Genomic DNA, 56,071 nt, shown 5'->3' with positions numbered 1-56,071 from the left:
GGCGCGGGATCCTTGAGCAGGGTCATCGTGAAGAGGGCGCCCGTCAAACAGGCGGCGCCCGCGAGGAGTTGGGGCACGGCGAGACCGAGGAACTGGCCGACGACGGCGCCCGCCACGGTGCCGGTGACGATGCCGGTGTTCTCCGCCATGCGGCCGCGCGCGAACAGCACGTCGAGGTTCGCGGACGGGTCGTCGCGGTGCAGCTTGTCCACGGCCCAGGCGTCCAGGCTGCCGGAGGCGAACGGCGCGCCCACCGCGGCGAGCAGGGTTCCGGCGATGGCGACGCCCGGGCTCGCCGAGAAGAACAGCATCGAGTAGCCGACCGCCCGGATGACGAAGCCGAGCAGCAGCGAGGCGCGGCGGCCGATCGCGTCGGCGAACACTCCGGTGGGCACTTCGAGCAGCGCTTCGAGCAGCCATACGGTGCCGATGAGCGAGACGATCGTGGTACTGGTGAGGCCTCGTTCGGCGAGCAGCAGCACCGAGGTGACGGTCAGACACATGTCGCCGAAGAAGTCGAGGCCGCTCAGCAGGAGGTAGCGCCGGACCGTCTCGCGACGTGCCGCGTCCGACGGCGCGGGGGCGTCCTTCACTCGTCACCTTTTCCGGTGCGCAGGGCCGGCACGACGCCCATGTCGTACCGGTAGGGGCGGCCCGCCTCCTCGAAGGCCGTACGGATCCGGTCGCGCAGCGCGGCCGGGATCCCTTCGGGGTAGCGGCGGGAGAACGCCGACTCGTGCTGGAACACCAGGAAGAGGCCTTTCGCGCCGAAGGAGTACCGGGTGTGTGCCGCCGCGAAGCACTCGCCGAAGGCCACGGTGAACAGCCGCTCGCCGTCGAAGGGGAACCACCAGGCGGGGTCTTCGAGGTCGGCCATGCGGACCTCGCACGGCGGGTCGGACCGCTCGGCCAGCCAGTTCAGCGCGGTCAGGGAGGATTCCCGCAGGAGCGTGACGTCCGCTCCCAGTCGGCCCGGCAGTTCGAGGACGAATCCGTCGGCGTCGTCCTCGGCCACCTCGCGCAGCGCCCCGCGCAGCAGCGGCAGCGCCCGTTCGAGGTGGCCGGCGACGGACAGCGCCTCGTCCGCGGGGTCGGAGTACACCCAGTGCGTGACGCGGGCGAACGGGCAGTGTGTCTGGTCGATGACGGGCTGGAACGCCGTCCAGGGTGATCCGCCGCTCACCGCTCCCCCGCCTCCCGGGCCGCCCACTGTGCGGTGACGTCCGCCCGCAGCCGCTGCCAGCTCTCCGGCCGCTCCCACCAGTGGGCTCCGTGCGCCGCCTGAAGGGCGTCGACCGTGGCGTCCGCACGGGCGTGGCCCTGTGCGACCGTACGCCAGTAGTCGGCACGCCGCACCTCTTCGCGCAGGTGCCCGGGGTCGATCAACTCCCCGGTGATTTCCTTGAGTTCGCGCTCCAGGCGGTTGGGTTCGGTCTCCGCGCAGTGCAGGACCAGGGCCGCGAACGCGCGGGTGTAGTGGTCCTCGTAGCGGCAGTGCTCGCCGACCTGCCGGGCCCGCTCCGGCTCCAGGCCGAGCGCGGTCATCCAGTCGTCGCAGCGGCTCAGCCACTCGACGACCATCGCCACCCACTCCACGACGCTGCCGGGTGCCTGCCAGCGTGCGGCGAGCGGCAGGTCCGGCGGGCGCCAGGCGAGTTCCATCACGTGCCCGAGCTCGTGGTGGACGTACTGGGCGCACAGGGCGACCGGCCGGGTGGGCAGGGCGACCGCCGTCCAGTCGGGGATGCGGACCGGCAGCGTGGCAGACGGCTGGTCGCCGGTCCACACGAGGGAGATCCGGTGCTCCTCGGGCAGCGCGCCCACCTTCCTCAACTGGCGCACCGCGGCGCGTACCAGCAGCCGCGGCGAGAGCTCGAAGGCGAGGTGGTCGCCCCGCAGAAAGGCCCTGCGGTCCTCGCGGAAGGCGGTCACGGGGACGCCCGCGGCACGCGACCAGTCCTCGACGATGCCGGGCAGCGCGGCAGGGTCGGCCAGGCCCGGTGCCGCGCCCGGGGCGCGGTAGGGGGCTTCGCCGGTGCGTCTGGGAGCGCCTGCCACCGAGCGCAGCAGTCCGGCGAGTTCGCGCCGTCCGGCGTCCGCGTCGGGCAGTCCGAGGTCGACGGAGCGCAGCAGCTCGATGGCCCGCTCGACCGCCGCGTCGTCAGCCCGTTCCTCCGCGCTCGGGGCCGGGTCCTGGTGCGGCCCGGATGCCGGGGGAAGCAGGTCCGTCACCCGGCCGCCTCCCTGGTGAACGCGCCGACCCTGACCAGTCGGTCGAGGAGCGCGCCGCTCGGCTCGGCCGTCGGGACCCGCTCCTGTTCCACCAGCCAGGCGAGCGCCGAGGCCTCCGCGTCCCGCAGGATCAGGGTGCGCCCGGCACCGGTGCCGCCGCCCGGTACGAGCTGGGCGGTGGCGCGCGCCACCGGGCGGACCGTGTCGAGGACTTGCTCCCACGGCATCTGTGCCTTCTTCAGGGCGACACGCCGGGCGTAGTCGACCGTGTCGTACGGGCTCACCCGCAGCCTGGTCCCGACGGCCGGGCGCACTCCGATCCCCGAAGCTTCGACGGATGGCGTCAACTCGCCGTAATGCAGGTCGAGTTCGGCACGGGCGAGCTCCCACTGCCACCCGGGCCGCCCCTGATCCCAGCCCTTCTCCGTCAGATACGTGGCGAACGAGCGGGCGCTGGAGGCGAGGGGCGGGAAGGACTCGCCCGGCTCGCGCTCCCGCTCGCGCCAGGCCCGGCTCGCCAGGAACCGGGCGATGCCGTCGGTTCCTTCGGCAGCGAGGTAGAGGAACGAAGCGGTGGGCAGCCGAGCCGACAGGACCGAGGAGAGGGCCGCGAGGCGCCGGGCCCGCTCCAGGCGGAAGCCGATCGGGTTCCGCACCTCCTTGGGTACGTCGTCGGTGTTCTCCGTCTCGTAGAGGGCTTCCCACAGGCCGCGTACGGCTCGTTCGTACTCGGTACGCCCGCTCATCGCGCCGCCCCGTCCGCGCGCCAGATCTCCACTTCGGCGGCGAGGCGTCCGACCTTGGCGACCAGGTCCTCGCCGCGGATGCCCTCGGACTCGGCGACCATGGCGCGCAGTCCGCGCGCTTCGGGCAGGTGCCGGCGCGCCAGCTGCCACAGCTCCTCGCTGATGGGCGCCGCGTGCTGGTCGTCGGCGGTCGGCCCGTCCTCGGCGGTCAGGACGGTGACGCCGGAGAGGTGGCTCTCCACCACCCGGTCCCAGGCGTAGTCGGCCGGCATCAGGTCGTCGGTGCTGATGCCACTGACCGTCGAGGCGATCAGATGGTGTCCCACGTCGTAGACCATGACCGCGTCGGCGCGGACGACGATCTCCGACTGGAGCGTGAACGGGTTGGCGTCGCCGATGACGTACGCGTAACTGGAGTTCTCCACGGCCACCCGCACGCCGAGGAGTTCCTGCATCCGCTCGACGCGGGGGACGACGTAGTCGACGGCGTCGGCGATCCACGGCATGGGCACGAGTGCCTCGACGAGGGCTTCGCCGTCCTTGGTCCACATCGCGAGGTCGGTCGTGACCCACTCGACGCCCAACCGCCGTGCGGCGACGCCGAGTTGCTTGACCAGCGTCTCGTCGATGGGGTCCAGGCCGCACAGGTCGAGGTCCAGGGTGTGAAGCAGCGGGACCAGGTCGTACTGGTCGCAGAACCGCAGCGCCTCGTCGATGGTGGTCATGTCCCGGGCGTACGGGCCCACCATGAACGCCCGGTCCGCGCCCGTGAGTTGACCGGCGTAGGGGGCGAGGCGGTCGTGTTCGGTCGTCATGTCCCAGCTGAAGGCCACCAGGGGCGGCCCGCCGGGCGGCGCGGCCTCGGTCACGGTGCGCATGGGACCACCAGTTCCCGCCGCTCGGCCTGGGCGAGGACGGCCTCGTGGCCGCCAGGCCAGTCGGCCTCCTCGTCCCACAGGGGGCGCAGCGCCTCGCAGGTGGCGTCCCTCAGGTGGATCCTGCGCAGGCCCTTGCCGGCCCGCAGGGTGAGGGTCGCGAAGGGGCGGCCGCGGGGCCGGGTGTGCTGGACCGCGACGGGCCAGGGGCAGTCGGCGCAGGTCTCGCGCAGGCGTACGGCGTAGTCGGGCACGTCGTACCGGCAGTCGGCGGCCCAGGCTCCGTCCGGCAGGCGCAGGCCCCGGTCGAGGGCGGCGGAGGTGGGCTTGGCGGGCGTGCCCCACAGGAGGTCGAACTCGTAGCGCACGATGCGGGCGGCCCACGGCTCGGCGGCCGACAGCCAGGTCTCCTCCAGGAACGCGGCGAACGTGGTGACGGTGGAGGTGGCGTCGGGGAAGAGGGAGCCCTTGCGGGCCCGCCGCCCGTGCCAGTGCTCGCTGCCCAGATAGGCGTCGAGCCCGGTCGGCAGGTGCCCGCAGTAGAGGCGCGTCGTCGCGGGCAGGGCGCCGGTGAGGGTCTTGAGGACCCATGCCTTGCGGGTGGCCCGGTCGACGATCATCCCGGGGTCGTCCGCGCGGGCCGCGGGCTCCGGTCCGTAGAACTCGTGCCACAGGTCGTTGACCTGCGTCACGTAGGGGTGAGCTTCGGCGGTCACCGGCTCACCGCCTCGATGCAGTCGTCCATGCGCTCCAGCTTGGCGATCAGATCGTCCGCGCTCATGCCCTCGGACTCCCCGATGAGTGCCTGGAGTCGGGTCATCTTCGGCATCAGGATCTCGGTGGTCCGCCACACCGGTTCGTCGACGGGCCACTTGTGCTGGTCCTGGACGAGTGGGTAGGCGCCGAAGTCCCGCACGGTGATGCCCGAGATGTGCGCCTCGACGACACGCTCCCACGGGAAGTCGGCGTCCTCGGGCCGTTCGATCGGTTCGCCGCGCTGTTGGCGCAGGATGTAGAGGTGGCCGATGTCCATGCACAGGCCGCAGTCGGCGCGTTCGGCCACCGCGCTCATGAAGGTGAGGATGTCCAGGTCGCCGACGAGGACGGGGTAGGGCGGGTTCTCGCCGATCACCGGCATCTGGGCGATGTCCTGGATGTGTTTGACGCGGTCCCCCACCCAGTCGACGGCCTCCCGGGTGAGCGGCACCGGCACCATGTTCTCGATCAGCGTCTCGCCGTGCAGTACCCACATGGCGAAGTCGGTGGTGATCCAGGGCGAGCCGAGGGTCTTCGCGTACTCCGCGATCTGCCGCACCATGCCGGGGTCGACCGGGTCGATGCCGCACAGGTCGAGGTCGAGGGCGTGGAAGTAGATCGACAGGCCGTTGCTCTCGCTGAACTCGCGCAGGTCCTGCACGAGGTCGTCCTGGCCGCAGAGCGCGGCCGCGCTGAACGCCGTCACCGGCCGGGTGCTGCGCCGGGCAACCTCCGCGGCGAGGTCGCGCTCGGTCATCGAGTCGGTGCTCAGGCCGAGCACCGGCCGCCCGTCGGCGACCGGCACCGCGAGGGCCGACGACCGGGCGAGATGGGTGGGGGTTGCCATCAGGGGCCACTCCGTTCGGCGGTGTTGGGCGTGGTGAGGGAGGCGGCGGGCAGGAGGGCCGCGGCCCGGTCCACCGCACCGGCGCTGTCCGGCGTCAGCGCCTCGATGCGCTCCGCGGCCCGCAGCAGCAGGGCGGCCAGGGTCGGGGCGCCGGTCCCGGGGCGGGGCAGCAGGGCGGCGAAGTCGGCGGCGCCGTCGCCCCGGTGGCGTTCGCAGTCGTCGAGGAGCCGGTCGAAGTAGAGGTTCGGGGCGTGGCGGACGGCCACCACGTCCAGCTGGAGGTCGAGTTCGACCCGGCTCACCGGGTGTTCGGCGCGGTGTTTGGCGCGTGCCTGGAGCAGCGCCTCCGCCTCGGCGAGCACCTGGTCGACGGCCGGCTGGTAGGCGTCGCGGAACCAGACGAGCGCGGCGCGCACCCGGGCGGTGGCCGGGTCCTCGATGAGGGTCTCGATGGGCGGCAGTTCGGACATGCCGAACGTGGTGCCGCGCCGCTCCTGGTAGTAGTCGCGGATGGGCGTGCCCGCGTACAGCGCGAGGTGGGTGTAGAGGTGCTCGTGCGGTACGTAGTCGTAGAAGCCGCCCGCCTTGAGGAACCTCTGGTTGGCTCGCAGGTCGGTGAGGGTGGTCTCCGGGTCGATCATGATGAAGTCGAGGGAGACGCCGAGCCCGTGCCGCTCCAGGAGTTTCACCGCGGCCAGGTTGTCCGAGGGATCGACGCCTTTGGACAGGCGCTTGAGCACATCGGGGGACGCGCTCTCGATGCCGAGCTCGACGAAGCGGAGCCCGCATTCCTTGAGGTCCGGAATGAAGTCCTGATGTTTGATCAGCTGGTTGACCCGGGTGCCGAAGCTGAACGTGATCCGGGGGTCGTAGGCGTGCAGCGCCTGGACGATCCCTAGGGCACGTTTGGGGTAGACGTAGAAATTCGCGTCGCTGAAGTAGACGTGCTGGTGGTCGAGGCCTTCGGACGTCCTGAAGTGATCCAGTTCGGCGACGACGGATTCTCCCGAACGCATCCGGTATTTGCGTCCGATGGTGAGCACGCCGCAGAAGGAGCAGTTGTAGGGGCAGCTCCGGCTGGAGTTGACCGCGAGGGCCGGGACGACCATTCCGCGGTTCGAGTCGAAGTACGTCAGCGGCGGGTAGCCGGAGTCGGAGACGAAGGGGAAATCGGGGAAGGGAAGGGAATCCAGATCGTCGAGGAACGGCGAATCGATGTTGACCCTGATCTCGCCCGAAGGCGTACGGACGGTGGTTCCCGGAACGTCGAGCCGGCTCTCGTGCCGGTGCCTGACCAGGTCGAGCATCGGCTTCTCGCCCTCGCGGCGCACCACCGCGTCGACGTCGGGGCAGTCCCGCATGATCTCGGTGTGCACGGCCGTGGCATGGGGCCCGCCGAGGACCACCAGCGCCTCGGGGTTGCGCCGCTTCACCCAGGCCGCGTGTTCCAGGGTGGCGTCGAGCGACTCGTTGTAGACGGAGAACCCGACGGTCTCGAAGCGGTCGAGCCCGTGCTCGCCGGAGAGCGCGGCCGGGGACTGCGGGCTGTCGCCGAAGTCGAACCCGGCTGCGGGGAAGCCGTGATGGGCCAGGTAGGCGCCGATGTAGGCCAGGCCGATGGGCTTGGACTTGCGGCGGTCCGAGTACCCCACGGAGGGGTTCACCAGGGCGATCGTCGGCTGCTGCGCGGCGCCGCTCATCGGGCCTGCCAGCGCAGGACTCCACGCCGGAGCAGCTGCTCCAGGAAGCTTCTGGACGGTTCGGGGAGGGCGGCGAGGTCGTCCTCGCGCAGGGTTCCGACGGTGCTGCGCCAGAGCCGGGTCGCCGCGGGGTTGAGCCGCAGGCACTCGCCCGCCGGGCCGCCCCCTGCGATGTACACCTGGTCGCATTCGTCGAGTACGGGCAGCTCACTGAGCAGGATCATCGAACCCCTTCCCCCGAAAGCGGCGACGTGCTGAGGCAGGCCGCCGCCCCCGTATCGGCTTCCGCTCAGTTGTAGATACGGCCGAGCATCTTGGTGTAGCTGGCGTCGCCCATGCTCACGACATCCGCTCCGGGCTGCTCGACTTCTTCGAAGCCGGCCAGTTCGTCCTCACCGAGACAGTCGTCCACGGACGGCTGATTCGCCTTTTCCTCACGCATATGCCTGTACCTCCGTCGCTCGTTGATTCCCAACAAAACGGACCGGCTCGGCCGTGATCGTGTTTTGGCTGATCTTTTTTGGCTGCACCGGACCGAATCCATGTGCGATGGAACGGGTGCGCGACTTTCTGAGCGCCGACGAAATCTGCCGCGCCGAATGCGGCAGCCGCCCAGGGTGCGACGTTAAAGGCACCGCCCTACGGCAGTCAACGGCCAACTCGGCGGAATTCATGCGACGCTGAGCGCATGAAGGCATATTTCGATGACGATCCGAACAACCGGAATGATATTGATGCGCCGGACGAATCGACGGCATCGTCCGCGTCGGCGGCATCAGCCGGGGAGGAGGCCGCCGCGCAGGAACGCGCGTTCTGGGCGGCCCGTCGGCGGTCCGCCGAGCTCGACGACGACGAGGCAGGCCGTCGGGAGCGCCGCGAACTGGGCAGGCAGGCGCGCCGCATGCACCTTCAGGTCCGCGTGCAGCGCTACCGGCGCGGCGTCGACAGCGGCCCGGTGCCCGGCGACCTGAGTCTTCCGCCGCTGCCGGGCCGCGATCCCCACCTGGACGACGAAACGGGCCGGGACGACTGACATCGCGTCCTGGCCCGGCGGCATTTCGAACAACGCGGCCCCCACGAGCGCCAAGAAGCACACCGGGCGCCCGTCTCACCACCGGCGCGCTGTCGTGAGCCCGGCGGCAGCCCCCGCGCAACCGAAGCGCGGGGGCGGGATGTGGCGATCAGCAGCGCCCCGAGCCGCCGCCGTCCGTGCCGGCCGAGGCCACTCTCGGCTCGCTGTCCGCACTGCGCGTCCGGGGCAGCGGCAGCAGCTCGCCCGTGTCCGCGCGCAGTGCGGTCGCATTGCGCGCGGTGACCCGGCCCAGCGGAGCGGGGGTGAGGACGGACTGGCTCTGGACGTAGGCGACGAAGCTCTCGAAGTCACGGGTGTGGCGCACCGGTGAGCTGTGGTTGAGCAGCGCCGGGTAGTCGTCCGCGCCGATCAGCGTGTAGGCCGTGGTGGCGAGCCGGTACGTGGCGTGCAGGTCGAGCGGGGCGCCGTCGATGAGCACATCGGCCGGGGCGACCCGGTTGCCCGCCGATCCCGCGGCGTCGAACGTGTACCGCACGTTGTGGGACACGGCGAAGGGCGCGTATGTGAGCACGGCCCCCTTCAACTTCCACTGCTGTTCCAGCGTGTCGTGGATGACCTGACCGGTGACGGTGGCCGTCAGGATGGGGTTCCCGTAGCCCACCGCGTTGAACGCCTTGCGGTAGGAGACCGCTCCCTGAGTGGTCGCGTCGAGCGTGAGGTCGGTGTTGATGACGCTGGGCCCCAGGCGGGGGGCCAGCGCGATCAGGGCCAGGTCGGCCGGGACGTTGGAGTAGATGTTGCCCGTGTCGAAGGGGTCCAGGTTCTGGGCCCCGGCCCACAGCGCCCAGTCGGCCGCGAGGTTGCCCATCGTGCTCTCGCCCATGCTGTTCAGGGTGCGCGTGAACGTGGCCGTCTGGCGGCCGATGCGGGTCGCGCCCCGGTTGTCGGCGTAGCCGGTCCAGTAGTCGGCGGTTTCCTTGAGGTCCTGATCGGGCGTCACATCGTGGGTGTTGGGGTGGTTGGTCGAGGTCGTCAGTTCCCGTACGACCTTGCCCGTCACCGGGTCGAGGCGCAGGTTGATCTCGTTGATGAGCTGCGCGTGACAGCCCGCCTCGACGAACGGGCGCGGCCTGCCGGAGGGGTCGGGCACCATCATGTTGAACGCGCAGTGCCAGTGCCCGGTGACGATCGCGTCGATGTCGGGCGACGCGGCGAGCGCGAGATCGTAGGCGGGCCCCGTGGGTTCGGTTCCGCTGTTGAAATCGCTTCCGGCCACCGCCCCGTCGTGCATGCTGAGCACAATCGCGTTGACGCCCTGCGATTTGAGCAGCGCCGCATAGCGGTTCGCCGTCTGCAACTCGTCGAGCATGCGAAGCGCCGTCTGGAATCCCGTGGACGAGGTTTCGGTGCCGGTGACCGTGAGGTGAATGAACCCGATCGGAAGGCGCCGCCCGCCCGGACCCTGGACCCACTCCACATTCACCGGGGGAAGAACGGTCTTTCCGGAATTTCCCCAGAGCATGTTGGCGCAGTAGTAGCGGAAGTTCGCGCCGGGAAAGGTCCGTCCGGCGGAGTCGGGGAAACTGTTCGTCCAGCCCGCTCCCGTGTACGGTCTGCCGTGCTCCATGTGGTCGATCATGAATCCGGGCGTGCGGTCGAACTCGTGGTTTCCGGCCGTCGCGAAGTCGAGCCCCATTCGGTTGAGCGCCTCGATGGTCGGCTCGTCGGCCAGTGACTCGGCCGGGAACTCCCAGCCCGAGAACAGGTCCCCCGGCGCGAAGAACACCGAGTTGGTGTGTCCGGCACGCAGGTTCTCCAGGTGCGTGGCCAGGTAGGCGACGCCGCCCACGGTGAACTGCTGGCCGCCCGCGCCCGTGATGACCGCGTCGCTCGGCGGCGGGGCCTGCAGATAGCCGTGCAGGTCCGTGATGTTGAGCAGTTGTACGTCCACGTACTCGGCCGCGGTCGCGGCGTCGCGGGCGTGGCCGCTGGCCAGGGCCGGCGTGCCCGTCGCCGCCATCGTCACGAGTGATCCCGCCACAGTCATGAAGCTGCGTCGACCCACGCCCCACATATCGACTCCCTCATTCGAAAGCTACGCAGCCACGCCGGGAGTGGTGTTCCGGCTCCCCACCTGGCGGCCCGAAGAACTACGCGACACGAATCCTTTGATTGCGGGCACAAGAAATACAACACAACAGGATGGCCGAACCCATGACACGCCGCCGGAGAACGAGCGCCGACTCCGGGTGGCCAACAGGCACCACTCAACCGCACGAACCGCAAGGACAGCGAAAGACGCGCGAAACTCGGAGGATGCGTCACATGACCAGTTGCTGAACGGAAACGGGCGTGCCTCAACCCTGCTTGTGCACAAGCGTCATGAATGCGCGTCGGCGTTCCGAGGAATGCGGCGGCGCCCCGAAGTTCCTTCGCGGGACGGTACTCGGGGGCGCCCCGGGCTAACCGGCTTTTACCTCTCCGCATAGAAGGCCGCCCCTTCCCCGTTCCTCGCCGCACGCCCGCGCGGGGGCGGTGCGGGGGATGCACCCGGTGTAATTGTCCCCCGCTGCCGTGCCTCCAAATCAGGCTCGGGAGCAGGGAGTTGGAGGATCGGAGGAGGGTGTCGGCGCCGGTCGCGGGTCAGCGCTGCGCGAGCAGGGCGTACAGGAGCGGGATGCGCGGGGCGGTGTCGGGCAGCCGCCACCAGCCCTGCGGGGTCGCCACCATCCGGGGCCATCGGGGCCAGGGCAGTTCGTCGCTCTCGCGCAGCCCGGTGATCCTGAGGCCGGCGCCGAGGACGGCGTTGATCACCTCGTCGAGCCCGTGCATCCACTCGAAGCACTCGGTCGCACCCTGCACGGCCGGACCGTCGGCGTAGGTGTACGTGGCGTCGCGGCGGACGGGGCCCCGACCGCCCAAGTAGTCGTGGCGCAGCAGCAGTTCGGCGCCTTCGTCCGGGCCGGGCGAGGGGCCGAGGGAGTTGAACAGCGGGTGGAACTCGGAGAGGTAGAGCCGCCCGCCCGGGCGCAGCAGGGCGGCGACCGTCTCGGCCCAGCGGGGCAGGTCCGGGAGGTAGCACAGGGCGCCCTTGCCGGTGTAAATGACGTCGAATTGGCGCCCGTCCAGTGCTCGGGCCGCGTCATAGACGTTGGCCTGGACGTACTCCACGTCCAGGCCGGACTCGGCGGCCAGCGTCCGGGCCGCGGACACCGACGCGCCGGAGAGATCGAGCCCGACGGTGCGGGCTCCGCGCGCGGCGAACGCCACCGTTTCCGTACCCAGATGGCATTGGAGGTGCAGGACGTCGCGGCCCGCCAGGTCGCCGAGGTCCTGCCATTCGTACGCCCCGAACCACCGCTCGGGATCGGCCGTCTTGTCGGCCAAGCCGTAGAATCGGCTGGCGAGATGGACCGGGGTGCGGGCATCCCAGTTCGCTTCGTTGGACGACATCATCCGCCGTACTGCCGGGTCGAAGCCGTCGGTCGGGTCGGTCAACAGGTCTCCCCTCACGGACACCATTGCGCCACGAGACTACCCAGCACGCCTCAAGGGTAAGTGCCTGACAGCCTGTCAGGTCAAGGCCGTCGGGGTCTCGCGCACGACCCCGGCGATGACCGTGGTCACCGTTCTGCGGACGGCCTCGGTCTTTGGCGGGCCGCCCTCCTGCCCGGCGAACAGCAGGTGTCCGGCGCCGATCAGCGTGGGGGCGAGGGCGTCGATGTCGGCGTCCGCCGCGACGCGGCCCAGGTCGCGCTCCGCACCGAGGTACTCAGCGATCATGGCGGTGGCCTCCGCCAGGAGCGGCACGCCGCGCGGCGTGCTCCGGCGCAGCCGGCCGCGCAGGGCGTCCCGGGAGACGACGAGGCCGACGATCGCCGTCGCCACCGGCCCGAACAGATCCGTCAGCGCGTCGGTGAGGTGGTCCGCGACGGTGCCGGTTCCGGCCGAGTCGCGCAGGGCCGCGGCCTGGGCGTCGATCCGGCCGATGCGGTCGAGGACGAACTCGGCGAGGAAGGCGTCGAAGCCCTCGAAGTGCCGGTGCAGGACGCCCTTGGCGCAGCCCGCCTCCAGGGCGACGGCCCGGCTGGTCAGCGCGCCGGCGCCGTCCCGGAGCAGGATCCGCTCGGCGGCGCCGAACAACTGCTCGCGCGGGTCGCGCAGGGCCACACCGGTCGGCATCGCGGATCCTCTCGGGTCAAGCCCTCCCCATTGACGAGTGGGTGCGTGCCCACAATGGTGGGCGCATGCCCACTCTGCCGCCGGAGCAGCCCCTCCCTGCCGGAAACGAGCCTCATCGGGCCCGCCGCATGGCCGAGTCGTTCGGCTCGGACGCCGAACGCTACGACCGCGCCCGTCCCCGCTACCCCGACGCCCTGGTGCGCCGGATCGTCGCCGCCGCCCCCGGTCCCGCTGTCCTGGACGTCGGCTGCGGCACCGGAATCGCCGCCCGGCAGTTGCAGGCGATGGGGTGCCACGTGCTCGGGGTCGAGCCCGACGCGCGGATGGCCGATGTGGCCCGGCGGTTCGGGGTCGAGGTCGACGTGGCGACCGTCGAGGCGTGGGAGCCGGCCGGACGGACCTTCGACGCGGTCACCGCCGGGCAGGCCTGGCACTGGATCGACCCGGTCGCGGGGGCGGCCAAGGCCGCACGGGCGCTGCGGCCCGGTGGCCTGCTCGCGGCGTTCTGGAACGCGTTCCAGCTGCCGCCCGAGGTGGCGGAAGCCTTGGCCACCGGCTACCGGCGGGTGGCGCCCCACTCCGCGTTCGACCTCCAGGGCATGGCGCGGCCCACCTTCGACGCCTACGCGGCGGTGCTCGCCAAGTCCGCCGACGGGATCCGGAAGGCGCGGGGATTCGACGAGCCGGAGCAGTGGCGCTTCCCATGGGAGCGGACCTACACCCGCGACGCGTGGCTGGACCAGCTGCCCACCCTGGGCATCCTCACCGGCCTCGCCGCCGACCAGCTGGCCGAGGTGCTGCGGGAGGCGGGGGCCGCCGTCGACGCGCTGGGCGGCGGCTTCACGATGCGCTACGCGACGATGGCGGTCACCGCGACCCGAACGGGCGCCGCCTGAGCGGCAGTTGAGGCGCCCTGGCGTAGTTGTGCGCGCGTCAAGCCTTGCCGGACCGCGCGACGCGGAACCCCACGTCGTCGATCCGGAACGTCGGGTGGCTGCGGCGCCGCACGGACGCGCGGCAGCTCCAGGGCTCGTCGAACCATCCACCGCCGCGCAGCACCCGGTAGGTCTTGTAGACCTCGGCGTCGTAGACGTCCCAGCACCACTCCCACACATTGCCCAGCATGTCGTGGAGGCCCCACGCGTTGGGCCGCTTGCCGCCCACCTCGTGGATCCGCTCGCCCGAGTTGGCCCGGTGCCAGGCGATCTCGTCCAGCGGCCCGTACCGCGCCCCGGTCGTTCCGGCCCGGCAGGCGTGCTCCCACTCGGCCTCGGTCGGGAGCCGGTAGCCGTCGGCGGACGCGTCCCATGCGACGCTCTCGCTGTCGACGTGGCGATACGAGGGCGTCAACCCCTCCTGCCGGGAACGGGAGTTGCAGTAGAGGACGGCGTCCAACCAGGAGACACCCTCGACGGGCCCTCGCTCGCCCCGCGCGGTGCTGGGCCACTCCCCGACGACCTGCGCGTACCCCGCCTGGGTCACGGGGTGCCCGCCGAGGCGGAACGGCGCGACGTCGACCTGCCAACTGCGCTGCGTACGCCGGTCCGACACCGTCACCCGCCCCGCCGGAACGGCGATCATTTCTTCCCCGCCCACCGCGTTCCCGTCCATGATCAAGTGATCCTAGCCAGGGGTTGGCCCGCGCCTGCCTTCGGGCAGCGGGTTCTCGCATGCGCGGTGGGCCCGCCGGGGCAGCGGGCGGGTGTAGGGGTGCGGCGGCAGGGTGCCGAAGCACGCGCCGGGCGTCGACTCGTTGATCGCCCTCACCCGGCCCAACGGACCTGGTGCGAGGCGGTAGTTGGCGCGTACGAAGGCGGTGAAGCTCTCGAAGTCCCGCGTGTGCCGGACCGCCTCGGTGTGCTTCAGCAGAGCTGGATAGCCGTCGGCGCCGATGAAGGTGTACGCGGTCGAGGCGAGCCGGTACGAGGCGCGGACATCGAGCGGCGTGCCGTCGATGAGGACGTCGGCGGGCCTGACGCGTTCGCCGGGCGGCGCGGCGGCGTCGAAGGCGTAGCGGACGTTGGAGGAGACGGCGAGGGGCGCATAGGTGAGCTCCCCGTCGTCCTCGGCCCACTGCTGTTCCAGCGCGTCGTGGATGGCCTGTCCCGTGACGGTGGCGGTGATGACGGGACAGCCGTAGCCCACCGCCTTCCAGGCCCGGTCGAACGTGATCACCCCGCCCGAGGACTGGATGTGCGCCAGCCCGTTGCCGATGACGGTGCGGCCGGTGCGGGGGGCGACGGCGATCAGGGCGAGATCGGCGGGCGCGTTCGGGTTGACGTTGGAGTTGTCGAAGGGATCCAGTTTCCGGCGGCCGGCCCACAGCGCCCAGTCGGCCACGAGGTTTCCCATCGTGCTCTCGCCCGCGGGGCTGAGGTGCATGGTGAAGGAGGCGGTCACCCGGCCGATGGGGGCGGCGCCGAGCCGGTTCGCGTAGCCGGTCCAGTAGTCGGCGCACTCCTTGAGGACCGGATCGGGCGCTACGTCACGGGTGTTGGGGTGGTTGGTGGAGGTGGTCAGCGCGCGGATGACGGCGCCGGTGCGCGGGTCGAGCCGCAGGTTGATCTCGTTGATCAGCTGGCCGTGGCAGCCGGCCTCCACGAACGGGCGGGGATTGCCCCGGGGGTCGGGCAGCATCATGTTGAACGCGCAGTGCCAGTGGCCCGTGACGATCACGTCGATGTCGGCCGACACCGCCAGGGCCAGGTCGTAGGCGGGGCCGGAGGGGCTGGTCGCGCTGTTGAAGTCGTCCCCGGCCACGGCCCCGTCGTGCATGCTCAGGACGATGGTGTTGACGCCGCGCGCCTTCAGCTCCGCGGCGTAGCGGTTCACGGTGGCGACTTCCTCCAGCGTCGCGAGCGCGGGCTGGTACGAGGTGGAGAAGCGTTCCGTGCCGAGCGTCGTCAGGTGGATGAACCCGATCGGCAGTTGGCGCCCGCCCGGCGCGGTGACCCATTCGATGTTGTACGGAGGGAGCACCGTCCGGCCGCTGTCCCGCCACACGGCGTTGGCGCTGTAGTAGCGGAACGTCGCTCCGAGGAACGGCTCGCCCTGGGAGTCGCTGAAGGAGTTGGTGTGCCCCATCCCGGCGTACGGGATGCCGTTTTGCATATGGCCGGTCAGAAAGCCGGGCGGGCGGTCGAACTCGTGGTTGCCGGCCGTCGCGAAGTCGAGGCCGAGGCGGTTGAGCGCCTCGATGGTCGGCTCGTCCGCCATCGACTCGGCGGCCAGCGTCCAGCCCGAGAACAGGTCGCCCGGCGCGAAGAAGATCGAGTTGGCCCGGCCCGCCCGCAGCCGTTCCAGGTGGGTGGCCATGTAGGCGACCCCGCCCACCGTGTACCGCCGGCCGCCCGCCCCGCGGATCACGGCATCCGCCCCGGGTGCGCTCTGCAGGAAGCCGTGCAGGTCGGTGATGCTGAGCAGCTGGACGTCCACGTACTCGCGCGCGCTCGCCGCGTCCCGCGCGTGCGGGGTGGCGAAGGCAGGGGTCCCGGTGGCGAGGAGGGCCCCCAGCGAACCTGCCGCTGTCATGAAACTGCGCCGGCCGAGCTCGCGCACGTGGGTCCCCTGTCTCGGGTCGAGGCTTCCCCGCGTCCGCGGACATGCGCCGGGCGCATTCCCTCGCCCCCGCGGCGAAGGGATCGGGCGCGCCCAACCTAAATCGTCGGCTCGCGGCAGACACGCTTGCGGAGCAAAAGCGCACCTCGTGTCGCGGAGTACCGGCGGGTACCGCCCCGCGGCGTCGACAGGGCCGGGCAAACGGCCGAATCCCGCTCAACCGCACCAGGCCCGCTCAACTCCCGCATCCGACCCCAGGTCCTACCGGCCGACCGGCGCACCGCGCGAGCACTCACGGGAAGAGGCCCCCATGGCAGTACGTACGGCACGGAGAGTCAGGACCGCGATCCTCGGGGCGGTCCTCGCCGGCGCGGTGACCGCCACCGCGTTCGTCGCGCCCGCTTCGGCGCGGCAGGCCCGCCCCACCACAGGGGCACACCCCGCCGGCCATGGGGCCACTCAGCAGGCCATGGACGCCACGGTCGCCGGGGGCGTGCCCGGCGTGATCGGCGTCGCCGAGGACGGGCGCGGCCGCTGGACCGGCGATGCGGGCGTCGCCGACACGCGCACCGGCCGCGAGCGCCAGGCGCAGGACACCTTCCGGGTCGGCTCCCTCACCAAGACGTTCATCTCGACCGTCCTGCTCCAACTGGAGGCGGAGGGGAAGCTCAGCCTGGACGACTCGGTGGACACGTGGCTGCCGGGCCTGGTGCGGGGCAACGGGAACGACGGGCGCGCGATCACCGTGCGCCAACTCCTCAACCACACGAGCGGGATCTACGACTACACGGCGGACGCGGACTTCCAGAAGCTGGTCTTCGGCCCCGGCTTCTTCCAGCACCGCTACGACACCTGGACCCCCGAGCGCCTCGTGCGGACGGCCCTGGCCCACCAGCCCGACTTCGCGCCCGGCGCGAGGTGGAAGTACTCCAACACCAACTACATCCTCGCCGGAATGGTGATCCAGAAGGTCACCGGCCGTTCGTACGCGCAGGAGGCCGAGCGGCGCGTCCTGCGCCCGTTGAACCTTCGCTCCACCTCGTTCCCCGGCACCGACGCCCGGATGCCGAAGCCGAGCGGCCGGGCGTACTCGACGCTGGGCGGCTCGCCGGACCAGGTGTACGACGTCACCGAATTCAACCCCTCGGTCGCGGGCTCGGCGGGCGAGGTCGTCTCCAACTCCCTTGATCTGAACCGGTTCTACCGGGCGCTGCTCGGCGGGAAGCTGTTGCCGCCGCGTCAGCTGGCGGAGATGACGACGACGGTCCCCAGCGACGAGATCCCCCGTTCCTCCTACGGCCTTGGCCTGATGAAGCTCACGCTGTCCTGCGGCACCGAGGTGTGGGGCCACACCGGCGGCATCCACGGCTCCTCCTCGGAAGCCGTGGTGACGAAGGACGCCGGGCACGCACTGGCCTTCAACTTCAACGGGGACTGGACGGGCGACCCGCTGCCCCTCACCGAAGCGGAGTTCTGTGGCACCAAGTGACGTACGAGGGCGGGCTGCTGGAAGCGACGGCCCGCCCTCCTTCCTTGGGCAAGGGCGATAAGGACCGCTTCTGACTCCGAGATCCAACATGTCTTGGACTTCAGGCTCCGGACATCGCAGGGTGGAGCCGGGAGAAAGGGAGCCGGACATGACGGTACTGATAGCGGGGGCGGGCATCGGGGGGCTCAGCGCCGCGCTGAGTCTGCACGCGGCGGGCGTCGACGCCGTGGTGGTGGAGAGCGCGCGGGAGATCCGGCCCCTGGGGGTCGGCCTCAACCTGCTGCCGCACGCGGTGCGCGAACTGACCGAGCTCGGCCTCGGCGAACAGCTCGCCGAGGTCGGCGTGGCCATGGCGGAGAACGTGTACAGCGATGCGATGGGCCATCAACTCTTCGCAGAACCAAGGGGGTTGGCCCAGGGCTACCGATGGCCGCAGTACGCGGTCCACCGCGGCGAGCTGCAACTGCTGCTCCTCGCGGCGGTCCGCGAACGGCTGGGCGCCGACGCGGTACGGGTCGGCATGCGCCTGGTGGACTTCGCCCAGGAGGGCGGCGAGGTCCGCGTCCGCCTGCTGAACCGGGCGAGCGGGGCCGTGACGGAGGTCGGTGCGGCGGCCCTCGTCGGCGCGGACGGGCTGCACTCCGCCGTCCGGGCGCGACTGCATCCGGACGGCGGGCCGCTGCTGTGGTCGGGCATCCGGATGTGGCGGGGCGTGACGGAGGCCGAACCGTTCCTCACCGGCCGCTCGATGGCCATCGTCCGGGAGGGGGACGTGGAACTGATCGCCTATCCGATCGGGCGCGGCCGGATCAACTGGGTGGCCCTGGTGCGGCTGTCCGAGCCGGGCCCGCTCGCCGAGGACGCGGGCTGGAACAGCGCGGGCCGCCTCGCGGACGTGCTGCCCCATGTCGAGGACTGGTCGCTGGGCTGGCTCGATGTGCCGGGCCTGCTGGCGGACAGCTCCGGGATCCTGGAGTACCCGATGGTCGACCGGGAGCCGCTGCCCGCGTGGGGGCGCGGCCGGGTGACCCTGCTCGGCGATGCCGCGCACCCGATGTACCCGGTGGGCGCGAACGGCGCGTCCCAGTCGATCGTCGATGCCCGCGTGCTGGCCCACGAACTCTCGGCGGCCGGTGACGTGGCGACGGGTCTCGCCCGGTACGAGAGCCTGCGCCGGGAGGCGACAGCCCCGGTGGTGCTGGCCGCCCGGGAGATGAACCGGTCGAGCAGCGCCTCCGCGAGCGGCCTGGCCCGGATGACCGACACCTACCGGCACACCACGGGAAGCGATGTGGACATCCTCAACTCACGCGCTTCCCTGGCCCCGCACTGAGCCGACGGCGGCCATCAACACCCCTGATGTGCCTGCCAGTTCGGCGAGCGACCGAGGGCCGAGAGGGTCCGGCCGAGCAGGCTCGGGTCGCCGACCGGCAGGAGACCGGGGCGGAAGGCCGCACCCGGCGCGAGCCGCTCGTCGCCGTCGGGCACGGCCAGGGCGATCGGCAGCGCGGCTTCGAGCAGCCAGGGATCGGGCGTGTAGGGGAGACCGAGCGAGCGGGCGACGTCCCAGCCGTGCACGACGTAGTCGATGAAGTGGAACCCGATGGCCGTCGCGGCGGGAAACGTGAGGCCGGGACCGAACTCGGGCAGGGCGAACTTCCGCTCCGCCGAGTCGACCGCCGCGAAGGCGCGTACGACGAGTCCACAAGCCGCGGTATAGCTCTCGACAGCATCGTCTCCACCCGGCGCGACCCGCCAGGCGTCCTCGTTCTCTCCCTCGCCGGCCGCGGCGGCCGCGAACCCCCGGTGCTGGGCGGTCATGTGGGCGAGCAGGTCGGCCAGCGTCCAGTCCGCGCAGGGGGTGGGCCTGTCGAGATCGCCGGGCATCACGTGGCGCACGAGCTCGACGCTGTACCGCACGGCCTGAGCGTCGGCGTCCCGCATCCGATCCAGATTAGTAAGCATGTGCATACGATCCGCTCCAGCACATGATCTGTCAACGGGTATTTTCCTGGTCATGGCAGAGCACGGAAGAGCGACGGAGTGCGGCGGGCAGTCCGCGCGCAAGGATCTGGCGGCGATGATGGTTCCGCTCGGCCGGGCCCTGATGGCCGCCGAACTTCCCGTTCTTGAGGCCCACGGCCTGGCCATGTGGGCCTACTCCGTACTGCTCCACCTGGAGGACGAGCCGGTGCGCACTCAGTCCGCGCTGGCCCAGGCCATCGGCGCCGACAAGACCCGCATCATCGGCGTCCTTGACGACCTGGAGCGGCGCGGCTTGATCCTGCGCCGCCCGGACCCGGCCGACCGCCGGGCCCGGCTGCTCTCCCTGACACCTGAGGGCCGCCACCTCCGCGACACCGTCCAGTCGGCGATCCAGCACCGCGAGAACCAACTCCTGGCCCGCCTCCCGGCCGCGGACCGCCGGGGTTTCCTCAACGCCCTGCGCGCCCTGTCCGCGCTGCCGCCGGAGGAGATCACCGGAGGGGATTAGGAACCTTCGGGGTCCGAGCCTTCGGGGTCGGCGCCGGCCGCGCGCTTCAGGAGGAGTTCCCTTTCCTGGGCGTTGTGGGTCAGCCCTGCCGCCCGCTCGAACTCGGCCCTCGCCTCGGCCGGCCGGCCCAGGCGGACCAGGAGATCGCCTCGTACGCTCGGCAGCAAGTGGTAGCCCTTCAGGGCCGGTTCGTCGCTCAGCGCGTCCACCAGTTCGAGACCGGCCGCGGGACCCTGCGACATCGCCACGGCCACCGCCCGGTTCAGCTCGATCACGGGGGACGGGGTCATCGTCATCAGACGGCCGTACAGGAGGGCGATCGACGTCCAGTCGGTGTCCTCGTAGCGCATGGTCTGCGCGTGACACGCGGCGATGGCCGCCTGTACGGAGTAGGGGCCGTCGCCCGCGCGGTGCAGGGCCTCGATGCCCCGGCGGATGAGCAGCCGGTTCCACTTGGCGCGGTTCTGGTCGGCGAGCAGCACGGGCTCGCCGTCGGGTCCGGTGCGGGCCGCGATGCGGGAGGCCTGGAACTCCAGCAGCGCGGCCAGGCCGTGCACTTCGGGCTCCTTGGGCATCAGGGCGCACAGCACGCGCACCAGGCGGAGCGCATCCTCGCACAGTGCGGGACGCACCAGGTCGTCGCCGGCCGTCGCGGAGTACCCCTCGTTGAAGACGAGGTAGATGACTTCGAGGACCGAGGCGAGGCGGGCGTCCCGGTCGGCTCCGTAGGGCACCTCGAAGGGGACCCCCGCCTTCGCGAGGGCCCGTTTCGCGCGGACGATGCGCTGGGCGACCGTCGGCTCGGGGGCCAGGAACGCGCGGGCGATCTCCTGCGTGGTCAGCCCGCCGAGCAGGCGCAGGGTGAGTGCGATCCGGGCTTGCGTGGACAGCACGGGATGGCAGGCGGTGAAGATGAGCCGCAGCAGGTCGTCGTCGATGCGGTCCGGGTCGTCGAAGTCCGCCGGGTCGGGCGGCGCCACGTCTTCGAGCGCCCGCCCGACCTCCGCCAGCTTGCGGGCATACGTCTCCCGGCGGCGGACCAGGTCGATCGCGCGGTGCTTGGCGGTGGCCATGAGCCAGGCGCCCGGCTTGTCCGGGACTCCCGACGCGGGCCACTGTTCCAGAGCCGCGACCAGGGCGTCCTGCGCGATTTCCTCCGCGATGCCGACGTCCCGCACGATGCGGGCGGCCCCCGCGATGATCCGCGCGGACTCGATCCTGAATACCGCTTCGACCGTCTCGGTCGCGCTTGCTGGCGTCACGGCGCCATCAGAGCAGCCCCGCGCGGGCGCGGGCAAGCGCGACCCGGCGGGCCTTTCCGGACGCCCCTAGCGCATCCCGGCGGACGGCGCCTCGCGCCTTCCGCCCGCACCCGGTTGCGTAGCCTTGACGCATGCACCGGCTCCAGCGTCTTCACCTCGACCACGCCCCGGCCCTCCTGAAGTTCGAGCGGGAGAACCGGGCGTACTTCGCCGCGTCGATCTCCGACCGGGGCGACGACTACTTCCTCCGTTTCGACGACCGCCACCGCGCCCTGCTGGCGGAGCAGGACGCGGGCACGTGCTTCTTCCACCTCGTGGTGGACGACGACGGTTCGGTGCTCGGCCGCGTCAACTTGGTCGACGCCGCTGATGGTTCGGCCGAACTCGGGTACCGGATCGCCGAGCGGGCCGCCGGGCAGGGGCTGGCCACGGCGTCCGTCCGCGAGGCCTGCGCGCTGGCCCTCGCGGAGTACGGCCTCACCACGCTGACCGCGGTCACGACCCTGGACAACACCGGCTCCCGAACCGTCCTGGCCCGCACCGGATTCACCCCGACCACCGCCCTCCAGTTGGACGGCCGCCCGGGCCTTCGCTTCGTACGGGACCTGCGAGTTGACCGATAGCCGGCCCTCGGGGAAGCCCGGCCCGTACACTCGCCCTGACCCTCACACACGTGTGAGGGTCAGGGCGTCGATCCGCGAGGAGGAGCACATGCGCATCGGAGAGCTTTCGGAGCGCACCGGCACGTCGCGCCGGCTGCTGCGCTACTACGAGGAGCAGGGCCTGATCATCTCCAGCCGCTCCCCCAACGGCTACCGCAGTTACGGCGAGGACCTCGTGGACCGGGTCATGCAGATCCGGGGGCTGCTCGACGCCGGGCTTCCGACCCGCATCATCAAGCAGATCCTGCCCTGCCTCAACAAGCCGCGGGTCATCCACTTCCCCGACGCCACCCCGGAAATGCTCGCCACGCTCACCCTCGAACGCGACCGCATGACGCAGCGCATCGAATGCCTGACCCGCAACCGCGACGCGGTGTCCGAGTATCTCGACACGGTGAGCGGCGGCGCGAGCGCAGGCCGGCCCTCCGAGGTGTCCGCGGCGCGCTGACGCGCTGGTCGGCCGCACGGCGAAGGATGCCCGCTCCGCACTGGAACGGATCTGGCCGTATCGCTGTCTACCTTCTTGAGCACCCCCGAGCGGTGCCACTCGGGGGTGCCCGGGTGTACTTCTGGCAGAGAGTTCTATCGACCCATGGGTCTCACGAGTAACAACGTGCTGGCACTGACCGTGCTCTGCGCGGTGGTGATGTTCACGGTCACCATCTGGTTGTGGCCGCGCCTGGCACGTCAAAACTGGAAAACCGTCCTGGGCCGGCTGGGACTGCTGGTCGCGACTCAGCTGCTGGTGTTCGCCGCGGTGGGGCTCGCGACGAACAACAGCTTCCTGTTCTTCGGCTCGTGGACGGATCTGTTCGGACAGGAGCAGGGGGTCGGCGTGGTTGTCGACCACTCGGCTCAACTGGGCGACAGCGTACGGGAGTTCCTGCCCCGGTGAGTTGAGCACTCCGGCGGATCGCAGCCCCGGCCCTCGCCCCCACCCGGGGCGTCAGGGCCGGGGCTGCGGCTTGCTCAGCGGCGGCGCCGGCCGGCGAGGGCCCGGGCGAACAGGCCCCGGGGCTCGGCGGCAGGGGCCGGGACGGCGGGCTCCGCCGCGGCCGGTTCCTTCCGCGGGGCCGGATGCAGCGGCTGGGGCGGGGTCGGGGCCTTGGCCTTCTTGCCGTCGATCCGGATCAGCGGGGCGCCGGCCACCTCTTCCACTCCGTGCCACAGGTCCGTGCGCGACTTCAGCCACTCAAGCAGTTCGGCCCGTACCGGCTCGGCGTCGCCCCAAGTGCCGTATGCCTTGGTGCCGGTGATGCAGATGAGCTTCAGCTCCATGGTGGCCACGGCGCCCCAGACCGCTGCCGCGACGCCGGGGCAGTGTTCGGCCCGGAAGTCGTCGAAGGCCACGATCGCGTCCGGGGCGGCCAGTTCCCTGGCGGCCTCGATGTCTCCGTGCACATGCTCGTACAGGTGCGAGGCGTCGACGTGGATGAAGCGGCAGCTGTCCGCCTTCAGACGGGAGGCGATGACGGAGGTCGGAGCCTGCACGACGGTGGGCAGCTCTTCGTGGAAGGCGAGGTAGTTCGCCTCGAAGGCGCGGCGGGTCAGCGTCGAGTACGACCTGTCCATCTCGGCGCTGTTGGGATCGTCCGGGGCCGGCGAGTCGAAGAGGTCGCAGACCGTGAACTCCTCGCCGGATCGCAGATAGCCGCCGATGAAAATCGCGCTCTTGCCCAGGTAGGCGCCGAGTTCCAGCAGGTCCCCGAATTGTTCCGGGGTCTTTTCCTGACGCTTCAGGAACCAGTCGAACAGCAGTTGATCGGCCGGCCAGAACCAGCCTTTGACATCGGAGAAGCCGGCCGGGGACGCCACCGGTGCACTCGTCGTTTGTGACATGGCCCGGTCCTACTCCTGCCAGATGACCGGAAGATGACCGCGGGGCGTGGCCCGGGCACCCCCCGGTTGAAGCTCCCCCGGCATCGAAGGAAATGCCGGTTCAGGACCCCCATGCGCACGCTCCGCATCTCGTACGCCACCCGAGGTGACCATCACCACCGGCGGCCGGATTACGCATTCCGACCACTACACATAAAGGCGACATAAGCGCACAATGGGAGCGCGACATGGTGTCGCAGCGCGGCCAGACGTGCAGACTTTCAGAAGGAGGCGAGTCGGATGGCCGACGTCTCACACCGCCCCGGTGATATCTCGGGGCACCCCGATGTATCGGAGATGCGGGACCGCTACGCCAAGGTGATGGAAACCCGAGGCGTCGCGGCGGTCGAGGAACTCGTGATCCTCGCCGGCATATACGCAGCGATCTCCGGCTGGACGGTCCACTTCTCGGCCGCCAAGCCCACCCTGGCCCTCAGCAACCTGATCGTCGGCATCGCCCTCGCGGTCCTGGGCCTGTGCATGTCCATGGTCCCGGAGAGGTCCACGGACCTGAACTTCGTGGTCCTGCTCCTCGGAGCCTGGCTGATCGTCTCTCCGTGGGTCGTCGCGCGCAGTGCCGGCACCGGAGCCATCCTCAGCAACGTCATCACAGGCGCCTGTGTGTGCCTGTTCGCACTCGTCGCGGGCGGCATGTTGATGACCAAGTCCCGAAGGCCGACCTGACGTCCGGCGCCGTCACCCTGACACCGTGAAGGCCTCGTCGGTCGCACGGGGCGCGACGGCCGCCAGGATGCGGTGAACCATCCGACCCACCCGGCACCCGCACCTCAACTCCCGTTCTGGGAACCGGAGTTGGTGCGGGCGCCGTCGGTCTCCGGGCCCACGTGGCGCAGCCATCCGAGCTCACCGTCCTGCCACACATGGCTCGGCGCGAGCCCCGCGGCCGCGGCGACGGCGGCGGAAGCGTGGTGCTCGGGGTGGATGTGCGCCCTCACCTCCCGTACGGGCTGTCGGCCGAGCCACTCCACGAGTCCCCGGGCCGCTTCGGTGGCGATGCCCCGGCCCTGCCAGGGAGCTCCCACCACCCACGCGACTTCGGCGGCCACCCCTTGCGGGGACGGACCGGCCGTCGCCTGGACCGTGCCTGCCAGACAGCCCTCGTCGCGGAGCCGGATCACCCAGTTCAGCCAGCTCACGCCGGGGTCGGGAGAGCCCGCGGTCAGGCGCTCGTAGCGGGCGCGCAGGGCCTGCGGCGGGTCCGGGGCGCCGCCGATGAAGGCATGCAGCCCCGGGTCGGACAGCACCGCGGCCATTTCCTCGGCGTGTGCGGCCCGGAGCGGCAGGAGGTCGAGCCGTGCGGTCGCGATGACCTCGGCCGTCAGGGTGTTCACGCGGCGATCTTCTCCGCTCGCCCACCCCGCTGTCGACAGTGCGGCCGGTCGGCCGACTTCGCGGGGGCTGGTGCAATCCCGCTCCCCGGGGCGAAGATGCTCTCCACTCGACCGGGGCGGATGGGGGCGTTTCAGCGATGCGGGGGAGAGCGGGTCCGGGGGCGGACGCCGGAGCGGAGTTACCGGGCACCCATGTGCCGCTCCCGCTCACCCGGCCCGTCGGCCGACCCCGCACGACCTTCGGCACCCGAGTCGTGATCATGGCTCTCACCAGCACGTGTGAGGGCGATCACAGCTCCAGGGGGCCGCCTGGGAGTACCCTTGCGACATGCCTCCGCTCGTTCGACGCCGCCACGTGGACTTCGTCCGCGTTACGAGCATGGCCTGTCGCACTTACCGCTGATCCAGGCCCCCCTTCACCCTCCCCGTGCCTGAGCGGCGCCCGCCTCACCCCGGCGGAGCCGTGACCGCGCCCACCCGCGCCGGCCGGGACATATCCCAGCGGATGGCTCCCATGTCGTACGTGACCTCCTCTCAGCTTCCGATCATCGACCTCTCCGCCGCCGACCGCGGCCCCGAGGCCCGGCGGCAGTTGCACTCCGAGCTCCACAGCGCCGCGCACGGCGTCGGCTTCTTCCAGCTCGTCGGACACGGCGTCACCGACGCCGAGACCGCCGCGCTCAACGACACCATGCGGGCGTTCTTCCGGCTGCCCGAGGCGGACCGGCTCGCCATCGACAACGTCAACTCGCCCCACTTCCGCGGCTATACGCGCATCGGCGACGAGCGCACCGGCGGCTCCCGCGACTGGCGCGACCAGCTCGACATCGGCGCCGAGCGCCCCGCACACATACCCGGCCCGGGCGAGCCCGCGTACTGGTGGCTGGAAGGGCCCAACCAGTGGCCCACCGCCCTGCCCGGGCTGCGCAGCGCCGCGCTCACCTGGATCGACCGGCTCAGCGCGGTCGCCGAGAAGCTGCTGCACGAACTGCTCGCCGCGATCGGCGCACCCCAGGACTTCTACGACGACGTGTTCGGCGACCGGGCCCATCTGCACCTGAAGCTGGTGCGCTACCCGGGCAGCGCCGAGGACGGCACCGCCCAGGGCGTCGGCGCCCACAAGGACTACGGCTTCCTCACGCTGCTCCACCAGGACACCGTCGGCGGCCTCCAGGTGCAGCGCGAGGACGGCCGCTTCCACGACGTGCCGCCGCTGCCCGGCGCCTTCGTCGTCAACCTGGGCGAGCTGCTCGAAGTGGCGACCAACGGCTATCTGCTCGCCACCAACCACCGCGTGGTGAGCCCGCCCGGGGCCACCGAGCGCTTCTCGGTGCCGTTCTTCTACAACCCACGCCTGGACGCGCACATCGAGCCGCTGCCCTTCCCGTACGCGTCGCACGCGCCCGGGGCGACCGCCGACCCGGCGAACCCGCTGTTCGCCGAGTACGGCCGCAACGAGCTCAAGGGCAAGCTGCGGGCCCACCCGCTGGTCGCGGCCCGCCACCACGCGGACCTGCTCCTCACCGAACGCCCGCTCGCCGGATCCACCCTGACCTCGTAGCCGACGGCTACAGCCGGCGGTCGAGGAACAGCTCGGAGAGGGCGACCAGTTCGTCCACGCGGTGCTCCACCAGCGGTACCGCGCGCAGGTGATCGCGCGCGGCGGCCACCCGGGTGCGCGCGTCCCGCAGGGCGTAGGCGCGGCCGCCCGCCTCCTCGACGAGGTCGGCGGCGCGCCGGACGGCGGCCTCGTCGGCGGGCACGCCGAGCAGGGCCTCCAGGCGGGGCCCCACCGACGGATCCAGCGCCATCGCCCCGAGGACGGGCAGCGTCTTCTTTCCGCGCCGCAGATCGCTGTGCACCGGCTTTCCGGTGACGGCGGGGTCGCCCCAGATCCCCAGCACGTCGTCGACCGCCTGGAACGCGAGGCCCCACTGCCGTCCGGCCCCCGCGAGCGCGTCCGTGAGCAGCGGCGGGGCGCCCGCGAGGAGCGGCCCGAGGGCTGTCGCACAGGCGAGCAGGGCGCCGGTCTTGCGCGCCGCCATGGCCCGGTATTCGGCCAGGCCCACCGCCCCTGGGCCGGTCCACGGCCGGGACTCGAACAGTACGTCGTCGGCCTGCCCGTGCACCAACTCGCCCAGCATCACGGTCAGTTGACGCACAGCGGCCCCGCCTCCCGCGCCGCCCGCCTCGGCCAGCGTACGGACGGCGAGGGCGAACAGGGCATCGCCCGCCAGGACGGCAGGCCCCGTACCGAAGGCCTTCCAGGCGCTGTCGCGGTGCCGTCTGCGCTCGTCGCCGTCCATGATGTCGTCGTGCATCAGCGAGAAGGTGTGGATCAGCTCGATCGCCACGGCCGCCGGTATCGCCACGTCCTCGCGCGCGCCCACCGCCTCCGCCCCGAGCACGGCGAGCGCCGGCCGCACCCCCTTGCCGCCACCCCCGGAAGTCGGCGTGCCGTCCGCGTCGCACCACCCGAACGCGTGCGACGCGATGCGGCCGGGCCCGGGATGCAGCCCCAGCACGGCCTCGCGCAGCGCCGGCTCGACGAGTTCCCGGCAGCGGGCGAGGGTGGCGGGCGCGGACGGGCCGGCCTTCAGGGACATGGGGGTGCGCAGACCGGCCTGGGTGGACATGGGCTCCGTTCCTGTCGTGGGCCTTGCGGAGGATGCTGAGGACATCGCGGGGCCGCGCTCAGCGGGCGGGTACGGCGTCGGTGGCCGTGACGCCCAGCTCGGCGCGGGCCTTGTCGATCATGGCCCCGGCGTGCTGCAACCCGATGGCGCCGAGCGCACGCTCCAGCACATCGAGGTCGGCCGCCGTCTCGGTCGGCACACGCCCCTGCCGGGCCTTCGCCTTCACCAGGCCGAGCCGGGACAGCGCCTCGCCGCGCGGCTCGCCCATCGCGCGGAACTCCGCCAGCGCCCCGCTGTAGCACTCCTCCGCCTCGGCGTAACGCCCCGCGCGATACAGCACGTTGCCCCGCATCTTGTGGTTGTACGCGAGCGCGCTGACCAGCTGGATCTCGCGGCAGAGGGCCTCCGCCTCGGTGAGCAGGGCCAACGCCCCCTCCGGGTCTCCCTGGGCGGATCGCACATCGGCGATGCCCCGCAGCGCCCAGGCCCGGCCGCGGTCGTCACCCGCGTCGCCGGCTATCTGCGCGGCCTCCTCGAAGAGGGCGAGCGCGCTGGCGAAGGAGCCGGTGTTGCGGTGCATCTGGGCGATGCCTTCGAGCGCCCACACGGTGTGCCGGGCCTCGCCGCGCTTGCGCGCCTCGGCGAGCAGCTTCTCGTGGAGCCTGCCCACGGCCTCGTAGTCGCCCTGGATGCGACCGGTCTCGGCGAGCCCGGCCAGACAGTAGCCGCGGGCCACGATGTCACCGCCCTGTTCGGCTAGTTCGGCCGCGGTGGCGAGCCAGCGCCGGGCCAGCGCGAGGTCGCCTCGCTGGCGGGCCAGGGTGCCACCGCTCCACACCGCCCACGCCATCGCGCCCCGGTCGCCCGCCCGGCGGGCCGCGCAGTAGCTGTCCTTCCACGCCCGCTCGGCCTCCTCGACGCGGCCGAGCCGCCTGCTCGCCTCGGCGACGGCGAGCCCCGCGTGCGCCAACTCCACGGCGTCGCCGCCGAGTTGGGCCCGTCGCCGCTCCTCGACCGCCTTGGCAAGCACTTCCTCCAGGGAGGTGTTGACCGAGAGCTCGCCCAAGGATCCCCGGTACTCGGGGGCGAATGCCTTGCCGTACATGGTTGTCTCGCTTCGGATCGGAATGCGGAGCAGAGCGCTCCGGCCTTGATCACGAAGCTATGAGACAACCGGGCCCCGAGGAGTCAGCCTCAGAGCTCGTGTGCCGTACATCTGAAGTCTGACGTCCGGCGAAAGAGGTCCGTCCTCAGCGGGACCCGGCGAGCTTGACGAGACAGGCGTCGGCCCGCTCGGGATCCATCAGCCAGTCGTGGTAGTCGAGCGGGTCCGCGTAGCCGTTGGCGAAGCGGTGGGCGAGCTCGGGGTGTTCGAAGGTGGCCCGCACCAGGCGCGAGACGTGCTCGGCCGGTGGCTGACGCAGCATCAGATCAGTGAAGGCGTGCACGTACCGCGTGTGCTCCCAGTACGCGTCGAAGGTCTCCCGCATCCACCGCTCGTCGTACTGCAGCTCGCCGCGCCGCACGATCGCGTCGAGGTAGGCGGCCGCGGCGCGGGCCGCGTTGTTGGCGCCCTGGCCGGTGATCGGGTCGTTGACGACGACCGCGTCCGCCATGCCCAGGACGTACTGGCCCGCTCCGAGCGCGGCCACCCCGTGCCGGACCGTCGGGGTGATCGCGCCGTACAACGCGGCGCCCCCGTCGGTGGGTTCGGCGCGGGCGAAGCGCTCGTGCTCCCACGGCGCGTAGGTCCGCAGCAGTTCCACCGCACGCCGCAGCCCCTCGCGCGGCTCGGGGCGGTCCTGCCAACAGTCGTACGGGCCACCGAACTTGGCCTCAAGGAGCAGGATCTCGCACGGCCCGCCCACGGTCAGCGCCTGCAGCACGATCGCGTCCCCCGCCGAGGGCATGCCCGTGACGCGCAGATACGCGTCACTCTCGTCGCCCCGCGGTGTGACGCCGCATGCGTAGAACGCGGCGAGGGCGCGCTGGGGGCGGTCGTACACCGAGCGTGCCTCGTCGCGGCCGAACAGCGACGAGAGTGCGCCGCGGCCGGTGGCGACGACGGTGAGCTCGTGGCGGGCGGCGATCCCCGCGAGGTCGTCGGCGTCGGCCGCCCGGAATTCCACCCGGCCGCCGCGCGCCTCGAACAGCTCCAGCCACGCGGAGAGTTTGACCCGCTGGTCGACCGAGCGGACCTCCGCGTCATAGGCGGTGGCGAACCGCGCCGACCACGGCTCTTCGGCCGTCGGGTCCCACTGGTTCATCTCCAGGCCGCGCATCACCGGCGCCCGGTCGTCCCAGAGGTTCAGCCCGGCCGCCCGCTCCAGTGCCAGGGCCGGCCCGAACATCAGCTGCGTCGAGGTGACCCGGCCGTCGCGGAGCTGCTCCGCGGTCCGCTCCGACACCAGCGTCACGTCGTAGTCCGCGGCCTGGAGTCCCAGTGCCAGTTGCAGCCCGGCCTGCCCCGCCCCGATGATCGCGATCCTGCGCACACATGCCTCCACCCGGTCCGCCACCCGTCCCGACTCCCCCGTTGTACTGGGTGACGTGCGGGGCTGCCTAGACGACATCGGCGCGCGGCGGTCGGAGCCGCTACTGCGCCCGGTACTGACGGACCGTCCAATACTGGTAGGACGACCACAGCGGGCCGGTGTAGTCGGCACATGCCCTGGCGCACAGCGTCGTGGACAGATACCGCCGGAACACGGATTCCTTTCGCCGGGCCGGCTGAAGGGCCAGATTTGGCGGCAGCGCGTTGATGGAATATCCCCGGTATCCGACGACGAATGGTTTCGGGCCCGGAACAGAAGCGGCCGCCTTTTTCACCAGACGTGCCGCGACTTCGTGATCGCTGTGGTCGCTCTCGGGGCCGCTTCCGCGGTCGACGTTGCGATAGTCCAGGGTCCGTACGACCTTGGCGTGCGAATCCGCGACGAGCCAGGACAGCATCGCGGTGAGCTCCTTCACGTCGTAACGCGCGCTGCGGTCCATGGTCGTGATGCGGCGGATTCTGCCCAGTTCGAGCTTGAGGAGACTCTGGCCCGCCTGCAGTCGGGTGCCCGAGCCGTCGTGCAGGCCGTCCGGCAGCCGGAGGAAGGTGACTCGCACGCGGGGCCGGCCTGCCGGGACTCGCAGCGCAAAGGCGCGGACCGTGCGCCCGGCGTGCTTGCGGTCCTGGCGGCGCCAGTCGTTGGGGACGCCCGCCATCAGCGCATACGCGCGGCCGACGCCCACCTCGCGCCGCTCGGTGTACCAGGTGCCGGTGCTTCCCGCGTCGCCCGCGGTGAGGTAGACGATGTCGAGGCAGGCGCCCCTTGCCCAGTCGTTCAGCAAATCGGGGCTCATGAAAAGGAGGTCGTCGTCCTCGTGCGCCACCCCGGCGAACACCGTCGTCCGGCAGAAGGAGGAAGCCGCCGAGGATTGCGCGGGTACGGCGAGCTGCGCCCACGCGGGAATCGCCAGGCCGCACACCGCTGCGGCGGCCAGCATTCCGAGTTTTCTCAGCCATCCCGCTGTCCCGTTCACGGGACGGATTATCAGCGCATAATTCACTCGGACCCTGTATTTCCCCCGGGCGTGCCGCGAGCGCAAATTGAACAGGGAAATTCTTGGGTACGGGTGCGAATCGGCGGGCCATGGTGTCGGCGTACATCGTGCGGGAAGCCGGGAGCCTCGGGAAGTGACCAGCCGCACACGGCCCGCAGCCGAACGAACCGCACGCCCACGGAGCTCTTACCCGGTCTTGGCCAGAATCCGGCACCGGCGCCCCCGACCTTGCAATACCGTGCCCCCGTGGACCAGTTGATCTCCCAGGACCCTACGCACATAGGCCCGTACCGCCTGATCGCCCGTCTGGGCGCCGGCGGTATGGGCCTGGTGTATCTGGGCCGTTCCGAGGCCGGGCGGACCGTTGCCGTCAAGGTCGTCCAGGCCGAGCACGCTCAGCACCCCGAGTTCCGCAGGCGCTTCGCCCGTGAGGTGGCGGCCGCCCGGCGGGTGGGCGGCGCCTGGACGGCGGACGTGCTCGATGCCGACACCGACGCCACCGTGCCTTGGGTCGCGACCCAGTACATCCCCGGGCCGGACCTGACCACCGTGGTGGGCAAGGACTTCGGGCCGCTGCCCGAGAACTCCGTGCGGGTCCTGGCCAACCGTCTCGCCCTCGCCCTGCAGGCGGTGCACGGGGCGGGGCTGATCCACCGCGACCTCAAGCCGTCCAACGTCCTTGTCACCGTGGACGGCCCCCGCGTCATCGACTTCGGAATCGCCCGGGCCATGGACGGCCTCACCGGGGACAGCCTGCACACCCGCACCGGCATGCTGATCGGCTCGCCCGGCTTCATGTCGCCGGAGCAGGTGCGCGGCCTCGAACTCACCCCGGCCAGCGACGTGTTCTGTCTGGGCGCCGTCCTCGTCCACGCGGCGACCGGCCGGCTGCTCTTCGGCGCCACGGAGACCGGCCTCAACGCCCACCTCTTCCGGATCGCCGAGGAGGAGGCGGACCTGACCGGCGTACCGGAGTCGCTGATCGGTCTCGTACGCGCGTGTCTCGACAAGGACCCGGCCAGGCGGCCCACTCCCCAGCAGGTGGCGGACCACACGGCGGCGGACACCGGCGAGGAGTGGCTGCCGGGCGCGGTCCTCGCCCAACTCGGCCGTCACGCGGCCGAGTTGCTGGACTTCGCGCCGCAGCATCCGGTTCCCGCGCCGAGAGTCCCCGCCGACCCGCGCGTTCCGTCCGGGCAGCCGCTGCCGCCGCCACCCGCGTACGCGCCCGCGACCCCGGCGCATCCCGTGTCCCCGCCGGGTGCGGCTCCCGCCCCGGCGGACCTCCAGAAGTCGCCGGTCCCGCACCCCAGACGCTGGTGGGGCCTCGCGGTGGTGGCTCTGGTGCAGCTCTTCGTGCTGCTCGACGCGACGTCCCTGCGCATGGCGCTGCCCGCCATCATGTCGGATCTGCACGCGTCGGCATCCGGCCTGAGCTGGGTGTTCTCCGCGTACGAACTGGCCTTTGGCGGGCTGCTGCTGCTCGGCGGTCAGCTCGCCGACCTGATCGGCCGCAAGCGGATGCTGATCGTCGGCCTCGTCGGTTTCGCGGTGGCCGGGGCGGTCGGTGGCGCGGCCCCGTCGTTCGACGTGCTGGTCGTGGCCCGCGCTCTGCAGGGAGCGTTCGCCGCACTCCTGTCGCCGGCCGCACTGGCCCTGGTGGCGGTCAACTTCCCCGACGGGAAGGCCCGGGGCAGGGCCTTCGGCAGCTACGCCGCGATCGCCGCGGGCGGCTCCGTCGTGGGCCTGCTCACCGGCGGCTGGCTCCTTGAGAACATGACCTGGCGCATGTGCCTGTACGTCGACGTGCCGCTCGCCGTGATCGCCGTGATCGGCGCGGCCGCCCTGCTCCAGGACCGCCCGCTCCGTACCAGCCGCCGCCCCGACCCGCTGGGTCTGCTGCTCGGCTCCGGCGGGATCGTCGCCCTCGTCTACGGCTTCCAGGAGACGGGCTCGCGCGGCTGGACCGACCTCCTGGTGCTCGCCCTGTTCGCGATCGGGCTCGCCCTGCTCACGGCGTTCGTGTTCTGGCAGTTCAACACGGCCGCCCCGCTCCTCGCGCCGTACATCCCCAGGGATCTCAGTCGCACCGGTTCCCTGGTCACGCTGTTCCTGACCGGCGCCGGCACGTTCACCCTGTTCCTGGTTCTGAACGCGTACTTGCAGAACTTCCGCGGCTACTCCCCGTCGGGGAGCGCCATGTACATGCTGCCCTCGGTCGCCGCGATCGTCATCGGCGCCACCCAGGTCTCCGCCCGCCTGGTACACCGCGTTCCGGCGCGCAACCTGATCGTGCCGGGCCTGCTGCTCGCCGGGGTCGGACTGGGGCTGCTGACGTTCCTCAAGGATGACAGCCCGTACGTCGCCGTCGCCCTGCCCGGCATGCTCCTCGCCGGGTTCGGGCTCGGGACGGCTCTGATGCCGCTCTACTCCATCGCGACGGGTGGCATCGCCGCGCAGGACTCCGGCGGTGGCGCGGCACTGACGAACACGGCCGGCCAGGTGGGCGGGGTACTCGGCTCCGCGTTGTTCGGCAGCGTCCTCGCCACGGCCGTCGCCTCCCGCCTGGAGGCGATCAAGGGACTTCCGCCGAGCCTTGCCGAGGTGGCCCGAAGCGGCCACGCCCTCAACCCGCGAGCGCTACCGGCGCCCCTGGCGGAGGCGATGAGGCAGGCCACGCTGGCCGGCTACACCGACGCCCTGTGGTGGTCGGCCGGCATCACGCTGCTCGCGGGGCTGGTCGGCGCGCTGCTGGTCAGGTCCACGCCGCGCTGAGGAGTGTGCCGGGTGCCACGCGGCACCCGGCACTCCCCCGGTCAGATGGGGAGGCTGTCGACGGTCGGGGCGACCGTGCCGAACAGGTCGGTGATCGTCGTCAGGCTCGCGTTCTTCAGCACCGGGGCCGGGATCGGCTTGCCGTCGGAGCCCGGCAGGGTGCGGGTGGCGGTGGCCTCGCCCACGACGGTGGGGCGGTAGCCCAGGTTGAAGGCGCCCTGGGCGGTGAAGGTCACACACATGTGGGTCATGAACCCGGCGAGGACCAGGTCGCCGCCGACGCCGAGTTCGCGCAGCATCTCCTGCAACTCGGTGTCGTGGAAGGAGTTCGGGAACCGCTTGACCACTACGGGCTCGCCCTTGAGGGGGGTGACCTGAGGGCAGATCGCCCCGATCTCGGCGCGGATGTCGTACGGCGTGCCCTCTCCCCCGTCGTTGACGACGTGGATCACCGGAATGCCGACGGCGCGCGCCGCGGACAGCAGCCGCGCCCCCGCGTCCAGCGCCTGCTCGGAGCCTTCCAGGGCCATGACTCCCGTGGTGTAGGTGTTCTGGAAGTCGATCATGATGAGGGCGGTGTCGCGCAGGCGCGGGAGCTGGTTGTCCAGGCCGATCACGTTCCGCAGGGTGGTGGCCGCGTTGTCCATGTGTGCCCTCTCTGTGGGTGGCTGACCCGTGTGTTGGAGTGGGGAGATGACGCTGCATCAGGTGAGGGTGCGTCAGGTGAGGGTGCGGAAGCGGCGGCGGTAGGCCGCCGGAGTGGCCCGGAGCTGTCTCTGGAACGCACGGTGCAGGGATTCCAGGGAGCCCAGGCCGGAGGCCGCCGCGATCTCCTGAAGCGACTGGTCGGTGCCCTCAAGGAGGCGCCGGGCCGCCTCCACCCTGGCCGCTTCGACATAGGCGGCGGGGCTGGTCCCGGTCTCCTTGCGGAAGACCCGGGCGAAGTGCCGCTCGCTCAGGCACATCCGCCGGGCCAGGACGGCGGCGGACAGGTCGCCCTCCAGATGGTCGGCGATGAACCTGCGCAGTTCGGCGCTGTCCCGGCGGGCCGGAGCGGGCCGGGACAGCGGCACGCTGAACTGGCTCTGCCCGCCCTGCCGCTTGAGGTACATGACAAGGAGCCGGGCGACCGCCAGCGCGGCCTCCTCCCCGTGGTCCTCGGCGACCAGTGCGAGCGAGAGGTCGAGGCAGGCGCTGATGCCCGCGCCGGTCCACACCCGTCCCGAGCGTACGAAGATGGGGTCCGGGTCGACCGTCACGCCGGGGTGCTCGCGGGCGAGCTGGGCCGCAGTCGACCAGTGCGTGGTCGCGGTGCGCCCCTCCAGTAACCCCGCGGCCGCCAGCACGTGCGCGCCCACGCACACCGACGCCACCCGCCTGGCTCGGGGCGCGGTGTCGCGCACCCACGCCACCACCCGGTCGTCGATCCGGGCGATGGGGCCTTCGGGTGTCATGTCCACCGCCCCCGGCACGATCAGCGTGTCCACCGCGGCGCCGACTTCGTCGAAGGCCAGATCGGCGAGCAGCCGCACCCCGGCCGAGGTGGCGACCTCGCCCCGCACCGGCCCGGCGAGCCGGACCTGATACTCGGACCTGCCCCCGATCACCCGGTTGGCCAGCGCGAAGACTTCGGCGGGGCCGGTCACGTCCAGAACGTCGACGTCCGCGAAGACCGCGATGACCACGCGATGGGGAGTGGGCATGCCACCATCATCGGGGCGGGCCCGGATGTCAGCAATGACGGTTTTCTGTCAGATCCGGCCATCGCCGCGGCGCGTCGGCCGAGAGTCTCCGCCCTCCGCCGACGCCCGCTCCCCCGGCCGTCCTTCAGGCGGCCTCCGCCGCCACGCGGATGTCGGCGCGCGGCCGCGTGTAGAGGCGGCCCCGCACTTCTCCACGGGCCAACCGGTCCATCGCTGCCGGGAGTTCGGTGAACGGGACCTCCTGCACCGTCGGCTTGAGCGCGCCGCTCGCCATGAGGTCGTACACCTCCCGCAGTTCGTCCTTGCTCGCGCCGAGGGAGCCGACGAGCTGGACGTTGCGCATCACCAGGGAAGCGATCGAAATCGGGGCGACGGCGCCGCCGAGTCCGACGAGCACCACACAGCCGCCTGGGCGCACGCTCTCCACGGCGGCAGCGGCCGTGGCGGGAACTCCGGCGAAGTCCACGATCACATCAGGGTGTTGGGCCGTGAGCTGCCGCACGTCCTGGAAGCACGCCGAGGCTCCGGCTTCGGTCGCCGGGCCGAAGGTGGCCGGGTTGATGTCGACCCCGTACACGGTCGCGCCCAGCAGTTTCGCGATCCGTACGCCGTTGAGGCCGAGGCCGCCGAGCCCTATGACGCCGACAGTCCGGCCGCGCCGCACCGAACCGGCCGTCCGTACCGCGTGATAGGCGGTGGCCACCGAGTCGGTCGCGACCGCGGCCTCGGCGAACGTCACGTTGTCCGGAATGTGCACCAGCGTGGACACATGGGCCAGCTCCTGCTCGGCGAATGCTCCGTCGTGTCCCACCCCGGGTGCGAAGCGGGCCGCTTCGATCGGGTGCGTGACCAGGGCGATGCCCACCCGATCGCCCACCGCGAAGCCCCGTACGCCGTCGCCCACCGAGGAGATCACCCCCGCGCCTTCGTGGCCGAGGGTCACCGGAGACTTGACGGTGAGGTCGCCGAGATCCATGCCGCTCATGATGTGGAGGTCCGAGTGGCAGAGGCCGGCCGCCTCTATGTCGACCACGACCCATTCCGGTCCGGGCTCCGGGTCCGGAACGGTCTCCATGTTGAGCGGCCGTCCCGCGCCGGCGAACCGCATGGCCTTCATCTGTACATCCCCACCTTCACCCCTGCGTCGCACAGGTGTTCCCTGTTCTGGTGGTTGAATTCCCAAGGTTCGGGCGTTTTATGCGTGTGAATCGTTTCAGCAGACAAGATCGCGACACGGGTGTGGCTGGTGCTGTCAACGGCGGCCCACGCCAAGGGAGTTGGGGCGGACCGCCGTCGGAATCCATCCGGGGAATCGGCGCGTTGGGCGCCGATTCCCGCGTTGCTCAGCTGCCGGTGATGGTCAGGTGCCGTAGACCTCCAGCTCGTAGACGCGGGCCGCGTCGCTCCCGCCTCCGCCGGTGTTGGAGGGGCTGGTGATGACGAGGCGTACGTAGCGCGCGGATCTGGCCGATACGGGGTGGTAGGTGCGGCTGGAGCGCGAGCCGGTGACGGTGGCCGCGGTGGTCCAGGCGGCGCCGTCGGTGCTGGTCTGGAGCTGGAAGGCGCCGGTGTTCCAGCCGGTGTTCTCGCCACCCAGACCGGCGTGTTTGACCACGAAGGAGGACACGTTCCGTACGGACCCGAGGTCGACTTGGAGTGAGGGGTTCGCCGCGGACGAGCACCACTTGCTGTTGTTCGTCAGGGAGCCGTCCACCGCCTTGTCGGCCGTCTCGGCGGACGCGCAGGCCGCCGATCCGGTCACCGGCTTGCCGAGTGCGATGTTGGTGCCGAGCTCCGGCGCGGCGGGCACCGGGGTGGCCCCGTCCTGGAACGACGGCGGCACGTCCTGGGCGCCGGTGCCCCAGGTGGTGCTGGGCGCGCCGCCCATCGTGTAGGTAAGGGTTGCGCCACCCGCGACGTCCGGGTAGCGCAGGTAACTGTGGCTGGTGGACGCGCCGTTGACGTCGAGCGCCTGGACGTAGGGGCCGGTCCCGGAGCTGTTGATGGTGATGTCCCCGGCCGCGCGCTGGATCAGGATGGAGGGGAACTGCGGCCCGTGCAGCGCGAGCGTGTCGGCGCCGGGCGTGGCCGGATACATGCCGAGCGCAGCCCACACGTACCAGGCCGAGGTCGCCCCGAGGTCGTCGTTGCCGGGCAGCCCACCGGCTCCCGTGGTGAACGACTCGGACATCACCTTGCGCACCGCGTCGGTGGCTCCGGCCGGGTGGCGAGCATAGTTGTAGGCCCACGGCACACCGTGCTCGGGCTCATTCCCTATGTAGTAGTAGGGCCTGCTCTGCCCGGCGTTGACCTCGGTGAAGTGGTGGTCGAGACGCTGGACGGCGGTCCCGGGGCCGCCCATGGAGTTGATCAGGTCGGAATAGTCGTACGGCACCATCCACGTGTACTGGGAGGCGTTGCCCTCGGTGAAGGTGGACTGGCTCGCCGGGTCGAGCGGCCAACTCCACGAGCCGTCGCTCTTGTGCTGCTGCACATAGGACGACTCGGAGTTGAATGTGTTGCGCCACCACTGGGCGCGCCCCATATGTGTGGTGTAGCTCGACGTGTCTCCGAGGGACTTCGCGAACTCGGCCACCGCGAAGTCGGACGCGGAGTATTCGAGGGAGTCGGAGGGGTCGTCGAGGTAGTGCAGGCTCATGTACGTGGACTGGCGTCCCCGTATGGCGCTGCCCTGTGCGGTGCCGCCGTTGGACGCCTTCTCCATCAGGGACAGGGCCGCCGAGGTGTCGAAGTCACGGGCCCCGAAGGCGTACATGCTGCTGACGATGATCGGGCCGGGGTCGCCCGTCATGACGAAGTCCTCGTTGGTCTGCTGCGACCACTTGGGCAGCAGCCCGCCTTGTTGTCCGTCCAGGACCATCGACTTGGCGATGTCGCTCGCCTCGGTGGGCGCGATGAGCGCGATGAGCGCCGCCCAGGACCGGTAGATGTCCCAGCCGGAGTAGTTCTGGTACACCGGCCTGGCCGAGTTGTGCACGGCGTTGTCGAAGCCCCGGTAGTCGCCGTTGACGTCGCTGGAGATGTTGGGGCTCTGGAGCACGTGGTAGAGCGCGGTGTAGAACTTCTGCTTGTCGGCGGCGCTGCCGCCGGAGACCTGGAGCCGGTTGAGCATCTGGTTCCAGGAGTTGTCGGCCGCGGTGCGGACGGCGCCGAAGTCCCAGCCGTTGTTCTCCGAGGTCACGTTGGCTCGCGCACCCGCGACGCTGACGTAGGACAGGCCGACCTTGAACTGGACCGCCGCGTTGCTGGTGGTGTCGAAGGTGACGTAGGCGCCGGTGTTGGTGCCCGACGCGCTGGCCGAGCCGTCGCGGACGGCGCCGCCGGACCAGGTTCCGAAGCCGGTCGGCGTCCGGTCGAAGCGCACGTCGAAGTAGATCTGGTACGTCTTGGACGAGCCGCAGAATCCACCCGCGGTCACGCTTCCGGTCAGCTCGTTGCCGTTGATGCGCACGCTTCCGGCGCGGTTTCCGGTGGCGCTGCGGCCGGTGTTGATCAGCAGCCGGGACGCGGTCGAGGCGGGATAGGTCAGCTTGCCCATGGCGGTGCGGGTGGTGGCGGACAGCTCCACATCGGTGGAATAGCGGTCGAGGCGGGTCTTGTAGTAGCCGGGCTTGGAGACCTCGTTCGCCTTGGTGTAACCGGAGGCGTAGCTCGTCCAGTTGGTACCGGGCGAGCTGCCCAGCGCGCCGGTGACCGGAAGGAGCGGCAGGTCCTCGTTGTTGGCGCAGCCCGCGCCGTCGAAGTGGGTGAGGCTGAAGTCCTCGACGGAGGTGTCCTTGTAGCGGTAGCCGGACGGGGAGGCGGTGGGGGTGTCCGGACCGAACTGCACACCGCCGAAGGGCACCACGGCCCCGGGGTAGGTGCTGCCTCCGGCGCCGCCCGGCACGGGGTTGGGGGCGTTGCTGTCGTCGGTGCCGATGAACGGGTCGACGTACTGGGTCAGCGGAAGCGCCGCCGCGTGGGCGGGCGCCACGGCGAGGCCGGCGAGCCCTAAGGCGGAGAGGGCGAGAGCGCTGAAGGCGCCGACGCATCGGGAGAGGCGTCTGGACCGGATCACTGATCCGGAGGAAGGCACGGAGCTGAGCACGAGGGGGGACCACCTTCTCGCAAAGGACCGCCCGCCGTCCGACGGCCGGCCTCGGGACGGGGATGCTCGATGTGCATGTGAACGTTACCAATCAACTCAGGATTGTTGAGGTGTCCCTGACCACCCGTCAAGGGGGGCGGGTGAAATCGAGCCCCGTGTTCACCTTCAGGCTCCGCCGCCGTCGGCCAGAGGGAGCAACCTCCGCCTGATCGGCGGATATTGACAACAGGTCAGCCGTGGCTGCCTCCGGACTTCCATGCATGGGAACGTTAACAAGCCGCAGTGTCCTCTCCGGCTGCTCCGCACCGGCCGTCGCAGGCACCCCGTTGGCCGCCTGACATGGGGCGTCGTCTGTCATCATCGAGCCGTCGCCGTGCCGGACCCGGGCACGGACCGGTCGATGAGGAGGCTCGTGAAGCGCCCGACGATGAAGGACGTGGCCCGCGCGGCGGGAGTGAGCCCCATGACCGTCTCGCGCGCGGTGTCGGGCGAGCCCGGGGTCTCGCCGGAGACCGCCGCCCGAGTCGAGCAGGCCATACGGCAGTTGGGCTACCAGCGCAACGACAACGCCCGCAACCTGCGGCAGAAGAACCTCCGCACGTCCACCATCGGTCTCGTCGTCGACGACCTGGCCAACCCGTTCTACGCGCTCATGGCCCGCTCCGTCGAGGACGAGGCGCATCGGCGCGGCTTTCTCGTCCTGGTCGGCAGCACCAACGACGAACCCCGCCGCGAACGCGAGGTCATAGCCGCGTTCACCGCCCGCCAGGTGGACGGTCTCATCCTGGTGCCGACCAACGGGGGCCACGGCTTCCTCAAGCAGCCGATGGAAGGCGGGACTTGCGTCGTCTGCGTCGACCGGCCCGCCAAGGGGCTGGCCGTCGACACCGTCACCGTCGACAACCGCGCGGGGGCCGAACGGGCCGTCAGCCACTTGCTCGGCCACGGACACACCCGGATCGCCTATCTCGGCGACCGGTTCGACATCTGGACCCAGCGCGAACGCCACGCCGGCTATCTCGACGCCCTGGCTTCCCACCACATACCCGAGGACCTGGCCCTCGTACGGCACGGACTGCGTTCGCGGTCCGACGCCGCGGCCGCCCTCGCCGAGCTGCGGGCGCTGCCCGATCCGCCCACGGCGCTGTTCACCACCAACGACCTGATCACGATCGGCGTGATGGACGGGCTCGGGCGCCCCGGCCCCGTCGCCCTCGTCGGATTCGACGACTTCCCGCTGGCCGACCGGCTCAGCCCGCCGCTCAGCGTCGTCAGCCAGGACCCGGTCGCACTCGGCGCGACGGCCGCGAACCTCCTGTTCTCCCGGATCGACGGCGACCGCTCAGCGCCCCGCTCCGTGGTGCTCCTGACCCGGCTCGTCGTCCGGGGGTCGGGATCGGTGGGGCGCGCTCGCGGTTAGCGGCGCCCTCTCGGCCGGTGGGCGCGTTCGCGGTTGACCGGGTCCCCTCGATCGGCGGGCGCGTTGGCGGTCGGCTGCCGTACCTCCGTTACCGGAGCACCCCCTCGGGCAGATAGGGCGACCGCATGGGGACGGGCCAGCCGATGCGGTGGGCGTGGCAGGCCAGGCCCAGAACGTCGAGGTTGACGGCGGCTTCCATGTCCTTGCCCCGGTCGCCCACCGTGTAGTGCTCGCGGTGTTCCTCCAAGGCGTCGGCCAGCGCGAGCGCGAAGCCCTGCTGGTCGCCTTGGACGAGCTGGGAAAGCAGCGAGACCGGTGGGGCCAGGAAGCTGCCGTCGGCCATCCGGGCGGCCGTCGTCAACGCGTGGTCCATCGCGGGCTCCGGGTCGACGCCGCGCAGATAGTCGTGCAACGCCGCGCAGTACGCCCCGCCGGGTGAGGGGTGGTCGTCCTCCACGAAGAACTCGGGCTCGACGAGGACGCAGTCGGCCAGCGGCCTGCGCGCGCCGACGACCAGGGCCAGCGCCACGGCCTGTTGCCACTGGTGCGGATTGGGCCGGTAGGAGCTGCGCCACGCCGGCAACAGCCGTGTCGTGCCGCCGATCGCGACCTCGACTTCCGTACCTGGCTCGGCCCGTGCCACCCGAAGGGCGCCCGCTCCCGCCTCGGCGCCGAGCAGCAGTGCCTCGTACTGGCACGGATCCGTCCCGTCCGGATCGAGCGCCGCTCGCACCAGGAAGCGCTGGCGCTGATCCGACATGAACGACGTCAGATCCCGTGCGAGCGCCTTCGGGTCTTCGCCGGGGTCGTGGAAGCGGTGCATTTCCTGCGCGGCGAAGTCGTCGTACAGGGACGGGTTCGCCGACTGCGCCGCGAAGGGGTGCGGCGGCCTCTCGACCACCAGGGGGCCGCTGGCGAGCGCGGTCACGGCATCGGCGCGCTTGTCCCGTCCGTACGCCCGGACCCGCGGCGCGCCCGGGGCGAAGCCCGTCACCAGTGCGTGCGGAAGGTATGCGGAGTCGATGCGCTGGGGCCAGCCGTGCCGCCGGTGAGCCATTGCCGCGAGCGCTATCGCGTCGAGCGGCAGGAGGCTCCGCGGCCCGGCGTCTCCTCCCGCGACGCGGCCGCGGTGCTGCTCCAACTGCGTTGCCAGGCAACGGGTGAAGCCCTCTTCGTCACCCGAGGCCAGGGCCCGCAGGGTGCTGAGGGCGGCCCGGTGGCCCGGCCAGTCGTCACCTTCGCCGAGCGTCGCGGTCACCATGTCGATCAGCGCGCACTTCTCGATGTCCTGGACCGGCCCCGGCGAGGCCGCGTGGTCCGGCCCCTCCTCGTGCCCGAAGGCGTACGCCATCAAGGCATGGACGAGCGCCACGTCGGCACGCCCCTCGTTCCCGCGCCACGGCGGGGCGGCCTCGATGAACACCTCGGCCTCGCGGTCCGAGATGTGCGCGAGGAACGCCAGGCAGAAGCCGTCCAGCCACTCGAAGGAACGGACCTGCCCGGCCCGGTCCGTGTCGCCCTCTTCCCGGTCGAACTCGCCTCCGTACGACACGCCTGCCCCGGCGTAGTCGATGAACACGTCGAACTGCCGCCCCGGAAACACCGTCAGCTCCAGAGCGCCCACCGCTGCGGCCGCCGCCGATCCGAGCGCGACCTCGGCGTCCTTGCCGCCCAGCTCGGGCAGCCGTGTCGACCGCGCCCCCAGGTAGTCGAGGAAGGCACCGGCGATGGTGCGCCAGCCCCGGGCGGGACGAGGGTCGTCCTGCATCCGGTGTACGTCCCCCGCGATCCGCTCGGCGAAGCCGGCCTCCGCGGCGGCCAACGCCGCCTCACCGATTCGATGGCGCTCGATCCGCACCTCTGCCTCCTGACGAGTCCCCGTTCGATCTTGCCCTGCCAGCATAGGAAGGGGGTCTGACAATGCGCCGGGTCGGCGGCAGCCCAGGACTCATGACAGGCCCCACGGCGTCTTTGTCATCATTTGGTCACATGGACGTGCGATCGTGGTCTTGCCTGCTTGGCCACCTGGCGCCACGAAGTTTTCGGATCAGATCGGAAATGAAGACTTCCGACTGGAACGCCTTCGTATGTTCCTGGCGTCTAGGCGGCCGACAGCGCAGAGCACAGGGCGAGATCAGCACAGCAAGGCGGGCTGCACTACGTATGAACGAGAAGAACAGCGCGAAGGCGGGCGGGCTTTCCGGCAAGGAGGCGGTACCGGGCGACGAGGCCGATGCGGTGAAGGCGGCGGAGGAAGCGGCTGAGCGGCCCGAGACCCGGCCGGATTCGACGCAGTCGGACCGGGCCGGCGAGGCGGCGGACGAGGTCGGCCCCAACTCCGGCCGCCCCGAGCCGACTCGGGACCAAGCGGATCGGGCGACTCCGGCCGACCAGGCCGATTCGACCGACCGGGTCGAAAAGACCCTGCTCGCCGTGCCCCCGGCGTCTGGGCAGGACCCGGCTCGCCCGACGGCGAAAGAGGCCTCCAAGCCCGCCGAGGACCACGCCGACGGCGCAGCCGACGACAGCGAGGCCGCCCGCGACCCACGCGCCGACGGCGCCACGTCCAGTACCCCGCCGAACGACGAGCAGCCCGAACAACGCGAAGAGCGCGAAGAACAGCCCAAGGAACAGGGCGAAGAGCGGCCCGAGGCCGACGCACCCGAGTCAACCGAGGCACCCGCGAAGCCCAGCCCGGCCTCCGCCACCACACCGGTACGCAGCCCGGAGTCCGCCCCGGACGCGGACCCGGAGTCGGCATCGGCATCGGTCCCGGAGTCGGACTCCGCGCGGAAGCCCCCAGCCCCCTCCTGGGCCACCCGCAGAGAGTCGGATTCCGAGCGGACCAGCGAGTTCATCGCGCTGAAGCCGGACCTGCCGAGCCCGGCATCGCCCCACCCCATCGTCCCGACCCCTCTGCCAGCGTCGCCCGGCGAGAAGCCCGGCACGAGTTCCGCCGAGTCGGAACGCACCCGGGAGTTCGCCGCTCCCTCACGCGCGGACAGCGACCGCACCATGGCGCTGACCCGGCCGCCCGCCCCCGCCGCCACGGCGCCCGCAACCGCGTCCGGCGCCGGCGATTCCGCAGGTCCGCCGCCCCCGCTCGACCTGCTCGCGCAGCTGACGAACACCCCGCCGAAGCCCGAGACTGTGGGCCGTACGGTCGCGCGAAGGATCAAGATCTGGGGCACCCTGGTGGCGCTGCTCGCCGTGGTCCTGGTGACGGTCCAGGCGCTGCGTCCCCTCCCGACGCCGACGCTCAAGCTCACCGGCAAGTCGAGCCACACCGCCGACGGCGGCGCCCTGTCGCTGCCCTGGCCCACCGAGGGGCAGGCTGTGGTCGACATCGACGGCTTGGGCCGGATGGGCACGTACGGAGAGATGAAGCCGCTGCCCATCGGCAGCGTGGCCAAGGTGATGACCACGTACCTCATCCTGCGGGACCACCCGCTCAAGGCCGGTGACAAGGGGCCTTCGATCCCGGTCGACCAGAAGGCGCAGGACGACTACACCAACGGCGTCAAGGAGAAGGAGTCGGTCGTCGAGGTGAAGGCGGGTCAGCAGATCTCCGAACGGGAGGCCCTGCAGGCCGTCATGCTGCCCTCGGCGAACAACGTGGCCCGCCTGCTGGCCCGTTGGGACGCATCGACGGAGGAGGCGTTCATCAAGAAGATGAACGACACCGCCAAGGAACTCGGGATGACCAACACGACGTACACCGACGCGAGCGGACTCATGGAGTCCACGGTCAGCACGGCCGAGGACCAGGTGAAGCTGGCCAAGCGCGCCATGGCGGATCCCGTCTTCCGGCAGATCGCCAAGCAGCCGTCGTACCAGTCGACGACGACATCCGGTGGCGGCACGGTGGAGACGGCCAGGACGCAGTACAACTTCAACAAGCTCGTCCCGCTGAACGGAGTCGTCGGCATCAAGACAGGGTCCACGACCAAGGCGGGCGGCAACCTGCTGTTCGCGGCCGAGACGACGGTCGGCGACAGCAAGCAGCTGGTCATCGGCGCCGTGTTCGGCCAGCACAAGACGCCCATCATCGACACCGCGACGGCGGCCAGCAAGAGCCTGATCCTGGCCGCGGACAAGGCGCTCAGGAACGAGACGGTGGTGAAGAAGGGCGAGGTGGTCGGCCAAGTGGAGGACGGGCTCGGCGGTACGGTCCCGGTCGTGGCGGCCAAGGACCTGACCGTGCCCGTGTGGTCCGGCGCCTCGGTCGCGCTCAAGCTGACGGACGGCGGCAAGGCGCTGCCGCACTCGGCCAAGGCCGGTACGGAGGTCGGCATGCTGACCGTGGGCAGCGGAACCGGCGAGGCGAAGGTGCCGGTCACGCTCAAGGACGACCTGGCCGAGCCCTCGTTCGGCGCGAAGCTCACCCGGCTCGGCTGAGCCAGTAGGCGACGAGAGGTCTCGCGGCCCCGCCGGTTTCGGTGGGGCCGCGCGGTCGTTACGGGTCAGCAGGGGACGGCTCCTCCGCACTGGCAGGGCCCGCCGCTCTGGCATCCGCACTGGCAGCTCGGCCCGCAGGAGCAGTTGGCCGCGCGGATCGGCGGGGCCGTCGCAGGGCGGGGTGTCGTGAATGGCGAGGTCGGTGGAGCGGTCGGAAGAACAGGCTGCTCGGGAATCATGGTCAAGATCCTTCCCTGGTGCGCTGTTTCAGTCACGAGTCAACTCCAGGCCCCGCCGGCCGTCAACGCCCTTGTCCAGTACTGGAGTTCGGCCGCCCGAACCGCCTACGGCCAGGAGCCGTACTTCTCCTCAGAGCAGCTGGCGTACCCCATTCGGCCACACCGGCCCACACCCGACGGGCTCGTTGTCAGTGGTGCGCGGCACGATGGTGGGCAGGCTGAACGACAGGCGCACGCAGAGCCCCGTGCGTTCGGCACGGAATTGGGTTCGGTCCGACGAGGGAGTCCGGGATGACGTCCAGGTTCAGGTTCGGGGCACGTACGGCGGGTGGCACACGCCCCGCGAGCGGGACACGACTCCCGGCGCTGCCGGTCGCCGCGGCGCTGCTCACCGCGACCGTCGCGCTGTACATGGCGCTCGTCGCCTTCGGCAACATCACCGACTTCGACACCAACCGCCAGTTCGTCCGTCACGTCCTCGCGATGGACACCACGTTCAAGGACCCGGATCTCATGTGGCGGGCCATCACGTCGAGCACGCTCCAGGACATCGCGTACGTCCTGATCATCGCCTGGGAGACGCTGGCGGCCCTGGTGCTCATAGCGGCGGCCGGCGTGTGGTTCGGCGGGCTGCGGCGCGGGGCCGGTTTCGGGCGGGCCCGGCGGCTGAGCACCATGGGGCTGCTGATGGTGCTGCTGCTGTTCGGCGCCGGGTTCATCGCCGTCGGCGGGGAGTGGTTCTCGATGTGGCAGTCCAAGTCCTGGAACGGCCTCGACGCGGCGGCCCGCAACTTCATGGTGGCGGGCATCGTCCTGGTGATCGTCCACCTGCCGGGCACCAGCTCGCCGGCGGAGTAGTCGGCCCTCGCGCAGGTCACGGGCCGCATCCTGCGGGCGGCGAACGTCCCCGCACGGGCCCCGCTCACGAGAGGCGTTTCCCGGCCAAGTCGCAGGGGCGTCGATTTTGCGCCCGGCTCGACAATCGGTCGCATTCGGCTTGGAGTTGAGCGGATCCGGTCGACTCCCAGTCGGGAGTGGTCGCCGGACTCCACAGACAAGGTGCATAATGCATGTGTAGCCCTTCGCGCGTCCCCCGTCGCGAAGGGCTACACCTGCTTGCCACGGCCACGCACCCTGGACGCGCCAGGCGCGCAGGGCACAGCAGCCACCCGAGCAAGGAACTCCCCTCGTGGCCCCTTGTTCGTGTTTTTTCGAGTTAACAGTGACGTAGAGTGTTTCCGCAAGTCCGGTTCCGATCACGGAGCAAGATGTTCCGTTTTGTCGCCGACGGCCGTGGCCGACAGCCTCCCCGTCGACCGGGCTCCTCGACCAAGGTCAGTTAAAGTACGAATCCGTTGACCGAATCGAACATCGCGCATCGTCGGACAGCGCACGAGCGGCGGACGTGGACGTGGGGACCCTGATGGACAACGGCGAAGAGCGCACTCCCGAGCTGACGACGTTGCAGCAAAAGGTCGAGTACATGGTCGAGAAGACCTTTCCGGGAGAGAAGATTTCCGGCCGGGTCTTCGCCGATCTCGTCAAGGAGCGGGGCGGCTCGCTCTCGCACAGCTATTTCTCCAACATCCTCGCCGGCAAGGTCACCAACCCCTCGGAGGAGATCCTCAAGGCGCTCGGGCTCGGCTTCGGCGTGGACTGGCGCTTCTTCAAGGACGAGTCCGAGGTGGTCGACGACGTCGTGGCGGGGCTCCAGTTCCTCGCGAAGCGGCGTACCGGGGAGATCAGCGGTCTGGCGGGCCGCGGCATCGACGACGACGGGCTCGACCCGGAGCTGCTCCAGTTCGTCCTCTCCCTCCTTGAGGACAACAAGGACGGGCGGGACAACGGGCCCGAAGCCGCCCCTGGCGGACAGCCCGGGTAGCCGCCACCGCGTGTTCATGACGATTGGCTAAGATCGCAGACCGCTTGTCACACACGCGTGACTACGATCAAGAGGTCTCAATGTCCATGCGCGAGCTGCGGAGAGAGTGCGAAGCCGGACTGGCGGATCTGCCCATCCCGGCCCCGTTCAGCATCCCGGGGCTCGTGGCGAACATGGAAGAGGCCCGTGGTCGCACGATCGTGCTGCACGAACTGCCCGACCGTCTGGCCCGCGTGAACGCCGCGTGCGGTCTCCGCCTCAAGTCGGGCGGCACCAGTTTCGTGCTCTACCGCAAGCGCCCGACCCTCTACCAGACCCAGCACGTCATCCTGCACGAGCTGTGCCACGAGTGGTTCGACCACGGTACGACCCTGAACGCGGACCAGCTGCGCCAGCTGCTTCCAGTCTTCAACACGTCGCTGATCAACCGGGTTCTCGCCACCGACGAGCCGGCCGCACGGGCCGATCCCGCCGAGCCCGCGGCTGATGAGCCCGCGGCCGACGAGCCGGATGGCCTGCCGCCCGCGGTCACCGAGGCGTTCCGCTCCGGCGGTCCCATCCAGGCGCGGGCCCAGTACGACACCCACGACGAGCGGATCGCCGAGTTCGGCGCCTCGCTCATTCCCCGCATGGCCCGCGACGTGACCAGCGACGACATGGTCGGGCGGCTCGCCAACTCCCTCTCCCGGCCCGTCGCCCACCGGCGCCGCGGTTTCTTCCGCCGTTCGTAGCCCGCTCCCCCTCCTGTCCCCCTCCCCGTCCCCCGAGGAATCCCCTTGACCGCGCTTGACCTTGCCGGCTATCTCATAGCCGGCGTGATGACCGCCGTCGCCCTGTGGCGCATGCCCGCAGCGCTCTGGGGCGACGAGGAGGACAAACGCAGGCGCGCCCTGTGGGGCTGCTACGCCGGCTTCGCCGTCGCCCTGTGGACCAAGACCAAGGTCGTGCGCATCGGGCTCAACAACAGCCCCGTCGTCGACCTCGCCGTACTGATCAAGCACTACACGGCGACCATCGCGATCCTGGCGATCCTCAGCTACATCGTGGCGATCTACGGGCACTTCCCGGAGGGTGGCGCCATCCCCCGCCACGTCCGGTTCGCGCGGATCATCCAGCAGGTGGCGGCCAAGGCGTCCGTCGCCACGCTGATCCTGCTGACCGTGCTCTTCTTCACCGTGGTCGACCGCTCGTACGCCTCGGACCGGTTCGTCTCCGATCACGCCGGGCAGTGGGGCGCCACGCTCTACATGAGCGTGTTCTACCTGTACTTGGGTGCCGCCTCCGCCGTCTGCGCCTATCAGTGGGCGCTCGCCACCGCCGGGGCCACGGCCCGCCATCTGCGGATCGGGCTCGGCATGATGACGTTCGCCATGTTCATCGGCGTCGGTTACACCCTCAGCCGCACCCTGTTCCTGTGGATCAGCGTCGCCGACCAGCCGAGCCCGTCCTTCGCCCTGAAGTTCGACGAGATCACCGAGGCGGCCCAGGTCGTCCTGTTCGCGTTCTTCGCGCTCGGCGCGTCCATCCCCGCGTTCAGCAAGGGCTGGCGCCGGGTGCGGCTGTGGCGGGCGCAGGCCCGGCTGCATCCGCTGTGGCGGGAGCTGATGACGGCCTTCCCCGACCAGCCCTTCGAGCCGCCGGCCTCGCTCACCCGCGAGCTGACCCGGTTCGGCACCCCGGCGGACCTGCGGATCGACCGGTGGGCCGCCGACATCGCGGACGCCGTCGAGAAGCTGCGCCACTACGTGCCGGACAGCCTGCTTCCGGCCGCCAAGCGGGCCGCCTCCCACGACAGCCCGCGCGCCGAGAGCGAGGGGCCGCTCGCCGAGGCGTACTGGATCAAGGCGGCGCTCGCCGCCAAGGCCGCCGGCGCCGCCGCGGGCGATGCCGCGGCCGTCGACACCATGCACGCCACCGACCAGGACGGCGAAGTCGCCCGGCTGGTGCGGGTGGCCGCCGCCTACCGGACCATCAGCGCCGAGCGCGCCCGCAGCGTCCTGGACTCCCTGGAGAAGACCGCGTGAGCGACACCCTGACCGAGGCCGACAGCCGTACGACGGCCACGGCCCGCACCGTCACCGACGTCCTGCAGCCCCGCAACGTCCTGCTCGCCGGAATGCTGGGCATCGGCCTGGCCGCGGCCGGCGAGTGGACCGGCCTGCTGTGGGGCCTGCTCGGCGCGCTGTGCGCGGGGCTCATACCGGCCGGCTACATCGAGTGGGAGCGCAAGCGCGGCACCTGGGGCGACCGGCATGTCGTCGACCGCACCAAGCGGGCGCCGATCTTCTTCGTCATCCTCGGGTCGATCGGGGCCGGCTCGGTCGTCATGGTGCTCGGCCATGCCCCGGTCGGCATCCTGACCGCGATGCTCGCCCTGTGGGTGATGACGATCTTCCTGCTCGCCGTGAACACGGTCTGGAAGATCTCGGTGGACTCCGCCGTCGCCTCGGCGGTCGTGGCGCTGCTCGCCGTGGTGCACTCCCCCTGGTGGCTGCTCGCCTACGCGATCACGGCCGTGGTGTGCTGGTCGCGGGTCGCCCTGACCTACCACACGGTCATGCAGACGGTCGCGGGCGGCGCGCTCGGCGCGGCCACTTCGGCGGCGTTCCTGTTCGTCTGAACCCGGGCGTCAGGCCCGGGCACGCCGGGCATAGCGGCCCGGCGCGGTACCCACCACCCGCTTGAAGTGGCGGGTCAGATGGGACTGGTCGTAGAACCCGGTGGCGCGGGCCACGTCACCGGGCGCCAGTCCGTCGAGGAGCAGTCCCCGGGCCCGGTCGACCCGACGGGCCGTCAGATACTGGTGCGGCGCGATGCCGAACTCCGCGGTGAAGGCGCGCACCAGATGTGTCGGGTGCGCGTGCACCAGGCCCGCGGCCTCCTCCAGGCTCACGCCGTCGACGACCCGGGCGTCGAGGAGGTCTCGCAGGCGCCGCGCCACCGAGCGGCCGGGGCCTGCCGAACCGGTCACGTGCCGCGGGCGCAGATGGTCGCGCAGCCGCTCGGCGATGAGCGCGAGCCTGCTCTCGGCCTCCAGCTCCTCACCGCGGAGCGCGAGGGCCGTGTGCAACTGCCCGACCCGGCGGCGCAGTACGGCGTCCACGAGGTCGGGGCCGTCGACCGCGGGCGCGATGAAACTCTCGTCGAGCTGGGTCCGCTCCAGGTAGACCACCCGCTTGCGAAAGCCCTGGGCGGTGGCCGCGGAGCCGTTGTGCGGCACGTCCGGCGGGAGCAGGGTCACCGCGTCGCCCGGAGTGCCGCGTTCGTGGCGGTCCAGGTCGTAGCGCACCGCGCCGTCGTCGACGATCAGCAGCGTCCAGCTGTCGTGGACGTGCATCGGGTAGGAGTGCTCGGTGAACCGGGCGTGGAAGACCTCCACGACCCCGGCGACCCGGGGCCGCCAAGCGGAGATCTCCTGTCCTGCGGTCATGCAAGGAACGTACAAGACGCGGCGTGGGCGGGTTCGGCAGTCTCAGTCCATGACATCCGAGTCCATGACATCCGACAGTGCGCCCGTACGTTTCGACACGAAGATCGCCGTGCTGCTGCGCGACGACCTGCACATCTGGCAGCGGCTCAATGTGACGGCCTTCCTGGTCAGCGGGCTCGGCACGGCGCTGCCCGAGATCATCGGCGAGCCGTACGCCGATGCCGACGGCACCCCCTACCTCCCGCTGTTCCGTCAGCCGGTCCTCGTCTTCGAGGGGAGCAAGGAAGTCCTGCGCGCGGCCCACACCCGCGCCCTGAGCCGCGAGCTGCCCCGGGCGGTGTTCACGAGCGACATGTTCAGCACGGGCAACGACGCGGACAACCGGGCGGCGGTCCGGGCCGTGCCCGGGGCCGACCTCGATCTGGTCGGTCTGGCCGTCCACGGGCCGCGCAACGCGGTGGACAAGATCCTCAAGGGGGCGCGCATGCACCCCTGACCCGGTTCCCGGTCAGGGCAGGCGGACGGTCACCGTGAGGCCGCCGCCCGGGTTCGCCTCGGCCGTGGCCCGGCCACCGTGGGCGCGCGCGATGGACGCGACCAGGGCGAGACCGAGACCGGCGCCCTCGCCGGGCGCGTGCCGGCGTTCGTTCAGGCGGCGGAAGGGTTCGAAGAGCTCCGGCACCGCGTCCTGCGGCACGGCCGGGCCGGTGTTCGTGATCCGTAGCGTACGGTCGGCCGCGACGAGGGCGATGTGGACGCTGCCGTCACGGTGGTTGTAGCGGAGCGCGTTGCCGATGAGGTTGCGGCTCAGATGGGTGAGCAGCACGGGGTCGCCCTCGACGGTCAGGGGTTCCAGCGCGGTCGTGAAGGTGATGCCGCGTTCACCCGCCTCGTCGCGGTGTTCACCGGCCACGGCGGCCACGCTCTCGTCGAATGCCACCGGTTCGCGGCGCTCCAGCCCCTGGTCGGTGGCGGCGAGCAGCAGGAGCGAATCGATCAACTGCTCACTGCTGTCGGCGACTTGGAGGAGTTCGCCGCGGATCCACCTGATCCGCTCGGGGTCGGGGTCGACGAGGCCGATCTCGGCGGCGGCCCGCTGAACGGCCAGCGGGGTGCGCAGTTCATGGGCGGCGTTCGCGGCGAACCTCCGCTGGGCGCCGACCAGTTGCTCGATCCGGCCCAGCATCTGGTCGAAGGTGTCGGCGAGCTGCTTGAGCTCGCCGGGCGGTCCCTCCAGGTCGATGCGCTGGTGCAGGTTCTCGCCGGAGAGCTTGCGCGCGGTGGCGGTGATGAGGCCGACCGGGCGCAGCACCCGTCCCGCCATCCACCAGGCCAGGAACACCGAGAGCACGGCGAAGACGGCGAGCGCGATCCCGGAGACGGTCAGCAGGCGGTTGAGGGTGGTCGCCGCGACGACCTGAACCACCTGCGTCCTGGCGTGCTCGCCGGCCTGCTCGGACGGGATGAGGTCGCCGGGCGGGGTGGCGGTGGGCTGCGGCGAGGTCCGGCCGCCGGGCACGACTCCCGTGAAGGCGGTGCCGATTCGGTTGTCGAGGCCGTCCTGGACGAGTACGTAGATCACGCCGACCAGGACGCATCCGGCGAGCAGGAGCAGCCCGCCGTACAGGGCGGTCAGCCGGGCCCGCTCGGTGCTGGGCAGCAAGCGGCGGATCACCGCTCGGCCCGCCGGGCGCCCTCGACGCCGTCCGGGTCCCGGGCGATGCGGTAGCCCACTCCGGGGACGGTTTCGATCACCGCCGGCTCGCCGAGTTTGGCGCGCAGCCGGCTGAGGGCGACCCGTACCGGATTGGTGTCGTACCCGGCGTGTTCCTCCCACACCTGCTCGATGAGGTCCTCGCCGCTGACCACCCCGCCATCGGCCCGCATCAGGGTTTCCAGGACGGCGAACTCCTTGCGGGTCAGGGTGAGTTCGCGTCCGTGGCGGCTCGCTCGGCGGCGAGCGGTGTCCAGGACGATGCCGGCCCGTTCGATGACCGGGGGCAGTGCGGGCCGGGCTCGGCGGCCGAGCGCGAGCACCCGGGCGAGGAGTTCGTCGTACGCGAACGGCTTCGTGAGGTAGTCGTCGGCGCCGAGGCCGAGACCCTCGACCCGGTCGCGCACGGTGCCCGACGCGGTGAGCATGAGCACCCGGGTGAGCAGTCCCTCGGCCACGACTTGGCGGCAGACCTCGTCGCCGTGCAGGCCGGGCAGGTCGCGGTCCAGCACGAGGACGTCGTAGTCGCCGAGCTGTGCCTTGCGGAGCCCGCTGAGGCCGTCGAGGGCGACGTCCACCGCGATCGCATCGCGGCGCAGGCCCTCGGCGATCATCGTGGCCAGGAACGCCTCGTCTTCCACCACCAGTACGCGCATGCCCCCCTGTCTACCTGAAACGGGCCTTTCGCCGTTGTTACGCGGGGCGACGGCGGGCGCCGTAAGGGAAACGAAACAGCGCGTTCCTGGACGCTCTCCTCGGCCGCCGCTCGGCGGCCGGCGCGCGCTGCCGCGTCCACGCATGTCCGCGAGGAGAGAAACGATGAGGAACCACCGGCTCACCCTGGTCCTGGCATCCGGAACGGCAGGTCTCGCCCTGTTCGCCTCCGGCTGCTCCGGCTCGTCGGGCGGCGGCTCCGGCAAGGATTCGGGTGCCTCCGACGACGGCTCCGGCGGGGACTCGTCGGCGGCCGACAAGGCGCAGGCGCTGCGCAGCTGCCTGCGCAAGCAGGGCATGGACGTGCCCGACCTCAAGCCGGGCGAGAACCCGTATGCTCAGGCCCTCTCCCAGCCGCAGGGCACCTCGGCGGACAAGTGGAACCAGGCGCTCAATGCGTGCGGCTCGGGTGTCGAGGGAGGCGGCGGCACCGGCGCTCCCGACCCGAAGCAGCAGGACCAGCAGGTCAAGATCGCCCAGTGCCTGCGGGGCAAGGGCTTCGACATGCCCGACCCGAAGGTCGAGGGCGGCCACAGCAGCGGCTTCAGGATTCCCGACGGTGCCGACAAGGACAAGTTCATGAAGGCCCTCAACGAGTGCGCCGCATGAGGCCCCGGACCATGATCGCGGCGGGGGTCGCGGTGGCGGCCGTGACGGGCGGCGGGTTCGCCGTCACGGGCCTCGCTCAGCCCGGACCCAAGGACTCCGCCCAGCGCCAGACCGGCCTTCCGCCCGCCACCGCGCCCATCCAGCAGGGCGATCTGGTGAGCAGCGCCAGCGTCGACGGCACCCTCGGCTACTCCCGCGAGAGCAAGCTCAACGCGGGCGCGGGCGGCACGCTGACCTGGATCGCGGGCAGCGGTTCCAGCATCGGACGGGACGAGAGGCTGTACGCGGTCGACGGGAAGGACGTCCGGCTGATGTACGGGACGGAGCCGATGTACCGGGTCCTCAAGAGCGGCGACAAGGGCTCCGACGTACGGCAGTTGAAGACGAACCTGCGGGCTCTCGGATACGGCGGCGGGCTTGCCGACGACGAGACGTTCACCCCCGGAACCGCCGATGCGGTCAAGCGCTGGCAGAAGGAGCACGGCCTTGCGCAGAGCGGTCGGGCGGGGCCGGAGCAGATCGCCTTCGCCACCGGTCCTGTCCGGGTGCAGAGCGCGGACGCCGCAGTGGGCGACCGCACCGCACCCGGCCAGAAGATCATGACGACGACCAGTTCCGACCGGGTCGTACAGCTCCAGCTCAAGGTGTCGGACGCGGCCCTCGCCAAGACGGGCGGCAAGGTGCGGGTGGAGCTGCCCGACGGGACCACCACCTCGGGCACGGTGTCCTCGGTCGGCGCGAGTGCCAAGGCGGGCGACGACCCGAACGACAAGACGCCCCGGATCGCGGTGACCGTCACCTTCGACGACCCGGGCAAGGTCAAGGGCATCGACAAGTCCCCCGCGACCGTGAAGCTCAGCGGCGAGACCCGCAAGAACGTGCTGAGCGTGCCGGTCGGCGCGCTGCTCGCGCTCGACGACGGCTCGTTCGGGGTGCAGGTGGTGGCGGACGGCAAGGCGCACGAAGTGAAGGTGAGGCTCGGCATGTTCGCGCAGGGGCGGGTCGAGATATCCGGGGACGGGTTGCGCTCGGGGCTGCGGGTCGGGGTGCCCTCGACATGAGCACTGTCCCCCTCACCCAGCCGCCGGTCGTCGAACTGACCGGCGTGACCAAGGAGTACCCGGGCCCGGTCGCCGCGTTGCGCGGGGTGGACCTCACCGTCGAGCGGGGCGAGCTCCTGGCGATCGTCGGCCCGTCCGGCTCGGGCAAGTCCACCCTGCTGCACATCATCGGCACCCTCGACCTGCCGACCGCCGGGTCCGTGACCCTCGCCGGTCACGACGCGGCGGCCCTCACCGACCGGAAGCTCTCCGCCCTGCGGGCCCAGCACATCGGCTTCGTCTTCCAGGCCTTCCACCTCGTACCGGGCATCAGCGCGCAGGACAACGTGGCGGAGGGGCTCCTCTACTCCGGGCTGCCGCGCGCCGAACGCCGCAAGCGGGCGGCCGTGGCCCTTGAGCGAGTCGGCCTGGGCGACCGTATGCGGCACCGGCCGCACGAATTGTCAGGGGGGCAGAAGCAGCGTGTGGCCATCGCCCGCGCCGTCGTCGGCGAGCCCGATCTGCTGCTCGCGGACGAGCCGACGGGCGCGCTCGACTCGGCGTCCGGCGCGGCGGTGATGGAGCTCATCCACGAACTCAACCAGGAGGGCGCGACCATCGCCGTGATCACCCACGACACGGAGATCGCGGCACGGCTGCCGCGCCAGGTGCGGATCCGGGACGGGCGGGTGGTCGAGGACATCGGCCCGGGTGCCGCGGACGGCCGCGCGATCGAGGACAGCGGGCCAAGGACGGCTCCTGTGCCCGAGGACGTCCGATGAGCGGGC

The 56,071-nt window shown here is 71.1% G+C and carries 53 protein-coding genes and 1 pseudogene (2 of these 54 only partly in view); 23 read left to right on the top strand and 31 right to left on the bottom strand.

The features are described 5' to 3' along the window. From ADK54_RS08600 to ADK54_RS45760, 10 genes are all read right to left on the bottom strand, one after another. Positions 1-593, bottom strand: partial view of an MFS transporter gene (locus ADK54_RS08600; protein WP_053724938.1) — the 5' portion only. Its footprint begins 715 nt before the window's first position; 593 of the gene's 1,308 nt are visible here — the first part of the coding sequence; the start codon lies at positions 591-593; its stop codon lies off the left edge, out of view. After that, positions 590-1,183 carry a YqcI/YcgG family protein gene (locus ADK54_RS08595; RefSeq protein ID WP_159047671.1) on the bottom strand — a complete coding sequence of 198 codons (594 nt, stop codon included), beginning with the start codon at positions 1,181-1,183 and terminating at the stop codon, positions 590-592. The genes ADK54_RS08600 and ADK54_RS08595 overlap by 4 nt, the downstream gene beginning before the upstream one ends. Continuing rightward, on the bottom strand, positions 1,180-2,232 hold the full coding sequence (locus ADK54_RS08590) for a hypothetical protein (RefSeq protein WP_053724936.1): 1,053 nt from the start codon (positions 2,230-2,232) through the stop codon (positions 1,180-1,182). The genes ADK54_RS08595 and ADK54_RS08590 overlap by 4 nt, the downstream gene beginning before the upstream one ends. Continuing rightward, a complete protein-coding gene (locus ADK54_RS08585) occupies positions 2,229-2,978 on the bottom strand; it encodes a hypothetical protein (protein WP_053724935.1) in 750 nt (249 codons plus the stop codon). Before ADK54_RS08585 ends, ADK54_RS08590 begins: the two co-directional genes overlap by 4 nt. After that, positions 2,975-3,856 carry a DUF692 family multinuclear iron-containing protein gene (locus ADK54_RS08580; RefSeq protein WP_053724934.1) on the bottom strand — a complete coding sequence of 294 codons (882 nt, stop codon included), beginning with the start codon at positions 3,854-3,856 and terminating at the stop codon, positions 2,975-2,977. Before ADK54_RS08580 ends, ADK54_RS08585 begins: the two co-directional genes overlap by 4 nt. Then, positions 3,844-4,569, bottom strand: coding sequence for a hypothetical protein (locus tag ADK54_RS08575; RefSeq protein ID WP_053724933.1), 726 nt, complete (start codon positions 4,567-4,569; stop codon positions 3,844-3,846). The genes ADK54_RS08580 and ADK54_RS08575 overlap by 13 nt, the downstream gene beginning before the upstream one ends. Continuing rightward, a complete protein-coding gene (locus tag ADK54_RS08570) occupies positions 4,566-5,456 on the bottom strand; it encodes a DUF692 family multinuclear iron-containing protein (protein ID WP_053724932.1) in 891 nt (296 codons plus the stop codon). The genes ADK54_RS08575 and ADK54_RS08570 overlap by 4 nt, the downstream gene beginning before the upstream one ends. Further along, the gene (locus ADK54_RS08565; protein WP_053724931.1) at positions 5,456-7,156 is read right to left on the bottom strand and encodes a B12-binding domain-containing radical SAM protein; all 1,701 of its coding nucleotides are present in this window, start codon (positions 7,154-7,156) and stop codon (positions 5,456-5,458) included. Before ADK54_RS08565 ends, ADK54_RS08570 begins: the two co-directional genes overlap by 1 nt. Further along, positions 7,153-7,380, bottom strand: coding sequence for a hypothetical protein (locus ADK54_RS45765; RefSeq protein WP_053724930.1), 228 nt, complete (start codon positions 7,378-7,380; stop codon positions 7,153-7,155). The genes ADK54_RS08565 and ADK54_RS45765 overlap by 4 nt, the downstream gene beginning before the upstream one ends. A 65-nt stretch (positions 7,381-7,445) precedes the next feature. After that, positions 7,446-7,598 (bottom strand): hypothetical protein, encoded by a 153-nt coding sequence (locus tag ADK54_RS45760; protein WP_159047670.1) that lies wholly within the window; start codon positions 7,596-7,598, stop codon positions 7,446-7,448. Between the two features lie 246 nt (positions 7,599-7,844). On the opposite strand from ADK54_RS45760, the gene ADK54_RS45755 reads away from it, so the two are divergent. Continuing rightward, on the top strand, positions 7,845-8,189 hold the full coding sequence (locus ADK54_RS45755) for a hypothetical protein (protein WP_159047669.1): 345 nt from the start codon (positions 7,845-7,847) through the stop codon (positions 8,187-8,189). A gap of 148 nt (positions 8,190-8,337) precedes the next feature. Here ADK54_RS45755 and ADK54_RS08550 read toward each other — a convergent pair whose 3' ends face one another. From ADK54_RS08550 to ADK54_RS08540, 3 genes are all read right to left on the bottom strand, one after another. Then, a complete protein-coding gene (locus tag ADK54_RS08550) occupies positions 8,338-10,236 on the bottom strand; it encodes a bifunctional metallophosphatase/5'-nucleotidase (RefSeq protein WP_420717276.1) in 1,899 nt (632 codons plus the stop codon). A 596-nt stretch (positions 10,237-10,832) separates the two neighbouring features. Next, positions 10,833-11,645 (bottom strand): class I SAM-dependent methyltransferase, encoded by an 813-nt coding sequence (locus ADK54_RS08545; protein WP_053724963.1) that lies wholly within the window; start codon positions 11,643-11,645, stop codon positions 10,833-10,835. Positions 11,646-11,762: 117 nt separating this feature from the next. After that, positions 11,763-12,371 carry a TetR/AcrR family transcriptional regulator gene (locus tag ADK54_RS08540; protein WP_053724928.1) on the bottom strand — a complete coding sequence of 203 codons (609 nt, stop codon included), beginning with the start codon at positions 12,369-12,371 and terminating at the stop codon, positions 11,763-11,765. Positions 12,372-12,436: 65 nt separating this feature from the next. Here ADK54_RS08540 and ADK54_RS08535 point away from each other — a divergent pair, with 65 nt between their 5' ends. Continuing rightward, positions 12,437-13,267 (top strand): class I SAM-dependent methyltransferase, encoded by an 831-nt coding sequence (locus ADK54_RS08535; protein ID WP_078966217.1) that lies wholly within the window; start codon positions 12,437-12,439, stop codon positions 13,265-13,267. A gap of 37 nt (positions 13,268-13,304) precedes the next feature. Here the strand turns inward: ADK54_RS08535 and ADK54_RS08530 are convergent, their stop codons facing one another. Then, the gene (locus tag ADK54_RS08530; protein WP_053724926.1) at positions 13,305-13,982 is read right to left on the bottom strand and encodes a formylglycine-generating enzyme family protein; all 678 of its coding nucleotides are present in this window, start codon (positions 13,980-13,982) and stop codon (positions 13,305-13,307) included. Between the two features lie 12 nt (positions 13,983-13,994). Further along, positions 13,995-15,929 (bottom strand): bifunctional metallophosphatase/5'-nucleotidase, encoded by a 1,935-nt coding sequence (locus tag ADK54_RS08525; RefSeq protein WP_053724925.1) that lies wholly within the window; start codon positions 15,927-15,929, stop codon positions 13,995-13,997. A gap of 310 nt (positions 15,930-16,239) precedes the next feature. On the opposite strand from ADK54_RS08525, the gene ADK54_RS08520 reads away from it, so the two are divergent. Then, positions 16,240-17,418 (top strand): serine hydrolase domain-containing protein, encoded by a 1,179-nt coding sequence (locus tag ADK54_RS08520; RefSeq protein WP_053724924.1) that lies wholly within the window; start codon positions 16,240-16,242, stop codon positions 17,416-17,418. Between the two features lie 148 nt (positions 17,419-17,566). After that, the gene (locus ADK54_RS08515; RefSeq protein WP_053724923.1) at positions 17,567-18,751 is read left to right on the top strand and encodes a flavin-dependent oxidoreductase; all 1,185 of its coding nucleotides are present in this window, start codon (positions 17,567-17,569) and stop codon (positions 18,749-18,751) included. Between the two features lie 14 nt (positions 18,752-18,765). On the opposite strand, the gene ADK54_RS08510 is transcribed toward ADK54_RS08515, so the two are convergent. Continuing rightward, on the bottom strand, positions 18,766-19,362 hold the full coding sequence (locus ADK54_RS08510; RefSeq protein ID WP_234391966.1) for a TIGR03086 family metal-binding protein: 597 nt from the start codon (positions 19,360-19,362) through the stop codon (positions 18,766-18,768). Between the two features lie 73 nt (positions 19,363-19,435). Here ADK54_RS08510 and ADK54_RS08505 point away from each other — a divergent pair, with 73 nt between their 5' ends. Next, complete coding sequence (locus tag ADK54_RS08505) at positions 19,436-19,912, top strand: MarR family winged helix-turn-helix transcriptional regulator (protein ID WP_053724922.1); 477 nt, start codon at positions 19,436-19,438, stop codon at positions 19,910-19,912. Here ADK54_RS08505 and ADK54_RS08500 read toward each other — a convergent pair. Beyond that, positions 19,909-21,174: an RNA polymerase sigma factor gene (locus tag ADK54_RS08500; protein WP_053724921.1), complete on the bottom strand. Its 1,266-nt coding sequence runs from the start codon at positions 21,172-21,174 to the stop codon at positions 19,909-19,911. The genes ADK54_RS08505 and ADK54_RS08500 overlap by 4 nt on opposite strands. 131 nt (positions 21,175-21,305) lie before the next feature. Here ADK54_RS08500 and ADK54_RS08495 point away from each other — a divergent pair, with 131 nt between their 5' ends. From ADK54_RS08495 to ADK54_RS08485, 3 genes and pseudogenes are all read left to right on the top strand, one after another. Continuing rightward, a complete protein-coding gene (locus tag ADK54_RS08495; protein ID WP_053724920.1) occupies positions 21,306-21,797 on the top strand; it encodes a GNAT family N-acetyltransferase in 492 nt (163 codons plus the stop codon). Positions 21,798-21,885: 88 nt separating this feature from the next. After that, positions 21,886-22,284, top strand: a complete 399-nt coding sequence (locus ADK54_RS08490) for a MerR family transcriptional regulator (protein WP_053724919.1) — start codon at positions 21,886-21,888, stop codon at positions 22,282-22,284. Positions 22,285-22,428: 144 nt separating this feature from the next. Then, positions 22,429-22,692, top strand: a pseudogene (locus ADK54_RS08485) (esterase); the annotation flags it as partial. Positions 22,693-22,805: 113 nt separating this feature from the next. On the opposite strand, the gene ADK54_RS08480 reads toward ADK54_RS08485, so the two are convergent. After that, complete coding sequence (locus tag ADK54_RS08480) at positions 22,806-23,675, bottom strand: class I SAM-dependent methyltransferase (RefSeq protein WP_053724917.1); 870 nt, start codon at positions 23,673-23,675, stop codon at positions 22,806-22,808. Positions 23,676-23,954: 279 nt separating this feature from the next. Here ADK54_RS08480 and ADK54_RS08475 point away from each other — a divergent pair, with 279 nt between their 5' ends. Further along, the gene (locus ADK54_RS08475) at positions 23,955-24,398 is read left to right on the top strand and encodes an SPW repeat protein (RefSeq protein ID WP_053724916.1); all 444 of its coding nucleotides are present in this window, start codon (positions 23,955-23,957) and stop codon (positions 24,396-24,398) included. Positions 24,399-24,502: 104 nt separating this feature from the next. On the opposite strand, the gene ADK54_RS08470 is transcribed toward ADK54_RS08475, so the two are convergent. After that, positions 24,503-25,066, bottom strand: coding sequence for a GNAT family N-acetyltransferase (locus tag ADK54_RS08470; protein ID WP_053724915.1), 564 nt, complete (start codon positions 25,064-25,066; stop codon positions 24,503-24,505). Between the two features lie 514 nt (positions 25,067-25,580). On the opposite strand from ADK54_RS08470, the gene ADK54_RS08465 reads away from it, so the two are divergent. Further along, entirely contained in the window at positions 25,581-26,627 is a 1,047-nt protein-coding gene (locus ADK54_RS08465) for an isopenicillin N synthase family dioxygenase (RefSeq protein WP_053724914.1), read from the top strand. A gap of 7 nt (positions 26,628-26,634) precedes the next feature. Here the strand turns inward: ADK54_RS08465 and ADK54_RS08460 are convergent, their stop codons facing one another. The 4 genes from ADK54_RS08460 to ADK54_RS08445 all read right to left on the bottom strand — a co-directional run bounded on the left by ADK54_RS08460 (position 26,635) and on the right by ADK54_RS08445 (position 31,257). Continuing rightward, the gene (locus ADK54_RS08460) at positions 26,635-27,702 is read right to left on the bottom strand and encodes a polyprenyl synthetase family protein (protein ID WP_234391965.1); all 1,068 of its coding nucleotides are present in this window, start codon (positions 27,700-27,702) and stop codon (positions 26,635-26,637) included. A 58-nt stretch (positions 27,703-27,760) separates the two neighbouring features. Further along, complete coding sequence (locus ADK54_RS08455; protein ID WP_053724913.1) at positions 27,761-28,807, bottom strand: tetratricopeptide repeat protein; 1,047 nt, start codon at positions 28,805-28,807, stop codon at positions 27,761-27,763. A 145-nt stretch (positions 28,808-28,952) separates the two neighbouring features. Then, entirely contained in the window at positions 28,953-30,197 is a 1,245-nt protein-coding gene (locus ADK54_RS08450; RefSeq protein ID WP_053724912.1) for a styrene monooxygenase/indole monooxygenase family protein, read from the bottom strand. Between the two features lie 100 nt (positions 30,198-30,297). Further along, positions 30,298-31,257 carry a PIG-L family deacetylase gene (locus ADK54_RS08445; RefSeq protein WP_159047668.1) on the bottom strand — a complete coding sequence of 320 codons (960 nt, stop codon included), beginning with the start codon at positions 31,255-31,257 and terminating at the stop codon, positions 30,298-30,300. 240 nt (positions 31,258-31,497) lie between these two features. Here ADK54_RS08445 and ADK54_RS43095 point away from each other — a divergent pair, with 240 nt between their 5' ends. Next, positions 31,498-34,026 (top strand): MDR family MFS transporter, encoded by a 2,529-nt coding sequence (locus tag ADK54_RS43095; protein WP_078966216.1) that lies wholly within the window; start codon positions 31,498-31,500, stop codon positions 34,024-34,026. Positions 34,027-34,067: 41 nt separating this feature from the next. Here ADK54_RS43095 and ADK54_RS08435 read toward each other — a convergent pair whose 3' ends face one another. From ADK54_RS08435 to ADK54_RS08420, 4 genes are all read right to left on the bottom strand, one after another. Further along, positions 34,068-34,673, bottom strand: a complete 606-nt coding sequence (locus tag ADK54_RS08435) for a cysteine hydrolase family protein (RefSeq protein WP_053724910.1) — start codon at positions 34,671-34,673, stop codon at positions 34,068-34,070. A gap of 72 nt (positions 34,674-34,745) precedes the next feature. Continuing rightward, positions 34,746-35,729: a GlxA family transcriptional regulator gene (locus tag ADK54_RS08430; protein ID WP_053724909.1), complete on the bottom strand. Its 984-nt coding sequence runs from the start codon at positions 35,727-35,729 to the stop codon at positions 34,746-34,748. Positions 35,730-35,853: 124 nt separating this feature from the next. After that, complete coding sequence (locus tag ADK54_RS08425; protein WP_053724908.1) at positions 35,854-36,846, bottom strand: arabinose dehydrogenase; 993 nt, start codon at positions 36,844-36,846, stop codon at positions 35,854-35,856. Positions 36,847-37,089: 243 nt separating this feature from the next. Next, a complete protein-coding gene (locus ADK54_RS08420; RefSeq protein WP_199826902.1) occupies positions 37,090-39,837 on the bottom strand; it encodes a GH92 family glycosyl hydrolase in 2,748 nt (915 codons plus the stop codon). 412 nt (positions 39,838-40,249) lie between these two features. Between ADK54_RS08420 and ADK54_RS08415 the strand changes: the two genes are divergently transcribed. Then, positions 40,250-41,257: a LacI family DNA-binding transcriptional regulator gene (locus ADK54_RS08415; protein ID WP_234391964.1), complete on the top strand. Its 1,008-nt coding sequence runs from the start codon at positions 40,250-40,252 to the stop codon at positions 41,255-41,257. Positions 41,258-41,345: 88 nt separating this feature from the next. Here ADK54_RS08415 and ADK54_RS08410 read toward each other — a convergent pair whose 3' ends face one another. Next, positions 41,346-43,115 (bottom strand): immunity 49 family protein, encoded by a 1,770-nt coding sequence (locus ADK54_RS08410; protein ID WP_053724907.1) that lies wholly within the window; start codon positions 43,113-43,115, stop codon positions 41,346-41,348. Between the two features lie 305 nt (positions 43,116-43,420). Between ADK54_RS08410 and ADK54_RS08405 the strand changes: the two genes are divergently transcribed. From ADK54_RS08405 to ADK54_RS08380, 6 genes are all read left to right on the top strand, one after another. Continuing rightward, positions 43,421-45,655: a D-alanyl-D-alanine carboxypeptidase gene (locus ADK54_RS08405; protein WP_078966214.1), complete on the top strand. Its 2,235-nt coding sequence runs from the start codon at positions 43,421-43,423 to the stop codon at positions 45,653-45,655. Between the two features lie 530 nt (positions 45,656-46,185). Next, on the top strand, positions 46,186-46,752 hold the full coding sequence (locus ADK54_RS08400) for a DUF2165 domain-containing protein (RefSeq protein ID WP_078966213.1): 567 nt from the start codon (positions 46,186-46,188) through the stop codon (positions 46,750-46,752). A 565-nt stretch (positions 46,753-47,317) separates the two neighbouring features. Further along, a complete protein-coding gene (locus ADK54_RS08395) occupies positions 47,318-47,776 on the top strand; it encodes a hypothetical protein (protein WP_053724956.1) in 459 nt (152 codons plus the stop codon). 80 nt (positions 47,777-47,856) lie between these two features. Then, on the top strand, positions 47,857-48,507 hold the full coding sequence (locus ADK54_RS08390) for a hypothetical protein (protein ID WP_053724906.1): 651 nt from the start codon (positions 47,857-47,859) through the stop codon (positions 48,505-48,507). Between the two features lie 45 nt (positions 48,508-48,552). After that, complete coding sequence (locus ADK54_RS08385) at positions 48,553-49,800, top strand: MAB_1171c family putative transporter (protein ID WP_053724905.1); 1,248 nt, start codon at positions 48,553-48,555, stop codon at positions 49,798-49,800. Next, complete coding sequence (locus ADK54_RS08380) at positions 49,797-50,396, top strand: hypothetical protein (protein WP_053724904.1); 600 nt, start codon at positions 49,797-49,799, stop codon at positions 50,394-50,396. The genes ADK54_RS08385 and ADK54_RS08380 overlap by 4 nt, the downstream gene beginning before the upstream one ends. A gap of 9 nt (positions 50,397-50,405) precedes the next feature. Here the strand turns inward: ADK54_RS08380 and ADK54_RS08375 are convergent, their stop codons facing one another. Then, positions 50,406-51,206, bottom strand: a complete 801-nt coding sequence (locus ADK54_RS08375; protein ID WP_053724903.1) for a helix-turn-helix transcriptional regulator — start codon at positions 51,204-51,206, stop codon at positions 50,406-50,408. Here ADK54_RS08375 and ADK54_RS08370 point away from each other — a divergent pair. After that, positions 51,205-51,702, top strand: coding sequence for a DUF2000 domain-containing protein (locus ADK54_RS08370; RefSeq protein ID WP_078966212.1), 498 nt, complete (start codon positions 51,205-51,207; stop codon positions 51,700-51,702). The two genes, ADK54_RS08375 and ADK54_RS08370, sit on opposite strands and share 2 nt — an antisense overlap. 12 nt (positions 51,703-51,714) lie before the next feature. Here the strand turns inward: ADK54_RS08370 and ADK54_RS08365 are convergent, their stop codons facing one another. Together ADK54_RS08365 and ADK54_RS08360 are read right to left on the bottom strand one after the other, a co-directional pair. After that, the gene (locus ADK54_RS08365) at positions 51,715-52,869 is read right to left on the bottom strand and encodes a HAMP domain-containing sensor histidine kinase (RefSeq protein WP_324610144.1); all 1,155 of its coding nucleotides are present in this window, start codon (positions 52,867-52,869) and stop codon (positions 51,715-51,717) included. Between the two features lie 8 nt (positions 52,870-52,877). After that, a complete protein-coding gene (locus tag ADK54_RS08360; protein WP_053724901.1) occupies positions 52,878-53,576 on the bottom strand; it encodes a response regulator transcription factor in 699 nt (232 codons plus the stop codon). Between the two features lie 163 nt (positions 53,577-53,739). On the opposite strand from ADK54_RS08360, the gene ADK54_RS08355 reads away from it, so the two are divergent. The 4 genes in view from ADK54_RS08355 to ADK54_RS08340 are tightly spaced (each overlapping or abutting the next) and all read left to right on the top strand, a layout consistent with a single transcriptional unit that may run on beyond the window. Beyond that, the gene (locus ADK54_RS08355) at positions 53,740-54,243 is read left to right on the top strand and encodes a hypothetical protein (RefSeq protein ID WP_053724900.1); all 504 of its coding nucleotides are present in this window, start codon (positions 53,740-53,742) and stop codon (positions 54,241-54,243) included. After that, positions 54,240-55,304 carry a peptidoglycan-binding protein gene (locus ADK54_RS08350; RefSeq protein WP_199826901.1) on the top strand — a complete coding sequence of 355 codons (1,065 nt, stop codon included), beginning with the start codon at positions 54,240-54,242 and terminating at the stop codon, positions 55,302-55,304. The genes ADK54_RS08355 and ADK54_RS08350 overlap by 4 nt, the downstream gene beginning before the upstream one ends. Beyond that, a complete protein-coding gene (locus tag ADK54_RS08345) occupies positions 55,301-56,065 on the top strand; it encodes an ABC transporter ATP-binding protein (protein WP_053724898.1) in 765 nt (254 codons plus the stop codon). Before ADK54_RS08350 ends, ADK54_RS08345 begins: the two co-directional genes overlap by 4 nt. Then, positions 56,062-56,071: the 5' portion of an ABC transporter permease gene (locus ADK54_RS08340; RefSeq protein WP_053724897.1), read on the top strand. 1,193 nt of this gene lie beyond the right edge of the window; the window shows 10 of its 1,203 coding nt (coding positions 1-10); the start codon lies at positions 56,062-56,064; the stop codon falls past the right edge of the window. The genes ADK54_RS08345 and ADK54_RS08340 overlap by 4 nt, the downstream gene beginning before the upstream one ends.

Origin of the sequence: Streptomyces sp. WM6378, from assembly GCF_001279695.1 — a bacterium.
In the GTDB taxonomy this organism is placed as follows: Bacteria; Actinomycetota; Actinomycetes; order Streptomycetales; family Streptomycetaceae; genus Streptomyces.
This window is presented reverse-complemented; position numbering and strand designations above follow the sequence as displayed.

Coding starts and splice junctions, on each gene's coding strand:
- ADK54_RS08585 (WP_053724935.1), bottom strand. CDS start 2,978: ATGAGCGGGCGTACCGAGTACGAACGAGCCGTACGCGGCCTGTGGGAA.
- ADK54_RS08580 (WP_053724934.1), bottom strand. CDS start 3,856: ATGCGCACCGTGACCGAGGCCGCGCCGCCCGGCGGGCCGCCCCTGGTG.
- ADK54_RS08570 (WP_053724932.1), bottom strand. CDS start 5,456: ATGGCAACCCCCACCCATCTCGCCCGGTCGTCGGCCCTCGCGGTGCCG.
- ADK54_RS08565 (WP_053724931.1), bottom strand. CDS start 7,156: ATGAGCGGCGCCGCGCAGCAGCCGACGATCGCCCTGGTGAACCCCTCC.
- ADK54_RS45765 (WP_053724930.1), bottom strand. CDS start 7,380: ATGATCCTGCTCAGTGAGCTGCCCGTACTCGACGAATGCGACCAGGTG.
- ADK54_RS45760 (WP_159047670.1), bottom strand. CDS start 7,598: ATGCGTGAGGAAAAGGCGAATCAGCCGTCCGTGGACGACTGTCTCGGT.
- ADK54_RS45755 (WP_159047669.1), top strand. CDS start 7,845: ATGAAGGCATATTTCGATGACGATCCGAACAACCGGAATGATATTGAT.
- ADK54_RS08550 (WP_420717276.1), bottom strand. CDS start 10,236: ATGACTGTGGCGGGATCACTCGTGACGATGGCGGCGACGGGCACGCCG.
- ADK54_RS08545 (WP_053724963.1), bottom strand. CDS start 11,645: ATGATGTCGTCCAACGAAGCGAACTGGGATGCCCGCACCCCGGTCCAT.
- ADK54_RS08540 (WP_053724928.1), bottom strand. CDS start 12,371: ATGCCGACCGGTGTGGCCCTGCGCGACCCGCGCGAGCAGTTGTTCGGC.
- ADK54_RS08535 (WP_078966217.1), top strand. CDS start 12,437: ATGCCCACTCTGCCGCCGGAGCAGCCCCTCCCTGCCGGAAACGAGCCT.
- ADK54_RS08530 (WP_053724926.1), bottom strand. CDS start 13,982: ATGGACGGGAACGCGGTGGGCGGGGAAGAAATGATCGCCGTTCCGGCG.
- ADK54_RS08520 (WP_053724924.1), top strand. CDS start 16,240: ATGGCAGTACGTACGGCACGGAGAGTCAGGACCGCGATCCTCGGGGCG.
- ADK54_RS08515 (WP_053724923.1), top strand. CDS start 17,567: ATGACGGTACTGATAGCGGGGGCGGGCATCGGGGGGCTCAGCGCCGCG.
- ADK54_RS08510 (WP_234391966.1), bottom strand. CDS start 19,362: ATGCGGGACGCCGACGCTCAGGCCGTGCGGTACAGCGTCGAGCTCGTG.
- ADK54_RS08505 (WP_053724922.1), top strand. CDS start 19,436: ATGGCAGAGCACGGAAGAGCGACGGAGTGCGGCGGGCAGTCCGCGCGC.
- ADK54_RS08495 (WP_053724920.1), top strand. CDS start 21,306: ATGCACCGGCTCCAGCGTCTTCACCTCGACCACGCCCCGGCCCTCCTG.
- ADK54_RS08490 (WP_053724919.1), top strand. CDS start 21,886: ATGCGCATCGGAGAGCTTTCGGAGCGCACCGGCACGTCGCGCCGGCTG.
- ADK54_RS08480 (WP_053724917.1), bottom strand. CDS start 23,675: ATGTCACAAACGACGAGTGCACCGGTGGCGTCCCCGGCCGGCTTCTCC.
- ADK54_RS08475 (WP_053724916.1), top strand. CDS start 23,955: ATGGCCGACGTCTCACACCGCCCCGGTGATATCTCGGGGCACCCCGAT.
- ADK54_RS08465 (WP_053724914.1), top strand. CDS start 25,581: ATGTCGTACGTGACCTCCTCTCAGCTTCCGATCATCGACCTCTCCGCC.
- ADK54_RS08460 (WP_234391965.1), bottom strand. CDS start 27,702: ATGTCCACCCAGGCCGGTCTGCGCACCCCCATGTCCCTGAAGGCCGGC.
- ADK54_RS08455 (WP_053724913.1), bottom strand. CDS start 28,807: ATGTACGGCAAGGCATTCGCCCCCGAGTACCGGGGATCCTTGGGCGAG.
- ADK54_RS08435 (WP_053724910.1), bottom strand. CDS start 34,673: ATGGACAACGCGGCCACCACCCTGCGGAACGTGATCGGCCTGGACAAC.
- ADK54_RS08430 (WP_053724909.1), bottom strand. CDS start 35,729: ATGCCCACTCCCCATCGCGTGGTCATCGCGGTCTTCGCGGACGTCGAC.
- ADK54_RS08425 (WP_053724908.1), bottom strand. CDS start 36,846: ATGAAGGCCATGCGGTTCGCCGGCGCGGGACGGCCGCTCAACATGGAG.
- ADK54_RS08405 (WP_078966214.1), top strand. CDS start 43,421: ATGAACGAGAAGAACAGCGCGAAGGCGGGCGGGCTTTCCGGCAAGGAG.
- ADK54_RS08400 (WP_078966213.1), top strand. CDS start 46,186: ATGACGTCCAGGTTCAGGTTCGGGGCACGTACGGCGGGTGGCACACGC.
- ADK54_RS08395 (WP_053724956.1), top strand. CDS start 47,318: ATGGACAACGGCGAAGAGCGCACTCCCGAGCTGACGACGTTGCAGCAA.
- ADK54_RS08390 (WP_053724906.1), top strand. CDS start 47,857: ATGTCCATGCGCGAGCTGCGGAGAGAGTGCGAAGCCGGACTGGCGGAT.
- ADK54_RS08370 (WP_078966212.1), top strand. CDS start 51,205: ATGCAAGGAACGTACAAGACGCGGCGTGGGCGGGTTCGGCAGTCTCAG.
- ADK54_RS08375 (WP_053724903.1), bottom strand. CDS start 51,206: ATGACCGCAGGACAGGAGATCTCCGCTTGGCGGCCCCGGGTCGCCGGG.
- ADK54_RS08360 (WP_053724901.1), bottom strand. CDS start 53,576: ATGCGCGTACTGGTGGTGGAAGACGAGGCGTTCCTGGCCACGATGATC.
- ADK54_RS08355 (WP_053724900.1), top strand. CDS start 53,740: ATGAGGAACCACCGGCTCACCCTGGTCCTGGCATCCGGAACGGCAGGT.
- ADK54_RS08350 (WP_199826901.1), top strand. CDS start 54,240: ATGAGGCCCCGGACCATGATCGCGGCGGGGGTCGCGGTGGCGGCCGTG.
- ADK54_RS08345 (WP_053724898.1), top strand. CDS start 55,301: ATGAGCACTGTCCCCCTCACCCAGCCGCCGGTCGTCGAACTGACCGGC.